Consider the following 50,748-nt stretch of genomic DNA (forward strand, 5'->3'; position numbering starts at 1 on the left):
GTCATCCGGGTTGGTGGTGTTGGGCAGGTCCTCGTTCTCCGCGAACTCGTCCACGATCGCGTCCAACAGGTGCTGCACACGCAAACCGGGCTGCTTGGTCTCCAGCACTGACTTGATCGCCGCCTTCTTCGCCCGGTCCACGATGTTCTGGATCATCGCGCCGGAGTTGAAGTCGCGGAAGTACAGCACCTCCTTGTCACCGTTGGCGTAGGTGACTTCCAGGAACCGGTTCTCGTCGGACTCCTCGTACATCCGCTCGACGGTGTGCTGGATCATCGCATCGATCGTGGCCTGCCGATCCCCACCGAACTCCGCCAGATCATCGGCGTGGATAGGCAGATCGGGCGTCAGGTACTTCGAGAAGATATCCTTCGCGCCCTCGGCGTCGGGACGCTCGATCTTGATCTTGACGTCCAGCCTGCCCGGCCGCAAGATCGCCGGGTCGATCATGTCTTCCCGGTTCGAGGCGCCGATCACGATGACGTTCTCCAGGCCCTCGACGCCGTCGATCTCCGACAGCAACTGGGGCACGATCGTGGTCTCCACGTCCGACGAGACACCGCTGCCCCGCGTCCGGAAGATCGACTCCATCTCGTCGAAGAACACGATCACGGGAGTTCCGTCGGACGCCTTCTCGCGCGCCCGCTGGAAAATCATCCGGATGTGTCGTTCGGTCTCACCGACGAACTTGTTGAGCAGCTCGGGGCCCTTGATGTTGAGGAAGTAGGACTTCGCGTCCTTCTCCCCCGTGGCCGCGGCGACCTGCTTGGCCAACGAGTTCGCCACCGCCTTGGCGATCAGCGTCTTCCCACATCCCGGCGGGCCGTAGAGGAGCACGCCCTTCGGCGGCGTCAACTTGTACTGGGTGTACAGATCGGCGTGGAGGAACGGCAACTCGACCGCGTCCCTGATCTGCTCGATCTGCCGGAACAGGCCACCGATGTCCTCGTACCGGACGTCGGGCACCTCCTCCAGTACCAGGTCCTCGACCTCGGCCTTGGGCACCCGCTCGTACGCGTAGCCCGCCTTGGAATCCACCAGGATCGAGTCGCCGGGCTTGAGCGTCTGCTCCGCCAACGGGTCGGCCAGCCATACGACCCGCTCCTCGTCGGTGTGGCCCGCCACCAGCGCGCGGGCACTGCCGCCCTCGGTGTCGGGTGCCAGCACTTCCCGCAAAGTGCAGACTTCGCCCGTGTTCTCGAAACCACCGCCCTCCACCACGGTCAACGCCTCGTTGAGCCGGACGCTCTGCCCGCGCCGCAGACTTTCCACGTCCACCGTGGGCGACACGGCGACCCGCATCTTGCGGCCCGAGGTGAACACGTCCACCGTGTTGTCGTCGTAAGCGGCGATGAACACGCCGTAGCCACTCGGAGGTTGCGCGAGTCGATCGACCTCCTCCCGCAGCGCCAACAGCTGGCTCCGCGCCTCGCGCAGAGTCTCGACCAGCTTGTCGTTGCGCTCGGTGAGCTGGCTCACACGCTCGTTCGCCTCGGCCAGCCGTTGCTCCAGCACACGATTCTGCCGGGGCGAGTCGGTGAGCTTGCGACGGAGCAGCGCCACCTCCTCCTCGAGAAAGCGGATCTGACGCGCCTGCTCGCTCGATGGGGTCTCCGTGGTTCCGGCTCCGCCTGTCTCTGAAGAGTCGGCCTCGTTGTGCCGACCTCCGGGAAGGTCGTGTTGCATTTCGGCACCTCCTCGGAATGCATTTCTTTCCACGGTACCGGCGATCACCGACATGAGAAGCCCTATCTGCGTTACAGAATCGGCGCGTCGTCCGGTTGCCGCGGAGTACCCGCTGACGTTCGGTACGACTCTGCGACGTAGGCCTCGTCCGTGGGCTCATCCGCATGTCACAACCCCGGTGACGGGCGGTGATGACAATGTGCGACGACGATGGGCCACCCGGCGCTCCCACTACCCGAACGGGTAAGAAACGCGGCCGATTACCCCTCTACGATCTCCAGGATCACCACTTCGAATGGAACTTCGCAGCGAATGCCGGAGTCCAACCCACAGGCACGACCAAGGAAGGGGAAGCCGTGACGTATCCACCGCAACCCGGACAGCCCGACCCGTACGGGGGGCAACAACCCCAACAACCCGGATTCCCGGGCTCCGGCCCCATGCCCCAGCAGCCCGGCGCCTACCCCGGAGGCCAGCAATACGGACAGCCCGGGTTGGGACAGCCCGGATTCGGAGGCCCCGGCGCCCCACCACCCCAGAAAAAGAAGACCGGCCTCATCGTCGGCCTCTCCATCGCCGCCGTCGCCGTCATCGGCGGCGCCGTCGCCCTCATCCTCCTCCTCACCGGAGACAGCGACGACGAAGAATCGGACACCGTCGCATCGCCCACGGAACAAAGCGCACCGCAGGAGCCGAACGAAACGCCGGGTGCGGGACCGGGTGGACTCCCACCGAACCCTGGAGCACCGAACCCTGACGGCCCGGGACAAGCTCCCGCCGACTCACAGGGCGAGAAGGCGGCCGTCGAGGCTCTCGCCGACTCACTCGTCGATGCGTTGAACAACCGGGACGTAGGAGCGGCCAACTCCCTGATGTGTCCGGGCCAAGGGGAGTTCAAGGTGGAGGAGATGCCCGACGACGCACAGTTCAGCAGGCCCGGCGAAGCGACCGTGACAGGAGACACGGCGACGGTGCCGATGCGGGCGACGTACTCCGGTAAGAACGACGATGCGGACTTCCCCGTGAAGAAGCAGGGCGGCACCTGGTGCTTCGGTATGTGACGCCCCGGATCCTCAGCCCCGGCTGGGCCTGCGCTGCGGCCGGGGCGGGGTGACCCCGTCGGCGAGCCTGCGGGTCGTCACCAGAAACGCGGTGTGGCCGATCATGCGGTGTTCGGGCCGTACAGCGAGCCCCACCGCATGCCACGGGCGGACCAACGTCTCCCAGGCCTGGGGTTCCGTCCAACACTGCTGTTCCCGCAACGCCTCGACGAACGACGACAACTGCGTCACGGTGGCCACGTACCCCACGAGGACCCCACCGGGCACCAGCGCCGCCGACACAGTGGGCAGCATCTCCCACGGCGTCAGCATGTCCAGCACCACGCGGTCGACCTCACCCGTGTGCGAAGCGAGGTCCGCCACGTGCAGTATCCAGTTCTTCGGCACCTCTCCGAAGAAATTCTCCACGTTCCGCACGGCGTGTTCGGCGTGGTCGGAGCGGACCTCGTACGACGTCACGCTGCCCTTCGGACCCACGGCCCGCAGCAGCGAACACGTGAGAGCTCCCGAACCCGCGCCAGCCTCCAACACCCGGGCGCCGGGGAAGATGTCACCCCACATCAGGATCTGGGCGGCGTCCTTCGGGTAGATCACCTGCGCGCCGCGCGGCATGGACAGCACGTAATCGGGCAACAACGGCCTCAACGCGAGGTACGCCGTCCCGTACGTGGAGGTCACCACCGACCCCTCGGGAGCACCGATCAAGTCGTCGTGCGCAACCGCTCCCCGATGGGTGTGGTACTCCTCACCCTCGGTGAGCACAATCGTGTACTGCCGCCCTTTCGGGTCGGTCAGCTGTACTCGATCACCCGCACGAAACGGCCCTGCTGCCACCGCACCTCCAGTTCACACTCGTCCCCAGATGGGAGACGAAAACCGCAGGTGATCGTCGCAGACCCACGGCGAAGGTCACGCACCCGGTCCGGCTACGCCCAGGCCGACCCCGTTCCGTAGGTGGCCGGCGCTGTGAGCGCGCTGTGCACGTCGTCCCTGCACAGCACTCCCAGAGGCCTGCCGTCGGTGTCCACGACGAGGAACTGCCAGACCGGGATCTCGTTGACGTGTTCGGCGATCTCGGCCGTCGAGTCGGAGTTCAACAGAACCGTCTCGGCACGGATCGGCTCCGCTGCCAGTTCGGCGGGCGATTGGGGTGCCGAGGCCGCTAGGCGCTCGGCGGCCTCGGCGTCGAGTAATCCGGCGGCCACGCCGTCGGCTCGCACGAGCACCACGCCGCGCCCCGCCGAGGCGGCCAGCGCCGCCGACACCGGGCTCTCAGCGGGAAGCTGCAGCACGGGACGCATGAGGTCGGTCACCGACAGGCCCTCGGGCCAGGGCCTTCTGCCTTCCGAGGCGAACTCCGTGGTAGCGCCCATCGCGACGAACCACGCCGTCACCACTCCGACACCGAGACGCAACCAGCGGTCCTCGCTGCCCTGGGCCAGGCCCCACAGAGCCCATCCGATCAGGGCCACGGCCACCAGCCCGCCACCGACGACGGCCACCCGAGTGCCCGCCGAACGAGCGCCGTGCAAGGCCCATACCCCGGCTCTCAACAGGCGGCCCCCGTCGAGCGGGAGGCCGGGGAGCAGGTTGAACACGCCCACGGCCCCGTTCGCCACCGCGCACTGCGCCACCAGCAACCACACGGCACCATCGTCGGGAACGGCCAACAGCAGCGCCCAGCACACCAGCGCCAGAACGAGCGACACCGCGGGCCCCGCCACCGCGACCAGCGCCTCCTGCCTGGGAAGACGTGGTGACCGCGCCAGCTCCGACAACCCGCCGAGCAGGAACAACCGCACCCGCTGCACCGGCATGCCGAGCCTCAACGCCACCAGACAGTGCCCGAGTTCGTGTGCCAGCACCGACGCTCCGAGCAGTACGGCGAAGGCTCCTGCCAACACCGCCGACAGCCCGAAACCGGTGCCGGGCAGCAGGCGCGTCACCAGTGGGGTGTAGAGCACCACGATGAGCAGGGAGCCGATCCACCACGAGCCGGCGAGTAACACGGGCACCCCGCCGACGCGGAAGAGCAGCATGCCGCCGTCCACGGAGCCCCCGCTCCGGGACCAGCCACGTTCGTACTCGCTGCCCGCGTGCACTCGTCGAGGGTAGAACGTGTCGTGTCAGATACCGGTGACCTCCCACGGACCTCCCACGTGTCGCACCGGCGACCCGCCGCCGACGGGCCGGCCGTTCTTGTCGGAGGATGCGGCTACGCTGCCCGGCATGGCCAACGGCAGCACGACGACCGACACCGCGAACGCCGCCGCACCGACGGGCAAGGCGGCGCGACGTCCCGCCCTGTCTCCGTCGAGGGCCAGCGACTTCAAGCAATGTCCGTTGCTGTACCGCTTCCGTGCCGTGGACCGGCTTCCCGAGCCTCCCACCAAGGCACAGGTGCGAGGCACGCTCGTGCACTCGGTCCTGGAGCGCATGTTCGGCCTACCGCGCGCCGACCGAACCCCCGAACAAGCCAAAGAACTACTCCGTCCTACCTGGTCACAGCTGTCCAAGGAATGTCCGGAATGGATGGAGTTGTTCGACGGGGAGAACTCCGACAAGGAACTGGCGCAGTGGTTGACCTCCGCGGAGAGGCTGCTCGACTCGTACTTCGAGTTGGAGGATCCGCGCCGACTGGATCCCGAGGCGTGCGAACTGCACGTCGAGACCGAACTCAGCTCCGGGGTACTGCTGCGCGGCTACATCGACCGGCTCGACGTCGCCGCGACCGGTGAGATCCGGGTCGTGGACTATAAGACCGGTGCCGCACCGAGGGAAATCGGTGAGGCGAAGGCGATGTTCCAGATGAAGTTCTACGCCGTGGTGTTGTGGCGGCTGCGGGGCATCGTGCCGCGACAGCTCAAGCTCCTGTACCTCAGTGACGGTCAGGCGCTGGCCTACACTCCCGACGAGCCCGAACTGGCCCGTTTCGAACGGACTCTGGAGGCGATCTGGCAAGCCATTCTGCGAGCGGGTAGGACGGGTGACTTCCGCCCCAGCCCGAGTAAGTTGTGCAGATGGTGCTCCCATCAGGCGCTGTGTCCGTCGTTCGGAGGCACGCCACCGGAGTACCCGGGTTGGCCGGAACCGGACTCCGGCGAGGAATCGGTGCTGGACCGCGCGGATTGACTTTCCGTGCGCTGGACTTTCAGGAAGGCGACAGTGGAGGCGTTCTACCTGTCTCGCGGCGACGGCCGCTACCTGCCCACCGAGCACACGGTGGGGCCGTGGACCCCCGACGCACAACACTTCGGTCCGCCGTCGGCCTTGTTGGTACGCGAGCTGGAGGCCCTGCCGCAGGATGCGAAGTCCGGGGAACGGCAACTCGCCCGAGTCACCGTGGAAATCCTCGGGCCTGCACCACTGTCCGAACTCACCGTGTCGGCCCGGGTGTCCCGTCCCGGCCGGTCGGTGGAACTGTTGTCGGCCGAGCTCGCGGCGAGTGACCGGGTCGTCGCCCGCGCCTCGGCGTGGCGCATGGCGGCCACCGACACCGGGGAGGTCGCCACCGGGACCGAACCTCCGCTGCCCTCGGTCGCCGACTGCTCCGAGGCGCTGTGGCCCACCGGCTTCCGGTTCCACGGCGGTTATCTCGATGCCGTGGAATGGCGCGCCGTGCGGGGAACCGTAACCGGCACAGGCCCCGCCGCCGTGTGGGCGCGGCAACGCGTCCCCCTCGTCGACGACGAGAAACCCAGCCCGCTCCAGCGTCTCTTCGTGATCGCCGATTCCGGCAGCGGGGCTTCGAACGTGCTCGATCCGGCGCAGTGGCTGTTCATCAACTCGGAGCTCACCGTGCACGTGCTGCGCGAACCCGTGGGCGAATGGATCGGCCTCGACGCCGTCACCGCCATCGGGCCCCGCGGCGTCGGCACCGCGCGCAGCGCCCTGCACGACTGCGAAGGTCAGGTCGCGATGGGAACGCAGGCGTTGTTGGTACGTCACCGTTGACCCCTCACCAGCCGCGTTCGTCGTGCGTCAACTCCACGGCTGACTCGGCGGCGATGATCCACTAACCTGCTCGCAAACCAGGAGACGGGAGCTGGGGTACTGTGCAGATCACCTCGGTGGTCAACCAGAAGGGCGGGGTTGGCAAAACAGCGTTGAGCGTGGGCGTCGCCGCCGCCCTGGCCGAACGGGGCCGGAGAGCGCTGCTCATCGACCTCGACCCACAAGGGCACGCCACCTCCGAGATGCTCGGACTTCCCGAGCCGGGGCCCGAGGAACCAAGCCTGGCCAAGGCACTCACCAAGACCTGGCGAGGCCCGGTGGAGGAACTGGTCGTTTCCCACCCGCGCTGCAATGTGGGCAAAGGCGGCGCGTTCGATGTGATTCCCACCTCACCGGGCATGTTCGACCTCGTGCGGAGGTTGGACCAGTTCCGTGTGCCGGGATGGCAGTTGGCCAGGGTCATCCAGTTCGCCAACTACGACCACATCATCATCGACTGCCCGCCAGCGATGGACGTCCTCACCAACAACGCGCTCGTAGCCAGCCACGGGGTTCTCGTGCCCGTGCAACCCGACCGCACCAGCATCAGGGCACTGAGGCTCATGCGCGAGCAGATCAGCTACCTGGAGTCGGCTGTGGGACGGCCACCTCTCGCCTATTACGGGTTGGTTCCCGGTCTCTATCGACGGCCCGTCTCCGCCTACGCCGCGGCGGCGTTACGTGAGCTGCAGGAACTCGGTATCCCCATGCTCGCGCACGTGCCTCTCGGCGTGGTGATGAACGAGGCGGCCGCGCACGGCGTCCCGGTGACCACCTTCGCGCCCGAGACCGTGCAGGCGGCGGCGTTCCGAGAGATCGCGCAGGTCCTCGACACCGTGACGCCTTCCGGCACGGCTCCTCCGAACCCGCCTGAACAGGACTTCGTGTTCGAGGAGTTCATCGCCGAGGTGTCGAGTACCCGCGCAGCCAACGACAGCGGAGCCCGCCGCAAGCTCTACGACCTCTTGCCGAAACGGCACCGTCCGAGCTGACCCGCCCGCGGCGTGGTCCGGACATCGTCTCGGTGTCAGAGTCGGCAGGCCCGGATGTCGGATGCCAGGATAGCGCGGGCACCGACCGCCGCGAGCTCATCCATGATCGCGTTCACGCGTTTGCGTGGCACCATCGCCCGCACGGCCACCCTGTCGGTGTGGGCGAGAGGGGCGACCGTCGGAGACTCCAGGCCGGGTGTGATGGAGATGGCCTGTTCGAGCAGTTCACGCGGGCAGTTGTAGTCCAGCATCATGTACTGCTGGGCGAACACCACGCCCTGCAACCGTGCGGCCAACTGGGCGATCTGCGCTGACTGCTCGGCCTCCGCCCTGCGCACGAGCACAGCCTCGGATACGCAGATCGGCTCGCCGAACGCGACGAGGTTGTGTTGCCGCAGTGTCCGTCCGGAACCGACGACGTCGGCGATGGCGTCGGCCACCCCGAGCTGCACCGAGATTTCCACGGCACCGTCCAGTCTGATGACTTCCGCCTCGATGCCGTGCCGGGCGAGGTCGTCCCGTACCAGCCTCGGGTACGACGTGGCCAACCGCTTGCCCTGCAGGTCCTGCACCGTCCACTCGTGTTCGGCGGGAGCGGCGTAGCGGAACGTCGAGCCACCGAATCCGAGCGAGAGCGTCTCCACCACCGGCGCGCCGGAGTCGAGCGCGAGGTCCCGTCCGGTGATACCGAGATCGAGATCACCCGAGCCCACGTAGATGGGGATGTCCTTGGGGCGCAGGAAGAAGAACTCCACCTCGTTCACCGGGTCCAAAACGGTGAGATCACGCTGCTCATGTCGCTGCCGGTAGCCCGCCTCGCCGAGCATCTCCGACGCCGGCCCCGCCAGCGCTCCCTTGTTCGGCACTGCGACCCGCAGCATGATGGTGTCCTTCCTCACGTGACAATCGTGTGTGCGCGTGTGCGACGTGGCGGCCACGCCTTTCGCGCAACGTTCACTTCACCGCTTCCGAACATACGGCGCCACCCCGTTTCACGAGACGACGCTCACAGGTACCGGTAGACGTCCTCCAACGTCACGCCCCGGCCCAGCATCAGCACCTGCACTCGGTACAGCAGTTGCGAAATCTCCTCGGCCAGCCGCTCGTCCGACTCGTACTCTGCGGCGATCCACACCTCGCCCGCCTCTTCCAGCACCTTCTTGCCCTGGGCATGAACGCCGGCCGCCAGCGCCTCGACTGTGCCCGACCCCTCGGGCCGGGTGCGGGCACGCTCGGACAGCTCGGCGTAAAGCTCATCGAAGGTCTTCACGAAACAGATCCTCGCATCCGCCGCCGCCTTCCCGTCGAGAGGCCCGCGCCGACCGGGAACAGTTCAGCGATGACCTTGGTTGTCCCCGTTGGCGGCATAGACTTGCTGAATCGACCCACTTGCCGTGCGCCAACGGAAAGGCTGTGGTATGGGAAACAACAGGTTGCCGAACGACAACGCCGATCGCTCGCGCGAGCACGGGCGGCTGGATGTGCGGTTACCCGAGCACGTGGAAAACATCGACCAGGACAACGAGTACTGCTCTGTGCTGCTCGACGGCTCCTGGCAGCAGGTGCGGTTCCACGACTACGACCGAATCTTCACCATCCCTGGTCTTTACGAACAACTGTTCCACGACCTCCTCGACTGCCGCTCTCCCGACGTCATCGGCAAGCTGCTGAAAGAAGAGCTGCAGCGCGACAACGTGGCCGCTTCGTCACTGCGGGTCCTCGATCTCGGGGCCGGTAATGGAGTGGTCGGCGAGCAACTCCGGACGGTCGGCGCGGGCTACCTGGTCGGCGCGGACATCATCAGCGAAGCCAAGAATGCCGCGTTGCGGGATCGACCCGAGGTGTACGACGACTACCACGTCGTCGACATGACCCAGTTGACGGAGTCGGAACAGGAAACCTTCGCCGGCCACAGGTTCAACGCGCTGTCGTGCGTGGCGGCGCTCGGCTACGGCGACATCCCGCCCGCAGCGTTCCGCGCCGCCTTCAACTTCGTCTCCGACGGAGGGTGGGTCGCGTTCACCATCAAGGACCGGTTCCTGTCCGACTCCGACACCTCGGGTTTCGCCCGGTTGATCGAACGTTGCACCGAGGCGGGCATCCTGAATGTCCGCGTGTCGGAACGGTACCGGCACCGGGTCAATGTGCGCGGTGAGCCACTCCACTACGTGGCACTGGTGGGGAACAAGCAGTCGGACATCCCCGCTGATCTCCTGCCCTGACGCCGTGTCAGCACGGGGTGCGGAGCACCTCGTTCAGCACCGTCGCGTCAACGCCGACGAGTGACGAACGGAACACCCTCCGTGGCCCGGGCGGCACGTCCACCTCGTTGGGCACGACGAGCACCGTGCAGCCCGCGGCCGCGGCGGACTCCGCACCCACCGGGGAGTCCTCCACGGCCACGCAGTGTGTCGGGTCGACGCCGAGGAGGCGCGCAGCCCGCAAATACGGCTCGGGGTGAGGTTTGTTGAGCCCGTCCACCTCGTCGCCGCAGACGGTGGTGTCGAACAGTTCCGCTCCGATGGTGCGAAGCGCCAGCTCGGTCAGTGGCCGTTCGGTGGAGGTGACCAGCGCGGACGGGATGCCTGCCTCGCGCACGGCCACAAGCGCGTCGCGAGCGCCCTCACGCCACGGCAACTCGTCGGCGAACAACGTTCTCGTGCGATCGCGGATCCACTCGGCGACCTCGGCCGCCGACCGGTCGTCGACGGGGTGCCCGGTCACCTCCAGTAGGTACCGGGAGGTGAGGGTCATGTTCGCTCCCACGAGCGTCGCACGCTGCGCAGGTGTCAACTCACCTCCCAACCGCTCCGCCGCTCCGTGGAGCGCGATGTCCCACAGCTTCTCCGAATCGACGAGTGTGCCGTCCATGTCCCAGAACACGGCGGCAACTCCGTCCACAGCGGACGGTATGTCCACGGCTTCTCCTTCGAATCGACCGGGTCTCGACACTGCCACATTGCTGTCGAAGACGCGCCACTTCCTTGCGGTCCCGTATCCGGCGCCTCCGACAGCCTACGGACCCGGTCATACCGCATACGCAGCGTGTGCCCCGAGGCCCGGCGCCCGCGGACGGATTCCCGGAAATACCGGATCGGGCCGTAGGCTGGTAACTGTGAGTACGCCCTTCGACGAGACGACGCAGAACCGGTCGGAATCGAAGCCGGTGATGATCCTGGCTTTCGAAGGCTGGAACGACGCTGGTGATGCAGCCAGCACTGCGTTGGAGCACCTACAGCTGAACTGGGACGCCAAGCCCCTGGCCGAGATCGACCCGGACGACTACTACGACTTCCAAGTCAGCCGCCCCACCGTACGACTGGTGGACGGCGTGCCCAGGCGGGTCGAGTGGCCGACGACGAGGCTGTCGGTGTGCAGACCGGAAGGGGTCGACCACGACATCGTGTTGGTGCACGGCCCCGAACCCAACCTGCGCTGGCGGGCGTTCTGCAACGAGCTGTTGGAACACATCGACCGGCTCGGGGTATCGACCGTGGTGACATTGGGTGCGCTACTGGCCGACACTGCGCACACCCGCCCGGTCCCGGTCACCGGAACGGCCTACGACGCCGATGCCGCAGCCCGGTTCGGACTGGAGCGCAACCGCTACGAGGGGCCGACCGGCATCGTCGGCGTGCTGCAGGACGCGTGCGTGAACGCGGGGGTGCCCGCGGTGTCGGTATGGGCCGCCGTGCCGCACTACGTGTCCCATCCTCCATCGCCGAAAGCCACTTTGGCGCTGCTGCGCAAACTGGAGGACGTACTCGACGTGCGTATTCCGATGGGCGCTCTCCCGGAGCAGGCCGAGGAATGGCAGCAGACGGTGACCGAGATGGCCGACGAAGACGACGAGGTGAGCGAGTACGTGCGCAGCCTCGAGGAACTCGGCGACGCCGAAATCGTGCTCGACGAGATCAGCGGTGACAAACTCGCCGCGGAGTTCGAACGCTACCTGCGCAGGCACCGCCCCGATGGCGGTGGTGGGAGCTCAGGATCGACTGAGGAGTAGAGAACGGTCCTCCGGGTTCGACAAGTCCGTCACAACACGCGCCGAACGGGCACAGCGCCCCGCGCACGCCGACTCCACTCACGCGGGTAGCCCAGCGACACTTCCTCGAAGCGCACCCCGTCACGATAGGTGGTGCGCGGAATGTGCAGATGTCCGTACACGGCGACCTCCGCGCGGTAACGCACGTGCCAATCGCTGGTCTCCTCGGTACCGCACCACATGGCGAACTCCGGGTAGTACAACGGCTCGGTGGGATGCCGGTGCAGCGGCCAGTGTGAGACGAGGACCGTGCCGTGGTCGGAAGGGATGTCGACCAGGCGCTTTTCGCTGTATTCCAGCCGCTGTGAACACCACTCCTGACGGCTGGGGTAGGGGTCGGGGTGCAGGAGGTACTCGTCGGTGCACACCACCCCCGCTTCCCTCGCCTGCCGCAGCGCCTCAGACAGTGGCGCTCCCTCGGCCGACGGGGTACGCCAGCTGTAGTCGTAGAGGAGGAACAGCGGGGCCACCACGAGCGGCCGTTGCGCGTGTCGCCACACGGGGAACTCGTCCTCCGGTGTGAGCACGTCGATGCCGCGGCAGCGATCCACCAACTCACGGTAGCGGTCCTCACCACGATGCTGATCAGGGTCTTTGACCGTGGTCCACAACTCGTGGTTGCCGGGAACCCACACCACGGTCGCGAATCGCTCCCGCAGCCGCGCGAGCGTGTCGATAACCGCACCCATCCGTTCCCCCACGTCACCCGCCACGATCAACCAGTCCTCGGGGGTTTCGGGACGGATCTGGTCCACGAAAGGTTCGTTGCCCCGGTGGGTGATGTGTAGGTCACTGGTGGCATACAGGTTGGGCACGTACCCACAGTATCCGGTAGGGGCAAGCCCTCGACTCTTCGGAGCGAAATCGTTGGCGGTCATGGAATCAGCGCGTTACAGTCGAGGCGCCATGAAAAACTGACACCGAGTCCGCACCCGCGCCCAGAGGCACTTGCCCGGCGGGTGGTCGATGCTCTCCCCCACGGACCGGTGGTGCTTCATGCCTTCCTCTCCTTCCCTTCGTGTTCGCGACCTCGTCTTCGCCTACCGGGACCGCATCGTCTTCGACGGACTGAACCTCACCGTCGGAACAGGCCGCAGGGTCGGCCTGGTGGGTGAGAACGGCGTCGGCAAGTCCACCCTGCTCCGGCTGCTGGCGCGACGGCTCCGTCCCCGGGCGGGGGTCGTTGAGGGTGGTGGCGACATCGGTTTTCTGCATCAGGAGCTGCCTTTTCCCGGCACGGCGACACTGCGGGAAGTCCTCGACGACGCACTGGCCGACATCCGCCGGGCCGCCGAACGCCTCGACGAACTGGGCGAACGCCTGCACGACCGGCCCGACGACACGCAAGCCCTCGAAGAGTACAGTCGCGTACTGGAATGGGCACAGGCACACGACCTGTGGGACGCCGACCGCCGCGCCACGCTCGTGTGCGAAGGGCTTGGGCTGGTCGGCATCGCACCGGAACGTGCGATCGCCACTTTGTCCGGTGGTCAGCGGTGCAGGCTCGCGTTGGCCACGCTGTTGATCCGCTCACCGGAGACCCTGGTACTGGACGAACCCACCAACCATCTCGACGACAGCGCCCTCGATTTCGTGCAGGCGCAGCTGGCATCGCACTCGGGTGTCGTGGTGCTGTCCTCCCACGATCGCGTGTTCCTGGACGCGGTGTGCACAGACATCGTCGATCTCGACCCGGCGCTGGACGGGCCCGCTCGGTACGGTGGCGCGTACTCGGACTATCTCGACCACAAGCGCGCCGAACGGGCGCGATGGGAGCAGCGTTACGCCGAGCAGCGCAGCGAGTTGCGGCGACTCCGGCATTCCGTGGCGGTGACGGCACGACACGTCGCGCCGGACAGGGCACCACGGGACAACGCGAAGAAGGCGTACGACTACGCCGCGGGCCGGGTACAGAAGCAGGTGTCCCGGCGGGTGCGGGCAGCACGGCTGAGACTGTCCGAACTCGAACAGACTCAGGTGCGCAAGCCTCCTTCGCCACTGCGGTTCGCCGGGGCGCTCACGCGTGAGGCCGGCTCCCAGCCGCGAACAGCGCTGTCGGCCCGGCATGTGGCCGTGTCGGGCCGGCTTCCGACGGTGCCCGCACTGGACGTCCACATCGGTGGCGAACAGGCGAGCCAACTGCTGATCACCGGGGCGAACGGAACGGGCAAATCCACATTGCTGTCGCTGCTGGCGGGCAAGCTCTCCCCCACCCACGGCACAGTGCGGCGGGAGCACGGCATCAAGGTCGCGCTGTTGGAACAGGACGTCGTTTTCGGCGACCCGTCCCGCACTCCCGCACAGCTCTATGACGCCGTCACCGCGGCCAACCGCCGACCCGCGCCGGAATTGGCCACATTGGGACTGGTCGCTTCGAAGGAACTCAACCGTCCCGTGGGATCCCTGTCCGTGGGGCAGCGCCGCCGGATCGCACTCGCCCTGCTGATCGCGGACCCGCCCCACGTGCTGTTGTTGGACGAGCCCACCAACCACATCTCCCTCACCCTCGCCGAGGAACTGTCCGAGGCCCTCGACTCGACCCCGGGTGCGGTGGTCCTGGCCTCACACGACCGGTGGTTGCGCAGGCGGTGGGACCACGCCGAACTGGCATTGCCCACGACGTGAGCCGACGATGAGTTCAGCGGGGCCCCGCGCTCGCGCCGCTACAGCACCACACCCAACAGGGAGTCGACCGCGGCGCGCACGAGCGCGGGCGCGGATTCGCTTCCGGTCGCACCGGAACGGTGGCGCAGCGCCTCGTTCACCCACGCGTCGACCGCGGCCAACGCCTTCGGGGTGTTGAGGTCGTCGGCCAGGTGCTCGCGCAAGCGGTCGACGGTGGCCTCGGCGTCCGGGCCGGACGGCAATGACACCGCCTCCCGCCACCGCGCCAGTCGACTGTTGGCCTGTGCCAGCAGTTCGTCGGTCCACTCCCGGTCTTCCCGGTAGTGACCCGCGAACAAGGCCAGCCGGATGGCCGACGGATCGACGTCGTCCGCCCGTAACCGCGAGACGAACACCAGATTGCCCTTGGACTTCGACATCTTCTCGCCGTCGAGACCGATCATCCCGGCGTGCACGTAGTGCCGCGCGAACGGGTACTCACCGGCAAGCGCCTCGGCGTGGGCCGCGCTGAATTCGTGGTGCGGGAACGCGAGGTCGGAACCGCCTCCCTGCACGTCGAAGCCGATGCCCAGGTGGTTGAGCGCGATGGCGCTGCACTCGATGTGCCATCCGGGGCGGCCCCGCCCGAGGCTGCTCTCCCAGGCCGGTTCACCGGGCCGCGCGGCACGCCACAGCAAGGCGTCGAGGGGGTCGCGCTTGCCGGGCCGTTGCGGATCTCCCCCTCGTTCCGGGAAGACCGCGCGCATCGTCTCCTCTTCGTAGTTCGACTCGTAACCGAACCGACCGGTGAACGTGCGGTCGAAGTACACGTCGGGATACTCGGGGTCGTCGACCCGGTAGGCGGCACCGTTCGAGAGCAGCTTCTCGATCACCTCGACGATCTCGGGAACGGACTCCACCGCGCCCACGAAGTCGCGTGGCGGAAGCACCCTCAACGCTTCCATGTCCTCGCGGAACAACGCGGTCTCGCGCAAACCCAGCGCGATCCAGTCTTCGGAGTCCCGCTCGGCCCGCTCCAGCAGGGGGTCGTCGATGTCGGTGACGTTCTGGACGTAGTGCACCTCGTGCCCGGCGTCCAGCCACAGCCGATACACGAGGTCGAATGCCAGATACGTCGCGGCATGCCCGAGGTGGGTGGCGTCGTAAGGGGTGATTCCGCAGACGTACATCCTGGCCACACGTCCCGGTGCCGTAGGGCGAACCTGACCGGTCGCCGTGTCGTAGAGCCTCACAGGGCGCGGAGTTCCGGGAACGCGGGGGACGGCTACCGAGGACCAAGTCTGCATAACTCAACCCTATGCGTGGCTACCCATCATTGTTCCGTGTGGTGCGGGCGAACCCACACGGCCTTAACACCACGGCGCAGTTCCTCACCGGTGGGTGATTCCTCCGGGTCGAGGATCCACTGCACCGCGAGCCCGTCGCAGACGGCGATGACGAAGCTGGCGACGGCTCTAGCGGACGGGTCGTCGGGTGTCGTACCGTCTCCGAGCGACTCCGCGACGAGTTCCGCGACGCGGGCACGGCATCGGCGATAGTGTTCGGCGAACTGTTGCCTCAGCTCGGGCGCGCGTTCGGCCTGCGCCAATGCCTCCAGGTACGAGACCACGAGTTCGCGCTCGCGGGCCAATCCCTCGAGCATGACCGACCAAGCCGAGAACCCGCGTTCCGCCGGTGACGCGGTGGGGTCGGCCATCGCTATCCGGGCGAGTTGTTCGGCCCATTCCTGGATCACTTCACCTATGGCCTCGTTGAGCAGCCCGGCCTTCGACCCGAAGTGGTAGCCGATGGAGGCCAGGTTGGTGCTCGATTCGGCCACGAGATCGCGAGCCGTGATGTGTGCGTATCCCTTGGTTCGCAATAACCGCCGCGCGGCCGCGAGCAGGTCTTCTCGGTGGCCCACATCCGTAGAGGGTACGGCACTCGTGGGTAGACACCGGATCTAGACGAGCGTATAAATCAAGGTCATGGCGACCGACATCACACCGCCCGTCGTGAAGATTGACGATGTCACCGCGACGCGGGAGCCACCCGGCCCTCGCCTGCCCGTGGCGGTGCAGACACCGCTGTTTGGTTTCCTACGCCAGTACTGGCTCCCCCGGCTGAGGCTGCGCTACGGCGACATCGTGCGGTTGCGGGTCTACCCCGGACGGTCGGTCGTCCTGCTCTCCGACGTGGAACACATCCGTGCCGTGTTCGCAGGCCCTCCGTCGGTGTTCCACGCGGGCGAGGGAAACGTCATCCTCAAACCCGCCATGGGGGAACACTCGGTGCTACTCACCGACGAGGCCGTGCACCTACGCGCCCGCAAGCTGCTCATGCCCGCGTTCAACGGGGCGTCCCTGCGCGGATACCGCGACATGATCACCGAACTGGCCGAGGCCGAGGTCCGACGCTGGCCGTCGGGCCGGGCGTTCTCGTCGCACCTGCGAATGCAGGAGCTGACCCTGGAAGTGATCCTGCGCGTGGTGTTCGGGGTCTCGCGGGGGCCTCGCCTCGACGAACTGCGACACCTCCTACGCCGCATCGTCGATCTCAACCCCGTCGACCTGATCGGCTGGTACAACCCGAAGTTCCAAAAGATCGGACCATGGCGCCGGTACGCACTCACACAGCGGCGTGTCGATCAGCTGCTCTACGCCGAGATCGCCGAACGCCGTCGCGTGACCGATCTCGACGAACGCCACGACGTGCTGTCCCGCCTGCTCACCGTCTCCGCCCGGGCCGAAGACGAGGCCCCGCTCACCGATGCCGAGCTGCGCGACCAGCTCATCACCCTGCTTCTGGCGGGGCATGAGACGACCGCCACCGCACTGGCGTGGGCACTGCACGAACTGGCTCGCGACCCGGTCGAACTCGACAAGGCCGTCCGCGCCGCCGACGACGGCGACGACAAGCACCTCGAAGCGGTGATCAAGGAAGCCATGCGGCTGCACCCGGTGATCTCGGAAGTGGCGCGGCGCCTCAAGCGAGACATCCAGATCGGTGACATCCGCATTTCGAAGGGGCACACGGTGATGCCCTCGATCTCGCTGGTGCACAGCGATTCCGCCCACCATCCCGACCCGGATCGGTTCCGGCCGGAACGGTTCCTCGGCTCCGGCCCGGCGAGCGGAACGTGGTTCCCGTTCGGCGGCGGGGTCCGTCGCTGCCTGGGCGCGGGATTCTCGCTGTTGGAAGCGGTGATCATGCTGCGGGCGATCCTCACCCATCACCGGATCGCTCCCGATCGACCGCGTCGTGAGCGCACCAAGCCCCGCAACATCACGATGGTGCCCGCACGGGGCGCCCGCCTCGTCACCTCTCCTCGCAAGATCACGGAAAGTCACAATTCAACTCGCATAGCGTAACGACATGGTGACGATCCTCACATAGGCTGGGAGATGTCGCGCCCCACGGGCGCTCCGATGTCCCGCTGAGGAAAGAGGTGCGTCATGACCACGATGAACGGCCCCGCCGAGGGCGACACGGGCACTGGCCGCTACCTGGTGCTGCTTCAAGAGGATTCCGCCGCGGCGGGACTGCGCACGATGGAACGCGTGGCGGGACTGCGGGTGGCCAGCACGGCCGATGTGTCCAGTGTGGGCGCTGCCGACGCGTTGCGTGGAGCCAATGGATTGTTGTTGCACGAACTCGGAGTCGCGGTGGTGAGGGCGGAACCCGACCAGGCCGACTTCCTGACTCGAGCCGTCGGCGAGGGTGGGCCGCTCGCCCTCGTCGAGCGGGAACGCATCGTGCACGCCTACACCGCTCCCTCGACGGAATCCGGTGAGGGCCAAGGGGAAGCCTTGGCAGACCCGGCACAGGCCTCCCTGACCTGGGGGTTGCAAGCCATCGGTGCCGCTGACAGCACAGCCACCGGCGCCGGGATCAGGGTCGCGGTCCTCGACACCGGATTCACGCCCGACCACCCGGATTTCGCCGACCGCGACGTGGAAGTACGGTCTTTTGTGGACGGCGAGGACGCCACCGACGGACACGGCCACGGCACCCACTGCATCGGCACGGCCTGCGGGCCACGCGAGCCCGCCCAGGGACCGGGCTACGGAGTGGCCCACCAGGCGGAGATCTACGCGGGCAAAGTGCTCAGCAACTCGGGCACCGGCACCGACGGCGACATCCTGTCCGGCATCGCGTGGGCGGTCAACAGCGGATGCGCGGTGGTATCACTGTCCCTCGGCGCCCCAACCAGGCCGGGAGAGCCACACTCGCGGACATTCGAGACAGCGGCTCGCCGGGCCATGCAACGCAACACGCTCATCATCGCTGCCGCCGGCAACGAGAGCGACCGCATGGGTGGTGTGGTCGCCCCGGTGAGTCACCCGGCCAACTGTCCCTCGATCATGGCCGTGGGCGCGATCGACGCCGCCAAGGAAGTGGCCAACTTCTCGTGCGGAACGGTCGACCCGAACGGAGCCGTCGACATCATGGGCCCGGGGGTGAACATCCACTCGAGCTGGATCATGCCCGAGCAGTACAACACCATCAGCGGCACCAGTATGGCCACCCCACACGTGGCCGGAGTGGCCGCGCTGATCGCCGAGCAGCACGGTGCGCGCGCATGGGAACTGTGGGCTCGATTGGGCCAGAACGGGCTACGCCTTCCACTTCCTTCCACTGACGTGGGGGCGGGACTCGTTCAGGCGCCGTGATCACACCGCGCCGACCCGGGCTTCCACGCCCACGCCCCCTTCGCCCTCTTCGGATGGAGTAGAACGGCAACGCACCGTGGAGGCCGAGGTTTCTAGGAAGCCTCGGCCTCCACGGCAGCGACGACTGCCTCCTCGACGCCCTCTCTACGGAAACCGAGTTCGGACAGGACCCCGTTGCCGTTCTCGTGCTCCACGAGAGCGAGGAGGATGTGCTCGCTACCGACGTAGTCGTGCCCGAGCCGCAAGGCTTGCCGGAACGTCAGTTCCAACACCTTTCGGGCGCCTTGGTCGTACGGGATGAGCTCTGGCACCTCGGCCTGGGCCTCCGGAAGGAACGCGGCCGCACGGTCGCGCACCACGTCGGGGGAGACCTCGTGTTCCCGGATGACCGTGGCCGCGATCCCCTCGGAGTCACCGACCAGCCCTAAAAGCAGGTGCACCGGTGCGATCAAGGTGTTGTTCGCGGCTCGCGCCTCTTCCTGCGCCGCCATGACGACATCCCTGGCCCGGGGCGTGAACCGTCGAAAGCCCTCGGAAGGGTCGAGGGTCAACGGCTCGCTCTTCGGGACGAACCGCTTCTGTGCTGCCTGTTTGCTCACTCCCATGCTCTTGCCGATGTCGGTCCAGGACGCCCCGGAACGGCGTGCCTGGTCGACGAAGTGCCCGACGAGGTGGTCTGCCAGCTCGTCCAGATACTCGGCGGCGAGCACGGCGTCGGACAACTGCTCTAAAACGTCGGTGCGGGCCTTCTTGATCGCATCGATGAGGTCGTCGAGTCGCATCGTTGACAACATGCGTCAACCATAAGTTGACGACCTGACGTCGTCAACCCAGAGTTGACGATTCATGTCTGCCGTGCGTTCCATCCGACGCCGCAGCACGAGAAACCACGAACGGAAACAGCAGTGCCATCGCACCTACCACCACGGCGGGCCTCAAGCGAAGGGCGACCGTCGTCGAGAAAGCTGTGCCGGCGCGACCACGGTAGTGGTGCGGGCGAGGAGACCGTCCGCGATCGGCGGATCGACCTCCGACACGTTCAGCGACGTCGGCGATGGCGCAGATAGTCGCCCACCACGGCGGCACCGAGCCCGTCGAGGTCGGGTGCCACGACCCTGCCGCCCGAACGCCGTGCGAGCAGGTCCAAAAACGCCACCAACCTCGGCTCGTCACCGAGTCGGAACACGGTCAACGACGCACCCAACTTCGTGATCTTGTCCACCTCGGACAGAGTCTTGACCAGTGTTCTCGGGCTGGGCGGATAGCTGAACTCGGCAGCACCATCGGGCTCCAGGTGCGCCGTGGGCTCGCCGTCGGTGATCAGGAGCACCACCGGCTGCGCATCGGGATGCCGCCGGAGGTGACGTTCGGCCAGCAACAGCGCGTGGTGCGCGTTGGTTCCCTGCTCCCACGTGCCCTCCATGCCGACGAAATCATCGAGACGCACCGTTTGGGCATAACGGCCGAACGTCACAAGCTGCAGCGCATCACCGCGGAATCGCGTGGAGATCAGGTGGTGCAGGGCCAGCGCAGTGCGTTTCATGGGCAACCAGCGCCCCTCGGCCACCATCGACCACGACGTGTCCACGCAGAGCGCCACCGCGGCCCTCGCTCGGTGTTCGGTCTCGACGACCTCGACATCCGACACGTCGAGTCGCACCCGCCCGCCGCGGTCGGCGGTGCGCAACACCGCGTTGCGCACCGTCTGAGGCACGGCCCACGGTTCGGTGTCGCCGAACCGCCACGGCCGGGTCGCCCCCGTGGGTTCACCCGCGGCTCCGGCCGACACCGTGTCCCGCCGCCCGCTCCGACCACGCAGAGAACGCATCACATCGGCCAACGCGGCCTCACCCAGGGCGTGCACGGCCTTGGGCGTCAGTCGAAGCAGCCCGTCGAGCGTACGCTCGAACATGCCCTGAGCACACAGCTCGCGCTCCAATTCAGACAACCTCCGAGCGTCCACGGCGGCCGCCGTGCCGAGGTGCCGTTCCAGCGCCTCGAGGTCGATGTCCTCCAAGCGCGCGCCCGGATAGCTCTGGGAGAGTTGCTCCCCCAGCTCCTCGAGCTCCGACAGCTGCGTCATGGCCCGCACACCGTCCGCCAACTGCAACGCGTCGTCACCCCGGAAACGCGCGGACGATGCCCAGTCCCGGTCGGGGCGCAACGCGCGGAGCCGGTCGTCCAGCTCGGACAACTGCTGAGAGATCCGCGGGTCCCCGAACGCCTGCCGCGACAGTTCGGGGAGTTCCCGTCGCTGTTCCGGTGTCATCGAGTTCAGCAATCGCTGCGCAGCGGCGGCCCGGGCGGCGAGCACGTCGATCAGCTCGTCGATGTTCTTCGGGTTCTCCGGGAAGAACTCTCCATGACGGCGCATGAACTCCGCGAATCGCTCGTCGATGTCGCCGAAGCCCCGAGCATGTGCCGAAAGGAGGGCATTGAGGTCGACCAGCATCCGCCTCACTCGCTCGACGTCCTCGGGCGAGGTCGAGCGCAGCGACTGCTGCATGGCTTCCTTCACGCCCTCGAACCGGGACCGCAGCAGCTGCTGTCCGAGCAGCGTGCGGATGCGTTCGTAGTTCTCGCGGCCGGTCTCGGTGGCCCAGTCGTAGTCGGCGAGCTCACTCACCGCCGCGGCTGTGCCCGATGGCAACGCGTCGAGCCGCACCTTGCGAAAACGCGCTTCGTCCGAGGGATCGGCGAATACGGCACGGCGTTCGGCGTTCACCGCCTCGTCGAGCAGGCGTCGAACCTCCTGCAGGGTGCCGTCGAGCCGATGCCTGCGTTCGATCTCGGAACGCCGCTGCCACAGGCGACGTGTGAGCTCGTCGAGCCCCGGCATGGACCGGGTGCCCCGCCGCAACAGCTCATCCAGCGCCGACCGCGGTGAAGCACCCGCCAGCACGTCCTTGCCGATCTCGTCTACGGCAGCACGCAGGTCGACCGGCGGGGCGAGTGGGTCGGGACCACCGTGGTAGGGGCCGTACGAGTAGAACTCGGAAGAACTCATGGCCGTCCTCTCACGGGCCGTACACCGTGTTGACACCGTCGACGTCCTTGGCTAGACGCCGCGACAGGTACAGTGACTCCAGGGCCAGTTCCACGGCGGCCGCGAGCCGTGGGGTGGGGCCGTCGGACGACACGCCCACCCGCTGCGCCACCTCGTGCAGGACCGGCAGTTCAGGCAGCGCTTCGAGCAGCTGCGCTGCGGTCACCCGCTCACCCGTGGGGACCAGGTGTCCGTCAGCCACCGCGTCGGCCAACGGCCGTAGGTCCAGTCCTGCGAAGAGTTCAGCGGCGGCCTCGGCGACGGAACGGCGCAACAGGTGGGTCAGATGCTCGGTCTCGCGTCCTTCCTCCCCCGGCTCGAACTCGAGCTTGCCTCGCAACACGCCGGGCACCGTTTCCAGGTCCACGGGCCTGGCCACGGCTGGGTGCTCCCCCGTCAACGCCGACCGCCGAAGTGCCGCAGCCGCGACGGTCTCGGCGGCGGCGACGGCGAACCGCGCCGACACCCCGGAATGCTGGTCTACCACCGTGGAGGAACGCAGATGGCGCACGAACCGGGCGAGTACGGACAACAGCTCCTCGCCGACTTCCGCCACCAGGTGCGCCTTCTGCTTCACGACCTCCACCTCGGCGGTGACATCGAGCGGGTAGTGTGTGCGCACCTCGGCCCCGAAACGGTCCTTCAACGGCGTGATGATGCGTCCGCGGTTCGTGTAGTCCTCCGGGTTGGCCGTGGCCACCAGCAACACGTCCAGCGGCAGGCGCAGCGTGTATCCACGGATCTGGATGTCGCGTTCCTCCATGACGTTCAGCAACGCCACTTGGATGCGCTCGGCGAGGTCGGGCAACTCGTTGACTGCCACGATCCCACGGTGTGCTCTCGGTACCAGTCCGTAGTGGATCGTCTCCGGGTCGCCGAGGCTACGTCCCTCGGCGACCTTGACCGGGTCCACGTCGCCGATGAGGTCACCGACGGAGGTGTCCGGCGTGGCGAGCTTCTCGGTGTAGCGGACATCGCGGTGCAGCCACGTGACGGGCAAGTCGTCGCCGAGTTCAGCGGCACGCCGACGCGAGGCGGGCGTGATGGGATCGAGCGGATGTTCGGCCAGCTCGGCTCCCTCGATCACCGGTGTCCACTCGTCGAGCAACCCGACCAGCGTCCGCAACAACCGGGTCTTGCCCTGTCCGCGCTCGCCGAGCAACACGACGTCGTGGCCCGCGAGTAGTGCACGCTCCAGCTGCGGCAGCACGGTCCGCGAGAATCCGACGATGCCCGGCCACGGATCCCGCCCCGCGCGAAGCGTGGCGAGCAGGTTTTCCCCGATCTCGGATTTCACACTACGTGGCCGATACCCGGCGGCACGCAGTTCACCCACGGTGCGAGGCAGGTCGGTCGGTGGAGACGGCTCGGGCCGAGGCGACGGTGTCACGGTTGCGAAAGACCTCGAAGGCTGTGCTGACTCTGCTGACTGTGCTGACTGCGAAGACGGTGAAGACTGTGAAGACGCTGTCACAGCGACGACGCTACTGCCGCATTCGCCACACGTCGACGGCGAGAGGCTCCGGGTAGGCTCGGTCTTCGTGTGTTGTCCCAGTGCGACCCTCGCCGTGTGGTCCTCGGCCTGGCTGTCCGGGGCCGCTGCCTCAGACGACGTACTCGACGCCCTCACCGTGTGGGGCGAAGCCCACGAGGTCGTGGCCCACGACGACACGACCGCCGAGGCGTTCGACCTGCCGGTGACCGGCGATGTCCCGGCGACTCCGGCACGACTGCTGGGCGCACTACGCCGCTTGGGTGTCTCCGGCGGCCACCTGGTCCTGCCCGTGGCGGGTGATGTACGCGGGCTCGGCGGTAGAGGACCGCTCACCACCGCGGCTCTGCGAGCCGGTGAAGCGCTGGTGTTCTCCGAGCTTGGCTATGCGGTCGTGCCGCAGTCGCTCGCCAAGGGGCTGTTGCGCTGGACGGTGTTCGGCATGACGAGTCATCCCATGCTCGGCATGCCCGCGCCCGAATACGTGCCCCTCAGCGAAGCGGAACACGGCCTCACGGAGGCGGTACGCAACAGCGCCGGCGCCCTGCAGGCCCTCGATGTGGCGCGCGATCGCCCCGGAGTGCGTGCGGAGCTTTCCGCGGCGCTGCGGACGAAGCCCCGACCGGAATGGCCGCGCGGCATGCCGGGCCGGGCGTTGCGCGTGTTGCAACGGGCCGAGGAGGTCGACACGATCCTCGCCCTCGCCCAGGCCGACGAACCCGGCGGTGCGATGTCGGCCTCGGCGGCAGCCCGCCGTGCCGAGGCCCTACGACCGCTGGGTGACGCGATCCGGCGAGCCCGCTGCGCGGCGGTCAACGAATCCGTGCGCCTGTTCTCTCAGGCTTCCGAGGCCTCGTGACCGCCACCGCGGTCGGCTCCACGAAAACCCGCCCGTACCGAAGCGCGCCGTTAGGCGTTCTGCGCGGCCGTGGGGCGTTTGAGCGGCTCGCAGCAGCGGGTGGCGCAGGGTGCCCCGTTGGCGGTGTCACCACCGGTGACCAGTGTCGACAGCTTCCGCGCCGGTACGTTCTCGGTCTGCTCGCGGATCAATTCCACCACCAGCTGCGCGAACCTCGGGTCGGCATTGGGCGTGGCGGACCGGGCGAAGGCCATTCCCAGCTCGGCCGCACGCTCGGCGGCTTCGTTGTCGAGGTCCCAGATCACTTCGAGGTGATCTGAGACGAAACCGACGGGGCAGCACACCATGGCTTTCACTCCGTCGCCGTGCAATGCGTCGATGTGGTCCACGATGTCCGGTTCCAGCCACGGAACCTGCGGTGGCCCCGAACGAGACTGCCACACGACGTCATAGGTGTCGACACCCACCTCGGCCGCCACCAGCCGGGCCGCCTCGGCGACCTGTCGGGAGTATCGGTGTCCGCCCTCCTCCGGGGGGCCGGACGCGGCGTCGGCGGCGGTGGGCACCGAGTGCGCGACGAACACCAGGCGAGCACCGGAGTCACCCACCTGCTCGTAGGCTTTCCGGACCCCGTCGGCGAAGATCTCGACGAAGAGGGGATGGTCGAAGAACTGGCGCAGCTTGACCAGCTGCGGCGCCCCCTCCCCGTAGGCGGCACGTGCCCGCTGGATGTCCTCGTCGTACTGCCGGCACGCCGAGTAGCCGCCGTAGGCGCTGGTGGAGAACACCAGAGCACGCTGCACACCGTCGGCGGCCATCCGCGCCACGGTGTCCTCGACCATGGGATGCCAGTTGCGGTTACCGAAGTACACGGGCAGGTCGATGCCCTGTGCGGCCAGCTCCCGCTCGACCGCTGCGATCGCCTCCCGGTTCAACCGGTTGATCGGCGACACCCCGCCGAAGTGGTGGTAGTGCTCGGCGACTTCGGCGAGCCGCTCCCGCGGAACGCCCCTGCCCCTGGTGACATTCTCCAGAAACGGCATTACGTCGTCCGGGCCTTCGGGACCGCCGAACGACAGCCACAACAACGCGTCGTAGTTCACGCCCCCATCCTCTCGCCGCGACGGTGCCGCCGCAGACCGGGTGTGCCCGTCCGCGACTCCCGTCTCACCCGGCGTCGTGAACGCTGGGCCGGAAAAGCCATCACCACGGGCACGGGATGGGGGCGCTCGTCACTGACCGGTGGCGTGGACGCCGCCGTCGACCCACACCATCGACCCGGTGGTGGCGGGCAACCAGTCCGACAACAGAGCACAGATGCTCTTGGCCACCGGTGTGGGGTCGGTGGTGTCCCAGCCGAGCGGGGCTCGGTCACCCCAGCCCTCCTCCAACTCGGTGAATCCGGGGATGGACTTGGCGGCCATCGTCTTCACCGGTCCCGCGGCTACCAGGTTCACGCGGATACCGCGCGGTCCGAGATCACGGGCGAGATAGCGGTTCACCGACTCCAGAGCCGCCTTGGCCACGCCCATCCAGTTGTAGGCCGGCCAAGCAACACGGGCATCGAAGTCCATGCCGACCAGTGACGAACCACGGCTCATCAGCGGCAGCACGGCCGTGGCGAGGGACTTGTAGGAGTAGGCGGAGATCTCCACGGCCGTGGCGACGTCCTCGGCGGGGGCGTCCAGGAACGGTTCACCGAGACAGCTCGGCGGTGCGTACGCGATCGAGTGCAGCACACCGTCGAGGCCGTCCACGTGCTCACGCACCCGGTCGGCCAGGGTGTCCAGGTGCTCGGAGTTCTGTACGTCCAGCTCCAGCACGGGCGCGGGCTCCGGCAGTCGCTTGGCGATGCGCTCGACCAACGACATCCGTCCGAAACCGGTGAGTACCACCTGCGCACCCTGTTCCTGCGCGACCCTGGCGGCGTGGAACGCGATCGAGGCGTCGGTGATCACGCCCGTGATGAGCAGACGTTTGCCTTCGAGCAGTCCGGACACGGTTGTCCTCCAGTTCTGGGTGGATGGGTGATGACGCGGAATCGTCGTGTACGCCGGGAACGAGGTCGGTGCCCCGTCAGTGACCCATGCCGAGGCCGCCGTCGACGGGCAGCACCGCGCCGTTGACGTAGGCGGCCTCGTCCGAGGCGAGGAACTTCACGGCGTGGGCGACCTCGGCCGGGTCGCCGTAGCGGGCCGCCGGGATCTTCTCCAGGGCTTCGGCCTTCTGCCTCTCGTTGAGCTCGTTGGTCATGTCGCTGACGATGAATCCGGGCGCCACGACGTTCGCGGTGATGTTGCGGGATCCGAGCTCACGGGTCAGCGACCGCGCGAGTCCCACGAGCCCCGCCTTGCTCGCGGCGTAGTTCACCTGGCCCGCGCCCCCGGCGAGGCCGATGACCGAGGAGATGAACACGAAGCGGCCCCACCTGGCGCGCAGCATCCCCCGCGACGCCCGTTTGGCCACTCGGTAGGCGCCGGTGAGGTTCGCGTCCAGAACCCGGGTGAACTGTTCCTCGCTCATGCGCATCAGGAGCGTGTCGTCATTGATACCGGCGTTGGACACCAGGACCTCGACCGGTCCCTGGTGCTCCTCGACCTGTTTGAACGCCATGTCCACCTGCTCGGTGTCGGTGACGTCGGCCTTCACGCCGAACAGCCCCTCCGGTGCGCCCGAACCGCGGTGGGTCACCGCCACCCTGTGTCCGGCGTCGGCGAGTTCCCGCGCGATAGCCAACCCGATACCGCGATTGCCGCCGGTGACCAGAACGGACCGTCCCACGTGATACTCCTCGCGCCCAGTTGTCTGCTTCCTGCCAGCGCTGAGGTTATCCGCTCGCTTCGGCCCACCTGCGGTTGGGACCGGCCCCGGTTCCGCGGAACCGCTGTCCGTCGGCCCCTTGCCCTCCACCTCCACCATCTGCATCACCCGGATGCGGCCGACCCGCCCGTCGGTGTGACGCAGAAGCGAGGTAGGGATGATGATTCCCACGAGAATGAGACCACGATCGGGTGACGAGGAGCCGGCTCGATCACCACCCCACGCAAGGCCGAAACGGCCGCACGAGAGAATCAACGCCGTGTTCCGGATCGTGTTCTTCCACCCTGAGATCCCCGGCAACACCGGCAACGCGATCCGGCTCGCCGCCAACACGGGCTGCGAGCTGCACCTGATCGAACCGTTGGGTTTCTCTCTGAAGGACCGGTATCTACGCAGGGCGGGCCTGGACTACCACGACCTCGCCCACGTGCGGGTCCATCGTGACCTGGACGCCGCGTGGCGAGCGCTGAAACCCACCAACGTCTATGCGTTCACCACCCAGGCGGGCCGCAGACACACCGATGTGGACTACGCGGAAGGCGACGTGCTGCTATTCGGGCCCGAGTCGGTGGGACTTCCCGACGACGTGCTCGCCGACGAACGGATCACCGCCCGGCTACGGCTGCCAATGCTTCCCACGTCCCGGTCCCTCAACCTCACCAACACCGCATCGATCGCGGTGTACGAGGCATGGCGACAACACGATTTCCGCGGCTCCGGCCACGCATTCGACTAGGCGATCGCGGCGTGTGCCTGCGGTGAAGCTCACGAAAGCCCACGAAAGCCTACGGAAGCCGCTGCCCGATCAGCAGTGAGCTCACGGCCGCGCCGATGAGGGTGATGGTTCCTAGCATCACCCACGGCTTGCTGACGTCGGTCTCCTTGATCTCGTAGCCGATCTGCTCGCCCAGGCTGTCGTACACCCGCTTCAGCTCCTCGGCGGTGGCGGCCTTGTAGAAGTCACCGCCGGACAGGCGAGCGATCTCGCGCATGGAGGTATCGTCCACCTCCACGGGCACCCGTGTGCCGTCGATCTCCACGCTGCCGTAGGACGTACCGAACGAGATCGTGGTGATGGGGATGTCCCTCTGCTTGGCCACACCGGCCGCGGTGAACGCACCACGCGGGGCGTACTCGTCCTGCGGCACGGTTTGTTTGCCGTCCGTCATCAGCACGATACGCGCGGGCGGAGGACCCTCCGCGCCGCCGACCACGGCCGAGAAGCTCTCGATGGACTGGAGCGCGGCGAAGATCCCCTCACCGGTGGCGGTGGACTGCGCGAGCTTGAGGTTCTCGATCGCGTGCACCACGCCTTCGCGTTCGGTGGTGGGGGACGCCAGGACGGTGGCCGTGCCCGCGAACGAGATGAGCCCCAGGTTCACCCCCGGGGTGAGCCCTTCCGCGAAGGAGCGCGCGGCGTCCTGCGCGGCCCGTAACCGGGTGGGCTTGACGTCGGTGGCCTCCATCGACAAGGACACGTCGATCACGAGCATCACCGTGGCCCGGTTGCGGGGCACCTTCTGTTCGGCGGTGGGTCCCGCGAGCGCGAAGGTCAGCAGCAGCAACGACACCACGAGCAGAGCCGCGGGCACGTGTCGCACCCGGCCCTGACTGCGCGGCGCGACCCGTTCGAGCAATTCCAGATTGGTGAACCTCATGGTGCGCTTGTGTCGCGATCGCAGCGCGAACACATAGCCCGCCACGAGTGCGGCCACCACGACGACCAGCAGGAACCACCACGGTGAACTGAAGCCCGACACGCTCATGAGGCCGCCCCCGACCATCCTCGCTTGCGGGCCACGACGAACCGCACCACGTCGGCGATCCAGTCGGAATCCGTTCGCAACACCAGGTGCCCCGCGCCCGCCTGCCGGATGGCGCGCGCGACCTCCACCCTGTGCGCGCTCGCGGCGGCGGCGAACTCCTTACGCAGGAGTGCGGAGACATGTACCTCACGCTGCCGCCCGGTCTCGGGATCGGCGAGCACCACCGATCCGACCTCGGGCAGGTCGACGTCACGGGGGTCGAGTACTTCCACGGCCACGAGATCGTGCCGCGCCGACAACGCACGCAACGGCCGCTCCCACGTCAGGGGGCCGAGGAAGTCCGAGATCACCACCGCGAGCCCTCGCCTGCGAGGGGGCCTGCGCAGCTTGTCCACGAGGGTGGCGAGATCACCACGGGTGCCTTCCTCGGCGCGCGGCATCGTCGCGACCTGACGCACCAGCTCGCGGGCATGCCCCTGACCATTCCGCGGTGGAATCCGCACGGTCTCGGCGCCGTTGGACAGCAGCGCCCCGATACGGTTCCCTCCGCCTCTAGTCAGATGGGCGACGGCCGCGACCGCACACGCCACGAGATCACGTTTCTCGCACGCCGCGGTGCCGAAATCTAGGCTCGGGGACAGGTCCGCGACCACCCAGGTCTCCAACTCGCGGTCAGCCACCGTCTCGCGGATGTGTGGCGTGGTGGTGCGCGCTGTGACGGCCCAGTCCATACGGCGCACGTCGTCACCCGGCTGGTACTGGCGGGCCTCCCCCGGTTCCGAACCGGGCCCGGGAACCAATCCCAGGTGGTTGCCCTGGAGCAGTCCGTCGAGCCTGCGCCGCACGTCGAGTTCGAGCGCGCGCAGCCCCGCCTCCATCCGGTCACCACGCAGGATCGGCGGCGCCCACGTGGGCCGGTCACCCCTGGCGTCCTTCTTCGGTGTCATAACCGCCCGCTACCTGCTGGGCACACCCGCCGCCGCGGAGGAACCCGCGCCCGGGCCCTGCGGGCGAGCGGACACCTGTGGCAGCGGCACCGCCTGCAACACTCGGTTGACGATGTGATCCAGCGGCACACCGTCGGCGAGCGCGTCGTAGGACAACACCAGCCGGTGCCGCAGCACGTCGGGCACGATGTCCACCACGTCCTGCGGCAACACATAGTCCCGGCCTCGCACCAGTGCGAGCGCTCGGGCACCGGAGATGATGCCCAAGCTCGCCCGTGGCGAGGCACCGTAGGAGATCCATCCCGCCACGTCGGTCAATCCGTGCTCGGCCGGCTGCCGCGTGGCCAGCACCAGCCGCACCACGTAGTCCACCAGAGCGTGGTGCACGAAGACCTTGGAGGCCACGTCCTGCAGGCGCACGAGATCGTCCGGGGTCAACACCTGTTGCGGCTCGGGCGGGGTCACACCCATGCGATAGACGATCTCGCGTTCCTCCTCGGCCGTCGGATACTCGACGATGATCTTGAACAGGAACCGGTCGCGCTGCGCCTCGGGCAGCGGGTAGACACCCTCGTTCTCGATCGGGTTCTGGGTGGCCAGCACGAGGAACGGATGAGGCATCGGGAACGTCTCGCCACCGATGGACACGTGTCGCTCGGCCATCACCTCGAGCATGGCCGACTGCACCTTCGCGGGCGCGCGGTTGATCTCGTCGGCGAGTACGAAGTTGGCCATGACCGGCCCGAGCTCGACATCGAACTTCTCACTGGACTGGCGGTAGATCCGGGTGCCCAGGATGTCCGCGGGCACGAGGTCGGGCGTGAACTGCACGCGGGAGAACGAGCCGCCCACGACACGGGCGAACGTCTCGACCGCGAGTGTCTTCGCGACACCGGGAACGCCCTCCAGCAGCACGTGGCCCTTGGCCAGCAGGCCCACCAGCATCCGCTCGACAAGCCGGTCCTGCCCGACGATGACGCGCTTCACCTCGAAAACGGTGCGCTCCAACAATTGCGCGTCCCGCGACGGGGTGCCGGGCTCGGTCACACCTACCTCCTCGCTGGCGACCATTGGTGCGTGTCCCGTGACCGTACCGGGTGGCCGGAGTGTGGCTGATCACGGCCGTACCGTCTCCAGCAAACTCCCCGGTCGGTGTGACGACTGTGAAGCACCGGTCGAAGCACTCGGTCGGTCAAGGGCTCAGGTCCTCCGGGGTGTCCACGTCGCGGGCCTCACCCGCCAGCGCCGACACCTCCACAATGGACGATATTCCCAGGGTGCCACGCAGCGAAGCACCTCGGGGGTCGGTGGGCACGGCCGTGGCAAGCGCACGTTTACGCCAGGCCCCGAGGAGCCACTGCCGATGCCCCTCCTCGTCCACGAGTACGGCTCCGTCGGCATTCTCGACCCCCCGCAGAGCTCGCACCAACCTGGCGACAGTGCCACAGGTCACACCCACGAGGTCGGCGGCGAGCACCGCGACGACGTCAACCTCGGCGTGGTCGGGGGTGTCGAGCACGGCCAAAGCGGCAGCGAGCGCGGCGACGGGCCCGGAGCCGGGGGGCTCCTCCCGCGTCCACCGCACACCGGTCAGCCCCACCCGGCGCGGACCGACGACGATCACGGGGTCGGCGTCCCCCAACGCCGCGACCGCCCTGTGGAGCAACGGCATGCCGCCGACACGCAGCATCGGCTTGTCCACCCCGCCCATCCGCCTCGCCGCGCCTCCGGCGAGGACCACGCCCGCCAGCCGCGGGTCCCCACCGCGCACCGCTTCGGGATGTCCGGAATCGGCCATGGTTCAACCCGACGGGTGAAGTGAAACGACGAAGCCGAACATGGTGCCGCCCACCCTAACGGGCGATATGCGCATGACCCCCGGGATCCGGCGCTGCGCACCGGACCCGCACCGCGCCTCCACTCGAGACAGTGACCGCATACCCTTCTCCGCTGTGGTCGCCGCTAGAATCACCGCGCTTCTGTGTGACTTCACGCCGAACTCGGCCGCACCCGCCCACCGGCTCGGCCCCGCGTCACCTCCGCCGTCGGGGCGTTTCCGACCGTGCCACCACCCACGCCACAAGCACTCGTCGGGACAGTATTTCGCAGTTCCGCCCGAGGGCCTCGGACGGCCGGGTGAGAAGACGCCGCCGGTCAGGTGAACCATCCTTCGAAGGCGCCGAAGATACCGAAGGAACTCGGGGCGGATAACTCGGGGCGGATGGAGGGGAACGGAAAGGAAGACATGCGACTGTGGACGACGGCGCGCCCGGTGACCCGCGGCTGGGTCGTACTCACCGTGCTCGGCCTGACCATGGCCGTGGTCGGCACCTTTCTGCCGTGGCTGCGTTCGGGAAGCGTGTACCGCGACAGCTACGCCACCGCGACGGCGATCGACCAGTTGCTGTCGTCCGACACGAACCTCGGGGTGCTGCTGCGCATCTGGAACGGTGCGCCCCCGGCGGTGACGGTGTGCGTCGTTTTATTCGTCGTCGGCTGGTGGCGCACGGCGGCGGTTCCCGCGGCAGTGCTCTCGATCTCCATGGGAACCGTCGCGGCACTACTGACCGTCCAAGGAGCAGACGCGGGCGGTCTGGTGACGATCACTCTGCCGGGGCCGCTGACCACGACCGTGGGATCGGCCCTCGCGTTCCTCGGAGCCCTCGGGGTCCTCGTGACGTCCCGTCGGAAACGACACGCCCCGCCAGTCCAACGAGATCGAGAACAGGTGACAAGGTGAGCACTCCGAATTTCGGGCAGCAGTGGCCCCCACAGAACCCACAACAGCCCGGACCGTGGTCACCGGGCGGCATGCCACAGCAACCGGGTCAGCCGCAGGTCGGACAGCCCGGCCAGCCAGGACAAGCAGACCAGTCGGGCCAGATGGGTCAGACGCAGCCCACCCAGCCGCAGCCGGGACAGTACGGGCAGTACGGACAACAACCGTATGGGCAGCAGCCGCAACAACCGTACGGACAACAGCCCCCCGGCCAGCCCTTCACCCACGACCCGACGGCCGTGGTCGTCGGACAGGCACCCGCCCCGCAGCCGAACAAGGGCAAACGTGGGCTGATCATCACGCTGGTCGCGGTGCTCGTGGTGGCCTTGGGCGGAGGCGCGACCTGGTGGGCACTGTCGGGTTCGGATTCGGTGGCCTCGGGGGCCACCACACCCGAGGACGCGGTCACCAATCTGGTGCAGGCCCTCGGCGACGGGGATCTCCTGGGGGCAGCGAACGCGCTGGCTCCGGGCGAAGCGGCCGTGCTGGCCGATCAGCTCACCCAGAGCACCGACGAGCTCAAGCGTCTCGGGGTGCTGGACCAGAACGCCGACCCGTCCACGTTCTCGGGCATCGAGCTCACCGTGACGGACCTGACGTTCGACTCCCAGGCGGCCGAACGAGTCAACGACCACGTGACGATCACAAAGCTCACCGGCGGCACGGTCACGGTCGACGCGGACCTCACCGAACTGCCGTTGGCCCAGGAGTACCTCGGCGAGATGCTGGCCGAAGCCGGTGGCGCCGCCGCGCTGACGGACAGTGAGACGTTCGACATCGGCTCGTTCGTCCGGCAGACCGGCGAGCCGGTCCGGATCGCCACCGTCAACGTGAACGACGAGTGGCATCCAAGCCTGCTGTACACCTTCGCGGACTACTTCCTGGCGGAAGCGGGCCTGTCCTGGCCTCAGGAGTCGATCCCGGCCCAGGGCACGGATTCTCCGGCCGAGGCCGTGAAGCAGGTACTGCAGGCTGTGTTCGACAGCGACTTCACCCGGCTCATCGAGCTGCTACCACCGGACGAGATGGCGGTACTGCACGACGTGGGTCCCGCACTGGCACAGGCGCTCGAGAACGCCACCCGCGGGCCGTCCGGGATCCAGGTCCTCGACGTGCAGACCGAGGACAGCCAGATCGCTGGTGGGACCCTCGCCACGATCACCACACTGTCGCTGCAGGTTCCTGGACAGGGACAGGTGACGGTGACCAAGAACGGCGACTGCTACGACCTCACTGCCCCGCAGGGTAGGCAGAGGCTCTGTGGCCGGGAACTCGGACAGCAGATGGCCGCGAACGCGGACGGATCGGCTTCGCCGGAGGTCCTCCAGCGCGTCGGTGAGAGCCTGGCGGAGCAAGGAGTGGGCGCGGTCACCACGGAGGTCGATGGTCAGCACTACGTCAGCCCCCTGCGCACGGCGAGCGAGCTGAGCATGAGTCTCTTCCGTGGTCTGACCGCGGAAGACTTCAAGGAGATCCTGCAAGGGGCCAACTGACAAACGGTGTACTCCCGGGGCCCGGCTGCCGAACCACAATGCCGGGTCCTGGGATATCCTGACCTTGACCAGAAAAAGGACAAGCGTACGGTTTAGTGGGCAGGCCATTGGAAAGCTCACCTCTGCGGGGACGAACGAGGTGGGCGACACTCGACCTGCTCCTACCCGAACAACCGCCGCCACTGGAGTGACACGTGACTGCACCCGCCAGCAAGAACAGCTTCGGGGCCCGCGACACGCTCCAGGTTGGTGACGCCTCCTACGAGGTGTTCCGCCTGGACAAGGTCAAAGGCTCCGAACGCCTGCCGTACAGCCTGAAGATTCTGCTCGAGAATCTGCTGCGGACCGAGGACGGCGCCAATATCACCGCCGAGCACATCAATGCGCTCGCGAATTGGGACCCCAAGGCGGAACCGTCCACCGAGATCCAGTTCACGCCCGCGCGCGTGGTGATGCAGGACTTCACCGGTGTGCCCTGTGTGGTGGACCTCGCCACGATGCGTGAGGCCGTGGCCGAGCTGGGCGGTGACCCGGACAAGGTGAACCCGCTCGCACCCGCCGAGCTGGTCATCGACCACTCTGTCATCATCGACGTCTTCGGCCGCGCCGACGCCTTCGAGCGCAACGTCGAGATCGAGTACGAACGCAACCGCGAGCGGTACCAGTTCCTGCGCTGGGGTCAGAACGCCTTCGAGGAGTTCAAGGTCGTTCCCCCGGGCACCGGCATCGTGCACCAGGTCAACATCGAGTACCTGGCCCGCACCGTCATGGCCCGCAACGGGCAGGCTTACCCCGACACGTGTGTCGGCACCGACTCCCACACCACGATGGTCAACGGTCTCGGTGTGCTCGGCTGGGGCGTGGGCGGCATCGAGGCGGAGGCCGCCATGCTCGGCCAGCCGGTGTCGATGCTCATCCCGCGCGTGGTCGGTTTCAAGCTGACCGGTGAGATCCCGCCCGGTGCCACCGCCACCGACGTCGTGCTCACGATCACCGAGATGCTGCGTGAGCACGGTGTGGTGGGCAAGTTCGTCGAGTTCTACGGCGAGGGCGTGGGCGCGGTGCCGCTGGCCAACCGCGCCACCATCGGCAACATGAGCCCCGAGTTCGGCTCGACCGCCGCGATCTTCCCGATCGACGACGAGACCCTGCGCTACCTCAAGCTCACCGGCCGCTCGGAGGAGCAGCTCGCGCTCGTCGAGACCTACGCCAAGGAGCAGGGCCTGTGGCATGACCCGAGCCGGGAGGCGAAGTACTCCGAGTACCTGGAGCTGGACCTGTCGACGGTCGTGCCGTCGATCGCCGGCCCGAAGCGTCCGCAGGACCGGATCGAGCTCAGCGCCGCCAAGTCGGCGTTCCGCAAGGTGCTGCCCGACTACGTGAGCAGCGACGAGACCGCTGCGACGACGTCGCTTGTCGACGAGGCGTCCGAGGACTCGTTCCCGGCCAGCGACTCGCCCGGCTACCTCGCCGACGGCCTCCGGGAGGACCGGGGTGGCGAGCCGGCGCACTCGGCGGCCAACGGTGCCAACGGCCGTCCCAGCAAGCCGGTCAAGGTCATGTCGTCCGAACGTGGAGAGTTCGTCCTCGACCACGGTGCCGTGGTGATCGCCTCGATCACCTCCTGCACCAACACCTCGAACCCGTCGGTGATGCTCGGTGCCGCGCTGCTCGCCCGCAACGCGGTGGAGAAGGGCCTGTCCTCCAAGCCGTGGGTCAAGACCTCGATGGCTCCGGGCTCGCAGGTCGTCACCAACTACTACGACAAGGCCGGCCTGTGGCCGTACCTGGAGAAGCTGGGCTTCCACCTGGTCGGCTACGGCTGCACCACGTGCATCGGTAACTCCGGCCCGCTGCCCGAGGAGGTCTCGGCCGCGGTGCAGGAGAACGACCTGTCGGTCGTGTCGGTGCTGTCGGGTAACCGCAACTTTGAGGGCCGCATCAACCCCGACGTCAAGATGAACTACTTGGCGTCGCCGCCGTTGGTGATCGCCTACGCGCTGGCCGGCACGATGGACTTCGACTTCGAAAACCAGCCGCTGGGCCAGGACCCGCAGGGCAACGACGTCTACCTGCGCGACATCTGGCCGTCGCCGCAGGAGATCCAGCAGACCATCGACACGGCGATCACGCAGGAGATGTTCACCAAGGACTACTCCGACGTGTTCGACGGCGGTGAGCGGTGGAAGTCGCTGCCCACGCCCGAGGGCAAGACGTTCTCGTGGGACCCCGAGTCCACTTACGTACGCAAGCCTCCGTACTTCGAGGGCATGACCAAGGAGCCGGAGTCCGTCACCGACATCTCGGGTGCCCGGGTGCTGGCCAAGCTGGGCGACTCGGTGACCACCGACCACATCTCCCCGGCCGGTGCCATCAAGGCCGACTCCCCCGCGGGTCGCTACCTCACCGAGCACGGCATCGACCGCAAGGACTTCAACTCCTACGGTTCGCGCCGCGGTAACCACGAGGTGATGATCCGCGGCACGTTCGCCAACATCCGGCTGCGCAACCAGCTTCTGGACGGCGTTCAGGGCGGCTACACGCGCGACTTCACCCAGCCGGGTGGGCCGCAGGCGTTCATCTACGACGCCGCCCAGAACTACGCCGCCCAGAACATCCCGCTGGTGGTGCTCGGCGGTAAGGAGTACGGCTCCGGTTCGTCGCGTGACTGGGCCGCCAAGGGCACCAGGCTGCTCGGTGTGCGTGCCGTGATCGCCGAGTCGTTCGAGCGCATCCACCGGTCGAACCTGATCGGTATGGGTGTGATCCCGCTGCAGTTCCCGGAAGGGAAGTCGGCGGAATCGCTGGGCCTCGACGGCACCGAGACCTACGACATCAGCGGCATCACCAAGCTCAACGAGGGCGAGACGCCGAGCACGGTGCACGTGACGGCCACGAAGGACGATGGCACGAAGGTCGAATTCGACGCTGTGGTCCGGATCGACACCCCCGGTGAGGCCGACTACTACCGCAACGGCGGCATCCTGCAGTACGTGCTGCGCAAGATGACGGCCGCCTGAGTCGGCGACCGCGCATCGAACACGGGTGACGGCCCGCCTCGCGACCTGGGGTCACGAGGCGGGCCGTTTCCATGTCAGGAGAGGACGACCATGCCGGACGTGCTGCCGGGCGTGCTGCTGCCGGGTGCGGCCGTGTTCGTCGGCGCGCTCGTGCAGGGCGCTGTCGGATTCGGAATGAACCTGATCGCCGCTCCCCTACTGACGTTGGTGGATCCGAACCTGGTTCCGGTGCCGCTGCTGGTGATCGCGTTGGCCCATGCCCTGTTGACCGTGGTCAGGGAACATCGCGACATCGATTGGCGCGGTGTGGGTTTCGTGACGGTGGGCAGGCTTCCCGGTACCGCGCTCGGCGTGCTGGCGGTGGCACTGCTTCCCCAACGTCCTTTCGCCGCGATCGTGGGCGTGGCGGTGCTGGTGTGCGTGGCGTTGTCGGTGGTCTCGTGGACTCCGCGATCCACTCCTCGCGCGCTGCTGGTGGCGGGTTTGGCCAGCGGGACACTCGGCACCGCGTCTTCGATCGGCGGGCCACCGCTGGCCTTGCTGTACCAGCACGAATCGGGGCCCAGGATCCGGGCAACCCTGGCGATGTGTTTCGGACTCGGCTCGTCGGTGTCCTTACTGGCACTCGGCATCGCCGGTCAACTGCACACCGACCATGCCGTCACGGTGCTGTGGTTGTTGCCGTTCCTCGTCGCCGGATTCGCACTGTCCGGCCCGACCCGCCGGTTTCTGCACAGCGGTGAGCGGATGCGTGTGGCCGTATTGACGGTGGCCGGCGCCAGTGCACTCGCGCTGCTGGTGCGCAGCGGTGTGGGATGAGCCGTCGGACAGCGAGACGGCCCCGAAACGGAGATTGTGCACCGAAACCGCTACTACCGGCGGTGCTGTACTTGCGCGAGGTGGATCCGCGGCGACGGGCCGATGTCGTCGTCCCGATGCCGTCATCGACAATTCACGCTTCGACGAGCCGAGGATCGTCCAAGAAGCGGACCGACCCGCTCGGTGACGGCGAACAGGAAAACGCCGGCAGTGGAAATCCGGGCATCCGGCCAGGTCTCATCGGATCACGCCGTCAGCCACCTGAGCCAACGACACCCCGAACAGTCCCGCCGGGTCGGTCCACCAATGCCGCAGCGTGAAACCCGCCTCGGCCAATTCGGCCCGCACCCCTTCGGGACGGAACTTGGCTGAGATCTCCGTCCGTAGTTCCTCCCCCTCGACAAAGGTCACCGTCAAATCCGCCCCCGGCACGGACACCGTCAGGTCCCGGCACGCCCGCAGGCGCATCTCGATCCACTCGTTGCGGTCGTCCCAGCGGGCGACGTGTTCGAACTCCTCCGGGTCGAAGTCGGCGCCGAGCCGGTCGTTGATAACCCGCAGCACATTGCGGTTGAACGCCGCCGTCACCCCCACAGCGTCGTCGTAGGCCCGCACGAGCGTGCCGGCGTCCTTGACCAGGTCCGTACCGAGCAGGAACCATTCGCCGTCGGCGAGCACCGACCGTACGGAAGCCAGGAACTTCGCCCGCTCGTCGGGCGGGAAGTTACCGATGGTGCTGCCGAGGAAGACCACCATCCGCGGCGGCGTGCCGGGCAGGAACTCCAGCGGTTCGGTGAAATCGGCCACCACGCCGTGCACGCGCAGGCCCACGTAGTCCGCGACGGTGGCCTCGGCGGAGGCGGACAACGCGGCCTCCGACACGTCCAGCGGAACGAACTCGCGCAGACCGCCATGCGCCGCGAACGCGTCGAGCAACAGGCGCGTTTTCTCACTCGACCCCGACCCCAACTCCACTACGGTCCGAGCACCGGTGACGGCGGCGATCTCCGCGGCGTGCGCACGCAGGATGTCCCGTTCGGCACGGGTCGGGTAGTACTCGGGCAATCTCGTGATGTGTTCGAACAGCTCACTGCCGCGCGCGTCGTAGAACCATTTGGACGGCAGCCACTTGGCTCGGGCCGACAGCCCCTCGCGCACGTCCTCCCGCAATGTCTCCGTCACCTCGGTCGGGTCACGGTGAACCTCGATCCGCGCCTCGTTCACGCTCGACTCCGCTCCTTTCCCAGGGGGACGATCTCGATCGTGGTCTTACTGGCAGCGGCTGCGACGTCCGCTGTTCCCTCCTGCCCGCTGTGTGCGTGACGCGCCACCACCGACTCCCCGTCGGCGACCGAATGCCAATCCGGGTGGTCGTCGCAGGGTTCCGACGCGACGAGCACCCCCTCACCGAGTCGTCGCACCGACAACGCGTGTGTCCAGGCGGTCGCCACGAGCGTCTTCCTCCCGACGAGGAGGAAGTTCAGTCGGGAGCCGGGTGCGGCCGCCTCCACCCGGTGAGTCAGCTCGGCCAGCGCCTCCACCGGATCGGCTCCGGCGTCCAAGGCGTGCCGCAACACGAGCCACAGCAGCGCCGAGTCGGTGGGTGCCTCCATCCGCAGCAGCTCCACCACGGGAACCGCCTCCGCGAGACCGGCTACCGATTCCGGCCAGCCGGGCACCACGCCGTTGTGGCTGAACAACCAGTCCTCGTCGGCGAACGGTGCACATGCCGCCTCGGCCACCAGCATTCCCGGCGTCCCGGAACGGACCGCGGCCAGGAACGCGCCCGCACGCACGGGTTCCAACAACCGCCCCATCGCGCTATCGCTCCATAGTGGATAGGAGCATCGGTACCGTGTCGGCTGGCCATCGTCGCCGAACCAGCCGATGCCGAAGCCATCGGCGTTCACCGTTCCGCCGTCACGCATGTCCTTCGGCGCGTACGACTGGACGAGCAACGAATGGGGCGCGTGGAGTATGGGATCGACCGGTGACATCGGTGGACCGAGGTAGGCCAGGTGCCTACACACCGGCGGTCACATCATCGGCACGCACGTCGCGGGCGCAACGGAAGCCGGCGAAAATCTGTCTGCGGATCGGGAAATCCCAGTTGCGGAACGTGCCCCGAACGGCCACCTGATCACTGCCGAACGAGCCCCCACGCAGCACCTTGTAGTCGGGGCCGAAGAACACCTCGGAGTACTCGCGGTACGGGAAGGCCACGAAGCCCGGGTACGGCCGGAAGTCGCTGCTGGTCCACTCCCAGACATCCCCGATCAGCTGATGCGCTCCGAACGGTGAGGCGCCCTGAGGGTAGGCGCCCACGGGAGCGGGCCGTAGGTGTCGTTGTCCCAGATTCGCGTGGCGCGCCGTGGGCTCCTCGTCTCCCCACGGATAACGTCGAGAACGACCGGTGGTGGGGTCGTATCGGGCCGCTTTCTCCCATTCCGCCTCGGTGGGCAGTCTGCGTCCCGCCCACGCGGCGAACGCCTCCGCTTCGTGGTACGACACGTGCATCACCGGCTCGTCGCCCGGAACCGGTTCGTGAACACCGAACCGCGTGCGCCACCAGCGGCCGTCTTCCCGCCACCAGAAGCGTGGTGCCCTGATGTCGTGTGCGCTGCGGTAGTGCCAGCCTTCCTCACTCCACCAACGTCGTTCGTGGTATCCGCCGTCGTCCACGAACGCCGCATATCGTGCGTTGGTGACCGGCGTGGTGTCGAGGGCGAAAGCGTCCACGTACACCTCGTGTGCGGGGCATTCGTTGTCCAGTGCCCACGGCTCCACCGAAGTGCCCATGAGGAACGGGCCGGCCGGAATGACAACCTCCTCGGCGAGGTCGAGCACCGAGGAAGGCGGTGGTGCGGGCGCATGCAGCACGGGATCGCCCTTGCGCAGCTGATGGGTCGCCAACATGGTCTCGGCATGTTGCTGTTCGTGCTGGGCGACCATGCCGAAAGCGAAAGCCGTACGGGTGAGGTCGCAGCCCCGTAGCGGTGCGTTCTCCAGCACGTCGAGGGCTTTGCGCCGCACCTGGTCCACGTAGTCGCGGGCTTCGGCGGGGCCGAGCAGGGGCAACGAGGGCCGAGTCGCTCTGGGGTGTTGGAAGGCGTCGTAGAGGTCGTCGATCTCGGGACGTAACGGTTCGCGGCCTCCCACGTCGCGCACCAACCAGATCTCTTCCTGGCTGCCGATGTGCGCGAGGTCCCACACCAACGGCGACATGAGTTTCGAGTGCTGTTTGACCAGGTCGTCGTCGTCCACGGCCTCGGTCAGTGCGGTGCTGCGGGAACGGGCCCGCTCCAGCACCTCGGCCGTATAGCGGCGAAGGTCCTGTTCGGGCAATTCCACCAGCGGATGGTCCACCTCGGGTGGGACACCGCTTCGGCTACCGGTTCGGTGAACATCGTTGCGGGCGTTGTGGACGCTGGTCATGGCGTCACTCCCTTTCTCGACGACTCAACCGTCGGTCGATGGCGTCGGCGATGTGGCCGATCGCGTGCTCGGGCAGGTCCAGATTCGGCAGAGCGGAACAGCCCAGATCGGCGACCGTCCGGGCGACCGCGGCGAGCCGGGAGTCGGCCAATCCGTGTCGCGCGGCGTCGGACCACCGGTCCGCGACCGGTTCGCATACCTCCCTCACTGAATCCACGGTGGATGGTTTGGAGAACAGTGCCGCGAGCAGGGCGACGGGATGCGACCAGGCTTTCGGGGGCTGTGCATCGAGGTAACGGATCTCCAAGTAACCGTGGGGACGCACCGGTGTGAACAGTGTGGTCAGGTGATAGTCCAGGTCGGCCAGCGTGGGCCGGGGCAAGGACGCCGCCGCTCCCCTACCGGCGATCCAGTCGGCGAAAGTCAATCCGGGCGGGGCGTCCCACGAGCCGCCTTCCCGAGGCAGCAGCATGAGCGGCGTATCCAGTACACGGCGAGCCCACGCCGAGGCCGGGTCATCGCTCGGCTCCTGTGCGGCGGTCCGGCACGTCTCGGTGTCCATCACGGACAGCCAACGCGCCGAGGCGCACCCGGTGTCGACACCCGCGTGCCACCGGGAATTCGAGAACAACGCGAGCAGCACCGGGCCCAACGCGTGCGCCGCCGCCCAACGATGGGATATCTCGTGCGACTCTCCCGCGTCGACACACACCTGCAGCGAAGCGGTACTGCACATCATGGTGATGCCACCGCGTCCCAGCGGCGCGAACCGGCGTTCCATCGCCGTGTATCGCGGGGTGCACAACAGTCGTGCCGGAGAACGGAACGGGTCGATGCCGCGTGCCCCCAACCTCAGCCCCGCGGAGGCGAGCAGATCCGTGACGTGGGCCAGATCGGTATCGGCGGCCTCGCACAAGGAGCGGAACGAAGGCTGAGGGGCCGTGGAGACCTCCGCCTGCCCGCCCGGTTCGAGGGTGAACGTCGAGCCTGCGGGTAGTGGCTGTGCGGGACTGTCGGGAACGAGAGTGCGGGGAGCGTGCGGGCCGAGAGCTTCGGCGAGACGTGTGCGGGACAAGGGAAGGCGGGGATCGACGACGTCATGGACTGTGTATTCCAGTTCGACACCGAGCAGTCGCGGAGGCCCGTGCTTGAAACACACGGACGCCACGTAAGCCTCGCCCTCGGCACGGTCGGACACCACCCTGGCGGCGACCTCGGCGGCCGCCATGTCCCGCGCCGCGTTCCGGCGCGCGTCGTGTGGAAACGGTTGGGTGTCGCGCACCGCTGTCATCGCCACGCTCCCCATGCTCGGTGCCGGTGGCCACCACCTTGTGGACGCTACACGGGGGATACGGCACTTTCGAGTGGCCGAAACGTCGAATCAACCAGGAACCGTCGCCGAAGCCCCCAATCCGATCTCCGCAGCGGCTGCACGGACAGCGTCGATCACCAACCGCAGTGCGGGTCTGCGCAGCGCCGCACGGCGATACGCCACGGACACCGTGCGCATGACGGGGGTCGACAGGGGCACGATGTCCACACCCGGCGGGCGCAGAGTCAGCCCCAGATCCGACACGAGCGTGACGCCCAGTCCCGCGCTCACCATGGCCATGGCCGTGGCCTGTTCCTCGACCTCGTGGTAGATCGTCGGTTCGAAGCCGAATCGCTGGCAGGCCACCCGCACCGCCCGGCCGAAATGACTGCGAGGACTGGCGAGGATCCACGGTTGATCGGCGAGATCCGACAGACTCACCGTGCCGGTGGACGCGGTCGCCGCGGGCATGGCGGCGTGGAGACGCTCCACTGCCACCGCCACGCGTTCCAGGCCGTTGTCCCACGGTGTCGGCGCGTCGGTGTAGTCGATGACGAATGAGAAGTCCAACGACCCGTCCCGTACCGCGTCAGGGGTTTCCTCGGGGGCTAACTCGCGCGTGTGGACTTTGATGCCGGGATGTTCCGCGGCGAGTGAGGCGAGCGCGGTGGGCAACAGTCCCGACGCCACCGACGCCCACACTCCGGCCGTCAGCCGCACCGTCTGCGTCTCTTGCGCCTCCTCCAACGCCACGGTCGCGCGTTCGACCGCGCCCAGGATCTCCTCGGCGTGTTCGGTGAGCAGCATGCCCAATTCGGTCAGTTGCACCCGGCGTCCGAGCCGCTCGAACAGTTTGGCGCCGACATCCCGCTCCAACTGTGCGAGTTGCTGGGAAACGGCCGAGGCCGTGTAGTGCAGTGCCGCCGCGGCGGCCGTGATGGTGCCCCTGCGGTGCAGTTCCCGCAGCATACGCAACCGATGCACCGACAGCTCCATGCATCAACACTAAACGGAATCGTGCACGGTCTTTAACTGGACGTTTCCGGTGCCGTGGCCGCAGCCTGTCAGTACACGCCGAACTTCGATGGCATACGCAGGGGAGGGCCGAACGGTGAACCAGCATGTCAACGAACCACTGCTGCGACTGACCTGGACCGACAAGGTGACAGGTGCCCACGGCCATCTCGTGGTGCACACTCTCGTGTCGGGAATGACGACCGGTGGCACCCGGATGCGCCCCGGCTGCACTCTGTCGGAGGCCGAGGACCTCGCCCGTGGGATGGCGGCCAAGACCGCCGCGTTCGACCTCCCCGTGGGCGGCGCGAAAGGCGGTATCGACTTCGACCCGAAGGACCCTCGCGCTCGGGGGGTGTTGGAGCGCTTCTATCACGACATGCGTCCGTGGTTGGACGCACACTGGGTGACGGCCGAGGACCTCGGCGTTCCGCAGCATCTCCTCGACGACGTGTTCGCCTCCCTGAACCTGCGGCAGTCGTACCACGCGGCCATCCGGCGTTCCACGGACCCCGAGCGCACGTTGCGGCGGGTGCAGGCCGGGCTCAGCGCGCCGGTCCCGGGTGGATTACTCCTCGGTGACGTCATCGGGGGATACGGCGTCGCACAAGCGTGCCTCGGAGTGGTCTCGGCGTGGGACTGGGCGCCCACGGACACCACCGTGGCCATCCAGGGCATCGGCACGATGGGTGGCGGCGCGGCCTGGTATCTGCACGAGTCCGGGTTGCGGATCGTCGCCGTCGCCGACGCCGCGGGCACTCTCGCCGACCCGAACGGCCTCGACATCCCGGCATTGCTACAAGCCCGCGACCGCTACGGCGAGATCGACCGCACACAGGTGCCCGACCACGTCGAGCGCCTGCCCCGGTCCGCCGTACTCGCCGCCGACGCAGACATCGTCGTCCCCGCGGCCGTCTCGTACGCGCTGACGCCGGACAACTCCTACGACGTCACCGCCAGTGCCATCGTCGAGGCCGCCAACGCGGCGACGACTCCCGAGGCCGAGGCCATGCTGACCGCACGCGGTATTCCGGTGATTCCGGACTTCGTGGCCAATGCGGGTGCCGTCGCCTGGGTCTGGTGGCTGCTACAGGGGCAGGTGGGTGCCAACCCGGCCGACTCGTTCCTCAAGTTGCGCACCGAGATGCAGGCCAAGGTGGCCCTGTTGCTGTCGTCCTGGAACGACGATCGCATCGCGCCGAGGCAGACCGCCGAACAGTTCGTGGCCGCCCGCGAGCTCGCTCCCACGTCACTCGAACAGGTACTCACGATCCCGTGAACATCGCCGCGCGGGGGACGCCTCCGGCGACGACGTACAGTGACCGATGCACGTCACAGAGCTGGGCTCGACGACGAGGCCGGCCGCACAGAAATCACAGTACGTACGTACGGATTGCGATCCCCCGCGCACGGTGTCAAGATCGTGGGATGCCACGGGTCAGCCAGGACCACCTCGCGGCGCGCCGACGCCAGATCCTCAACGGCGCTCGTGTGTGCTTCACACGACACGGATACGAGGGCGCCACGGTCCGGCGGCTCGAAGACGCGACCGGGCTCTCTCGCGGAGCGATCTTCCACCATTTCCGCGACAAGGAATCCCTGTTCCTCGCGCTGGCCGAGGACGACGCGCGGCGCATGGCCGACGTCGTCGCCGAGCAAGGTCTCGTGCAAGTGATGCGAGACCTGCTGTCCGGTACCGGCGAGCTCCCGGCCGACTGGCTGGGCACCCGTCTCGAGGTCTCCCGTCGCCTTCGCACCGACCCGGAATTCCGCGCGCGTTGGGCCGAGCGTTCCGAACAACTCACCGCCGCGACCCGCAAACGCCTCCTGTGGCAGCGAAACGCGGGGAACCTGCGGGACGACGTGAGCGTCGACGTGCTCACCGCCTACCTCGAACTGGTGTTAGAGGGACTGGTCTCCCACCTGGCCATGGGGCTTCCCGCCGACGACCTCGAACCGGTACTCGACCTCGTCGAGGAAAGTGTCCGTAGGCACCGCGGGCAAACCGCGACGAAGGCGAACGACTGAGGTTCCACGCCCCCGGAGTCGGGAACACAACATCCCGAAACCACGTTAAGCGTGGTTAAGATAGCGCCACTTCCAACACATTCGAATTCTGGAGGAGTGACACCGCTCGTGCGCGCAGCGCAGTCACCCGGGGACAGTACCGAGCCGGGTGATCCACCCGGCTATCCCATTCGCTCTCGTCGTGAACCGGGCGGTGTCCGCTGATGGACATCCTGCTCAATGTTCTCGGCGTCCTCTTCGTCATCCTGCTCACCGTCGGAACCGGCTTGGCCGTCGCGGCCGAGTTCTCCCTGACGACACTGGAACGCAGCGCGGTCGAGTCGAACGTCCGGCAGGTCGGTGACAAGCGGTCCAAAACCGTTCTGAAGGCCCACCGGACGCTGTCGTTCCAACTCTCCGGCGCGCAGGTGGCCATCACGCTCACCACTCTGGTCACCGGATACGTCGCCGAGCCACTGCTCGGCCGCCTGGTCCGGCCCGCCCTCATGGCGCTGGGCATGTCGGAGTCGGCCGCCGCCGGAACGTCGCTCGTGGTGGCCATGCTGCTGGCCACATCCCTGTCGATGGTGATCGGCGAGATGGTGCCGAAGAACCTGGCAGTGGCCCAGCCACTACTCACGGCGCGTGCCGTCTCCGGCTACCACACGCGGTTCTCGGCCCTGTTCCGCTGGCTCATCAACATCATGAACAACAGCGCCAACTGGGTGGTGCGCAAGTTCGGCATCGAACCCCAGGAAGAGCTGCGATCGGCACGTTCACCGCAGGAACTCGGCTCCATCGTCCGCGCGAGCGCCGAGACGGGGACGCTCGACGTGTCGACCGCCAAACTACTCGACCGCTCCCTGCGCTTCGGTGACCGCAACGCGGGCGAGCTGATGACCCCCCGAGTACGGCTGGAGGCGTTGCACGTCGACGACACCGTCACCGACATGGTGGCGCTCGCACGGCGTACCGGTTTCTCTCGCTTCCCCGTGTACCGCGAGGATCTGGACGACATCCAGGGCACCGTGCACGTCAAGCAGGCGTTCACCGTTTCCAGCCCCGAACGTGGCTCCACACCGGCGGGTTCGCTGATGCGGCCGGTGCCGACCGTGCCCGAATCGTTGCCGGGGGACGCCGTGCTGGACCGACTCCGCGATTCCCGCTTCCAACTCGCGATCGTGGTCGACGAATACGGCGGGACCGCGGGCCTGGTGACGTTGGAGGACGTGGTCGAGGAGATCGTGGGCGACGTCCGCGACGAACACGACATCCGCGAGAAACCGGCTTCGCGACAGCTCACTGCCGACAGCTGGGTCGTGTCGGGACAACTTCGTGGCGACGAGGTGTTCGACGCCACGGGTTTCCACATGCCCGACGGCGATTACGAGACGATCGCCGGGCTGCTGTTGGACCGGCTCGGTGAGATCCCCGAGATCGGCATGTCCCTCGACATCGACGGCTGGCGGCTGGTGGTGACCGGCATGGACCGGCATCGCATCGCCGAGGTCACCGTGCAGCGACAGGAGGTGAACCAGTGAGCGACTGGTTGTCCATCTCGCTCATCGCCGTCCTACTGCTCGCCAACGCCTTCTTCGTGGGTGCCGAGTTCGCGTTGATCTCGTCCCGTCGAGACCGGCTGGAAGGGCTGCTGGAGCAGGGGAAGACCCGAGCCAAGATCGTCATCAACGCCAGTCGGAACGTGTCGTTGATGCTTGCGGGCGCCCAACTCGGCATCACGCTCTGCTCGCTGCTGCTGATGCAGTTCGGTGAACCCGCCGTGGCTCACCAGATCGAACTCGCGGTGAGTGCTCTCGGGGTGCCGCTGCCGAGCTACGTGGTGCACGGTCTCGCCTTCACCGTCACGCTGGTGGCTCTGACGCTGCTGCACGTGCTCGTCGGCGAGATGGTGCCGAAGAACTTGGCCATCGCTGAGCCCGAACGACTGGCACTGTGGCTGGTCCCGGTGCACGTGGCCTGGGTCCGCCTCACCCACCCGTTCATCTGGCTGCTCAACAGTGTGGCCAACGCGATGCTGCGCCTGGTCAAGATAGAGCCCAAGACCGAGGTCGAGACCGGATACACCTCCGACGAACTGGCCGCGCTGCTGAGCGAGTCCCGCAGGGAGGGTTTGCTGGAGCAGTCCGAGCACCGCCGGCTCAGTCAGACACTGTCGTCGATGGAGAAGACCGTGGCCGACGTGCTGGTGCCGCTCGACGAGCTGACGACGTTGCCCGCACAACCCACCGTCGGCGACGTGGAACAGGCCGTGTCGTCCACGGGGTTCTCGCGTTTCCCGGTGCAGGACAACGGTGGGCAGTTGACCAGCTACATCCACGTGAAGGACATCCTCGCGCAGCTCGACGGCGATCCGTCGGTCGTCGTGCCCCCGACCAAGACCCGCAAGCTGACACAGTTGAAGTTGGAAGCGAAGCTCGACGAAGCACTCTCGGCAATGCGTCGGGAAGGCAGCCATCTCGCGACCGCCGTCAACGCCGAGGGCAGCGTGGTCGGCATCGTCGCGCTGGAGGATCTGTTGGAGGAGTACGTCGGCACCGTGCGCGACGGCACTCATATCGTGGGACGGCCATGACAGTCACCAAGATCCTGGGTGAGAACGAGTGGCGGGCACGAGAGGAAGCCCATTCCCGACGCATGCGAGTGTGGACGGAGCCGCACAAGCGACGTCGGCAGCGGGGAGAGAAGCACCCGGTGCTCGATTTCCTGTTCACCGACTACTCGCTTCCCGCGTCTCGGTTGGAAAGGTGGCAGCCGGGCCCGAACGTGGTGTTGACAGGGCCCGGCGCGCGTCGTTTCCTTCAACGTTCGGGCTACCGCGAGACCTCGGGCAGCGTCATTCTCGACGAGTCGGCTTTCACCGACGGACTCGCCCGCACCACGCGGCACACCTTGTCACTGTTGGAGGCGATCCATTCGCGACGCGCCCGGTTCGACTGCTTCGGCCTGCACGAGTGGGCCATGGTCTACCGGGCCGCGCCCGAGAGGATCCGACACAGCCAGGTCCCGTTGCGGCTGGGGCCGTCGGGTACCGACGCAGTGGTCGAGGCTCTCAACGTGCGTTGCAGTCACATCGATGCCTTCCGGTTCTTCACGGAGGAGGCCAAACCCCTCAACCGCTACACGCCCACGCGAAAGACACAGCGGGAGCTGGACCAGCCCGGGTGTCTCCATGTCGGCATGGATCTCACCAAACGGCGCCTACCTACAATACCGGGTCATAGTGAACGCCCTAGCAGCGATCCGACTCTCACGCCTGGCCGATGCCACCACGTCGCCGGAACGGCAACGTGAGGTAGTGATCCGATGGGCCGAACAGAACGACGCTGAGCTAGTCGGCGAGGCTGTAGACCTTGACGTGTCTGGCGCTGTGTCCCCGTTCGACCGTGACGGGTTAGGCAAGTGGCTTACCGACACTCCCCCCGCACCCCTGGTCCATCCTCGTCGCATGGCGACTCGATCCAGTATCCCGGTCAGCGCTGGACACTCTCCGCCTAGTCGAATGGTTGGAAGCACGTGGTAAGCGACTCGTCACCGTGTCTGATGGAATCGACACGGGGACATCTATGGGACGGCTGTTCGTCAAGATTGCTAGCATCTTCGCCGAACTCGAACGCGACACGATCCGTGAACGGACCGCAGCCTCTCGGCAGGCACTCCGTGCCGCTGGCAGGTGGGGAGGTGAAGCCGTTCACTACGGCTACAAAGCTGTTCCCCGCGACCGGCAAAGATCATTGCGAGGCCAAGACCTTAAAGGTGATCGCCGGTCAGAGTCGACAATATGGGACATCCTCCAATCAAAAGCATTACTCGGATGGACGACACACAACGGCGAGGCAGACCCGAACAACCTTAAAGCTCCCCCAATCATCACATCAGAGCTGTTCGAACGAGTACAGATAGAGCTGAGCAAGCGGAAGAGAGCTAAAACTCGCAACCCGGCAAGAATTCTTCTCCACTATCTGGCGTCGCATTATGCTGGAAATGCCCTTAGAGCGTGTCTCGTTTGGATCTTGGTTGGGTTGCGGGCATGATCTTGGTTCGTGGTTGATGAGTTGTCGCGGCGGTTGGTGCCTGATGAGCTGTGGGCACTGGTCGAACCGCTGGTCCCTGCGCATCAGGTTCGTCCGCAGGGAGGCGGACGGTCGCGCGTGGATGATCGTGCTGTGTTCACCGCGATCGTGTTCGTGCTGACAAGCGGGTGCGCTTGGCGACACCTGCCACCCAGCTTCGGAGTGAAGGTCCCGACCGCGCATCGTCGCTTCACCGAGTGGACGAAAGCCGGATTATGGCGCAGGTTGCATCGCGCGGTACTCGATGAACTCGGCAGCCAGGGAATGATCGACTGGTCCCGCGCGGTCCTGGACGGAGCCTCCGTCAGGGCCAAAAGGGGGGATCTCTGACCGGTCCCAGTCCTGTGGACCGCGGGAAACCCGGCTCGAAGATCCATGCACTGTCCGACCGGGCGGGACTGCCGCTGGCGGTCGCGATCTCGGCCGCGAACACCAACGACGCGCACGCCCTCAAACCGCTGATTCTGGCCATCCCCGCCGTGAAATCCCGGCGGGGGCCCCGCCGGCGCAAGCCGGACAAGCTCCACGCCGACAAAGCCTACGACCAGGCCGAACTCCGAGACTGGGTACGCAAGCAAGGAATCACCGTGCGCATCGCCCGCAAAGGCATCGAATCCAGCCAGAAACTCGGCAAGCACCGCTGGGTCATCGAACGATGTATCGCGTGGCTGTTCGGATACCGACGATTGACCATACGCTACGAGCGCTACGCCAACCACTTCTGCGCCTTCCTCACTCTCGCCGCAGCCCTCACCTGCTTCAAGAAACTCGCGAAATGAGACATGCTCTTA

General features: G+C 67.2%; 46 protein-coding genes and 1 pseudogene (1 of these 47 cut by a window edge). 22 read left to right on the forward strand and 25 right to left on the reverse strand.

The features are described 5' to 3' along the window. Nucleotides 1–1,686, reverse strand: partial view of a proteasome ATPase gene (gene arc / locus M7H19_RS05080; RefSeq protein ID WP_298177639.1) — the 5' portion only. It extends 123 nt beyond the left edge of the window; 1,686 of the gene's 1,809 nt are visible here — the first part of the coding sequence; its start codon is at nucleotides 1,684–1,686; its stop codon lies off the left edge, out of view. Nucleotides 1,687–2,042: 356 nt separating this feature from the next. Between arc and M7H19_RS05085 the strand changes: the two genes are divergently transcribed. Next, complete coding sequence (locus M7H19_RS05085) at nucleotides 2,043–2,747, forward strand: hypothetical protein (RefSeq protein WP_298177641.1); 705 nt, start codon at nucleotides 2,043–2,045, stop codon at nucleotides 2,745–2,747. 12 nt (nucleotides 2,748–2,759) lie between these two features. On the opposite strand, the gene M7H19_RS05090 is transcribed toward M7H19_RS05085, so the two are convergent. Both M7H19_RS05090 and M7H19_RS05095 read right to left on the reverse strand, forming a co-directional pair. After that, entirely contained in the window at nucleotides 2,760–3,581 is an 822-nt protein-coding gene (locus M7H19_RS05090) for a tRNA (adenine-N1)-methyltransferase (RefSeq protein ID WP_298177644.1), read from the reverse strand. Between the two features lie 92 nt (nucleotides 3,582–3,673). Further along, nucleotides 3,674–4,786 (reverse strand): site-2 protease family protein, encoded by a 1,113-nt coding sequence (locus M7H19_RS05095; protein ID WP_298177729.1) that lies wholly within the window; start codon nucleotides 4,784–4,786, stop codon nucleotides 3,674–3,676. A 190-nt stretch (nucleotides 4,787–4,976) separates the two neighbouring features. On the opposite strand from M7H19_RS05095, the gene M7H19_RS05100 reads away from it, so the two are divergent. From M7H19_RS05100 to M7H19_RS05110, 3 genes are all read left to right on the forward strand, one after another. Continuing rightward, nucleotides 4,977–5,879, forward strand: coding sequence for a RecB family exonuclease (locus M7H19_RS05100; protein WP_298177645.1), 903 nt, complete (start codon nucleotides 4,977–4,979; stop codon nucleotides 5,877–5,879). Between the two features lie 33 nt (nucleotides 5,880–5,912). Next, on the forward strand, nucleotides 5,913–6,701 hold the full coding sequence (locus M7H19_RS05105; protein WP_298177647.1) for a thioesterase family protein: 789 nt from the start codon (nucleotides 5,913–5,915) through the stop codon (nucleotides 6,699–6,701). A gap of 101 nt (nucleotides 6,702–6,802) precedes the next feature. After that, nucleotides 6,803–7,732, forward strand: a complete 930-nt coding sequence (locus tag M7H19_RS05110; RefSeq protein ID WP_298177649.1) for a ParA family protein — start codon at nucleotides 6,803–6,805, stop codon at nucleotides 7,730–7,732. Between the two features lie 35 nt (nucleotides 7,733–7,767). Here M7H19_RS05110 and hisG read toward each other — a convergent pair whose 3' ends face one another. Together hisG and M7H19_RS05120 are read right to left on the reverse strand one after the other, a co-directional pair. Beyond that, nucleotides 7,768–8,613, reverse strand: coding sequence for an ATP phosphoribosyltransferase (gene hisG / locus M7H19_RS05115; protein ID WP_298177731.1), 846 nt, complete (start codon nucleotides 8,611–8,613; stop codon nucleotides 7,768–7,770). A gap of 125 nt (nucleotides 8,614–8,738) precedes the next feature. Next, nucleotides 8,739–9,002 (reverse strand): phosphoribosyl-ATP diphosphatase, encoded by a 264-nt coding sequence (locus tag M7H19_RS05120; RefSeq protein WP_298177650.1) that lies wholly within the window; start codon nucleotides 9,000–9,002, stop codon nucleotides 8,739–8,741. A 148-nt stretch (nucleotides 9,003–9,150) separates the two neighbouring features. Here M7H19_RS05120 and M7H19_RS05125 point away from each other — a divergent pair, with 148 nt between their 5' ends. Continuing rightward, nucleotides 9,151–9,954, forward strand: coding sequence for a class I SAM-dependent methyltransferase (locus M7H19_RS05125; RefSeq protein WP_298177652.1), 804 nt, complete (start codon nucleotides 9,151–9,153; stop codon nucleotides 9,952–9,954). Between the two features lie 7 nt (nucleotides 9,955–9,961). Here M7H19_RS05125 and M7H19_RS05130 read toward each other — a convergent pair whose 3' ends face one another. Beyond that, nucleotides 9,962–10,651 carry an HAD family phosphatase gene (locus M7H19_RS05130; RefSeq protein ID WP_298177654.1) on the reverse strand — a complete coding sequence of 230 codons (690 nt, stop codon included), beginning with the start codon at nucleotides 10,649–10,651 and terminating at the stop codon, nucleotides 9,962–9,964. Nucleotides 10,652–10,901: 250 nt separating this feature from the next. Between M7H19_RS05130 and M7H19_RS05135 the strand changes: the two genes are divergently transcribed. After that, nucleotides 10,902–11,741, forward strand: coding sequence for a PAC2 family protein (locus M7H19_RS05135; RefSeq protein ID WP_298177733.1), 840 nt, complete (start codon nucleotides 10,902–10,904; stop codon nucleotides 11,739–11,741). A 29-nt stretch (nucleotides 11,742–11,770) separates the two neighbouring features. On the opposite strand, the gene M7H19_RS05140 is transcribed toward M7H19_RS05135, so the two are convergent. Beyond that, entirely contained in the window at nucleotides 11,771–12,595 is an 825-nt protein-coding gene (locus M7H19_RS05140; protein WP_298177656.1) for a metallophosphoesterase, read from the reverse strand. Between the two features lie 181 nt (nucleotides 12,596–12,776). Between M7H19_RS05140 and M7H19_RS05145 the strand changes: the two genes are divergently transcribed. Beyond that, a complete protein-coding gene (locus tag M7H19_RS05145) occupies nucleotides 12,777–14,405 on the forward strand; it encodes an ABC-F family ATP-binding cassette domain-containing protein (RefSeq protein ID WP_298177658.1) in 1,629 nt (542 codons plus the stop codon). A gap of 38 nt (nucleotides 14,406–14,443) precedes the next feature. On the opposite strand, the gene mshC is transcribed toward M7H19_RS05145, so the two are convergent. Both mshC and M7H19_RS05155 read right to left on the reverse strand, forming a co-directional pair. Next, complete coding sequence (gene mshC / locus M7H19_RS05150; RefSeq protein ID WP_298177660.1) at nucleotides 14,444–15,691, reverse strand: cysteine--1-D-myo-inosityl 2-amino-2-deoxy-alpha-D-glucopyranoside ligase; 1,248 nt, start codon at nucleotides 15,689–15,691, stop codon at nucleotides 14,444–14,446. A gap of 26 nt (nucleotides 15,692–15,717) precedes the next feature. Then, entirely contained in the window at nucleotides 15,718–16,308 is a 591-nt protein-coding gene (locus tag M7H19_RS05155) for a TetR family transcriptional regulator C-terminal domain-containing protein (RefSeq protein WP_298177662.1), read from the reverse strand. Nucleotides 16,309–16,372: 64 nt separating this feature from the next. Here M7H19_RS05155 and M7H19_RS05160 point away from each other — a divergent pair, with 64 nt between their 5' ends. Both M7H19_RS05160 and M7H19_RS05165 read left to right on the forward strand, forming a co-directional pair. After that, nucleotides 16,373–17,755 carry a cytochrome P450 gene (locus M7H19_RS05160; RefSeq protein ID WP_298177665.1) on the forward strand — a complete coding sequence of 461 codons (1,383 nt, stop codon included), beginning with the start codon at nucleotides 16,373–16,375 and terminating at the stop codon, nucleotides 17,753–17,755. 84 nt (nucleotides 17,756–17,839) lie between these two features. Continuing rightward, a complete protein-coding gene (locus M7H19_RS05165) occupies nucleotides 17,840–19,057 on the forward strand; it encodes a S8 family serine peptidase (RefSeq protein ID WP_298177666.1) in 1,218 nt (405 codons plus the stop codon). Between the two features lie 92 nt (nucleotides 19,058–19,149). Here the strand turns inward: M7H19_RS05165 and M7H19_RS05170 are convergent, their stop codons facing one another. The 3 genes from M7H19_RS05170 to M7H19_RS05180 all read right to left on the reverse strand — a co-directional run bounded on the left by M7H19_RS05170 (nucleotide 19,150) and on the right by M7H19_RS05180 (nucleotide 23,493). After that, the gene (locus M7H19_RS05170; RefSeq protein ID WP_298177668.1) at nucleotides 19,150–19,851 is read right to left on the reverse strand and encodes a Clp protease N-terminal domain-containing protein; all 702 of its coding nucleotides are present in this window, start codon (nucleotides 19,849–19,851) and stop codon (nucleotides 19,150–19,152) included. A 245-nt stretch (nucleotides 19,852–20,096) separates the two neighbouring features. Further along, complete coding sequence (locus M7H19_RS05175) at nucleotides 20,097–22,064, reverse strand: VWA domain-containing protein (RefSeq protein ID WP_298177670.1); 1,968 nt, start codon at nucleotides 22,062–22,064, stop codon at nucleotides 20,097–20,099. Nucleotides 22,065–22,074: 10 nt separating this feature from the next. Then, entirely contained in the window at nucleotides 22,075–23,493 is a 1,419-nt protein-coding gene (locus M7H19_RS05180; RefSeq protein WP_298177672.1) for an ATP-binding protein, read from the reverse strand. A gap of 151 nt (nucleotides 23,494–23,644) precedes the next feature. Here M7H19_RS05180 and M7H19_RS05185 point away from each other — a divergent pair, with 151 nt between their 5' ends. Next, nucleotides 23,645–24,454, forward strand: coding sequence for a hypothetical protein (locus M7H19_RS05185; RefSeq protein ID WP_298177674.1), 810 nt, complete (start codon nucleotides 23,645–23,647; stop codon nucleotides 24,452–24,454). Nucleotides 24,455–24,504: 50 nt separating this feature from the next. On the opposite strand, the gene M7H19_RS05190 is transcribed toward M7H19_RS05185, so the two are convergent. The 3 genes from M7H19_RS05190 to M7H19_RS05200 form a co-directional block, all read right to left on the reverse strand. Continuing rightward, complete coding sequence (locus tag M7H19_RS05190; protein ID WP_298177677.1) at nucleotides 24,505–25,557, reverse strand: ferrochelatase; 1,053 nt, start codon at nucleotides 25,555–25,557, stop codon at nucleotides 24,505–24,507. A gap of 129 nt (nucleotides 25,558–25,686) precedes the next feature. After that, nucleotides 25,687–26,454 carry an enoyl-ACP reductase FabI gene (fabI, locus tag M7H19_RS05195; protein ID WP_298177679.1) on the reverse strand — a complete coding sequence of 256 codons (768 nt, stop codon included), beginning with the start codon at nucleotides 26,452–26,454 and terminating at the stop codon, nucleotides 25,687–25,689. Between the two features lie 76 nt (nucleotides 26,455–26,530). Next, entirely contained in the window at nucleotides 26,531–27,235 is a 705-nt protein-coding gene (locus tag M7H19_RS05200) for a beta-ketoacyl-ACP reductase (RefSeq protein WP_298177681.1), read from the reverse strand. 298 nt (nucleotides 27,236–27,533) lie between these two features. Between M7H19_RS05200 and M7H19_RS05205 the strand changes: the two genes are divergently transcribed. After that, complete coding sequence (locus M7H19_RS05205; RefSeq protein WP_298177683.1) at nucleotides 27,534–28,010, forward strand: tRNA (cytidine(34)-2'-O)-methyltransferase; 477 nt, start codon at nucleotides 27,534–27,536, stop codon at nucleotides 28,008–28,010. 49 nt (nucleotides 28,011–28,059) lie between these two features. On the opposite strand, the gene M7H19_RS05210 is transcribed toward M7H19_RS05205, so the two are convergent. The 4 genes from M7H19_RS05210 to M7H19_RS05225 all read right to left on the reverse strand — a co-directional run bounded on the left by M7H19_RS05210 (nucleotide 28,060) and on the right by M7H19_RS05225 (nucleotide 31,698). Then, on the reverse strand, nucleotides 28,060–29,040 hold the full coding sequence (locus M7H19_RS05210; RefSeq protein ID WP_298177685.1) for a VWA domain-containing protein: 981 nt from the start codon (nucleotides 29,038–29,040) through the stop codon (nucleotides 28,060–28,062). After that, nucleotides 29,037–29,987 (reverse strand): DUF58 domain-containing protein, encoded by a 951-nt coding sequence (locus M7H19_RS05215; RefSeq protein ID WP_298177687.1) that lies wholly within the window; start codon nucleotides 29,985–29,987, stop codon nucleotides 29,037–29,039. The genes M7H19_RS05210 and M7H19_RS05215 overlap by 4 nt, the downstream gene beginning before the upstream one ends. A gap of 9 nt (nucleotides 29,988–29,996) precedes the next feature. Continuing rightward, nucleotides 29,997–31,034: a MoxR family ATPase gene (locus M7H19_RS05220; protein ID WP_298177688.1), complete on the reverse strand. Its 1,038-nt coding sequence runs from the start codon at nucleotides 31,032–31,034 to the stop codon at nucleotides 29,997–29,999. A 145-nt stretch (nucleotides 31,035–31,179) separates the two neighbouring features. Continuing rightward, entirely contained in the window at nucleotides 31,180–31,698 is a 519-nt protein-coding gene (locus M7H19_RS05225; RefSeq protein ID WP_298177735.1) for an NTP transferase domain-containing protein, read from the reverse strand. Nucleotides 31,699–32,232: 534 nt separating this feature from the next. Here M7H19_RS05225 and M7H19_RS05230 point away from each other — a divergent pair. Beyond that, on the forward strand, nucleotides 32,233–32,727 hold the full coding sequence (locus M7H19_RS05230; RefSeq protein WP_298177690.1) for a hypothetical protein: 495 nt from the start codon (nucleotides 32,233–32,235) through the stop codon (nucleotides 32,725–32,727). A gap of 59 nt (nucleotides 32,728–32,786) precedes the next feature. On the opposite strand, the gene M7H19_RS05235 is transcribed toward M7H19_RS05230, so the two are convergent. Next, nucleotides 32,787–32,993 carry a hypothetical protein gene (locus M7H19_RS05235; RefSeq protein WP_298177692.1) on the reverse strand — a complete coding sequence of 69 codons (207 nt, stop codon included), beginning with the start codon at nucleotides 32,991–32,993 and terminating at the stop codon, nucleotides 32,787–32,789. 12 nt (nucleotides 32,994–33,005) lie between these two features. Between M7H19_RS05235 and M7H19_RS05240 the strand changes: the two genes are divergently transcribed. The 3 genes from M7H19_RS05240 to M7H19_RS05250 all read left to right on the forward strand — a co-directional run bounded on the left by M7H19_RS05240 (nucleotide 33,006) and on the right by M7H19_RS05250 (nucleotide 38,098). Continuing rightward, nucleotides 33,006–34,259: a flagellar basal body protein FliL gene (locus tag M7H19_RS05240; RefSeq protein ID WP_298177694.1), complete on the forward strand. Its 1,254-nt coding sequence runs from the start codon at nucleotides 33,006–33,008 to the stop codon at nucleotides 34,257–34,259. A gap of 194 nt (nucleotides 34,260–34,453) precedes the next feature. Continuing rightward, nucleotides 34,454–37,279 carry an aconitate hydratase gene (locus M7H19_RS05245; RefSeq protein ID WP_298177696.1) on the forward strand — a complete coding sequence of 942 codons (2,826 nt, stop codon included), beginning with the start codon at nucleotides 34,454–34,456 and terminating at the stop codon, nucleotides 37,277–37,279. 90 nt (nucleotides 37,280–37,369) lie between these two features. Then, nucleotides 37,370–38,098 (forward strand): sulfite exporter TauE/SafE family protein, encoded by a 729-nt coding sequence (locus M7H19_RS05250; protein WP_298177698.1) that lies wholly within the window; start codon nucleotides 37,370–37,372, stop codon nucleotides 38,096–38,098. 237 nt (nucleotides 38,099–38,335) lie between these two features. On the opposite strand, the gene egtD is transcribed toward M7H19_RS05250, so the two are convergent. From egtD to M7H19_RS05275, 5 genes are all read right to left on the reverse strand, one after another. Next, entirely contained in the window at nucleotides 38,336–39,322 is a 987-nt protein-coding gene (gene egtD / locus M7H19_RS05255; RefSeq protein ID WP_298177700.1) for an L-histidine N(alpha)-methyltransferase, read from the reverse strand. Then, the gene (gene egtC, locus M7H19_RS05260) at nucleotides 39,319–40,128 is read right to left on the reverse strand and encodes an ergothioneine biosynthesis protein EgtC (protein WP_298177702.1); all 810 of its coding nucleotides are present in this window, start codon (nucleotides 40,126–40,128) and stop codon (nucleotides 39,319–39,321) included. Before egtC ends, egtD begins: the two co-directional genes overlap by 4 nt. Beyond that, on the reverse strand, nucleotides 40,121–41,533 hold the full coding sequence (egtB, locus tag M7H19_RS05265) for an ergothioneine biosynthesis protein EgtB (RefSeq protein WP_298177705.1): 1,413 nt from the start codon (nucleotides 41,531–41,533) through the stop codon (nucleotides 40,121–40,123). Before egtB ends, egtC begins: the two co-directional genes overlap by 8 nt. Nucleotides 41,534–41,537: 4 nt before the next feature. After that, the gene (locus tag M7H19_RS05270) at nucleotides 41,538–42,824 is read right to left on the reverse strand and encodes a glutamate-cysteine ligase family protein (protein ID WP_298177707.1); all 1,287 of its coding nucleotides are present in this window, start codon (nucleotides 42,822–42,824) and stop codon (nucleotides 41,538–41,540) included. A gap of 90 nt (nucleotides 42,825–42,914) precedes the next feature. Beyond that, the gene (locus M7H19_RS05275) at nucleotides 42,915–43,841 is read right to left on the reverse strand and encodes a LysR family transcriptional regulator (protein ID WP_298177709.1); all 927 of its coding nucleotides are present in this window, start codon (nucleotides 43,839–43,841) and stop codon (nucleotides 42,915–42,917) included. A gap of 88 nt (nucleotides 43,842–43,929) precedes the next feature. Between M7H19_RS05275 and M7H19_RS05280 the strand changes: the two genes are divergently transcribed. The 7 genes and pseudogenes from M7H19_RS05280 (at nucleotide 43,930) to M7H19_RS05305 (ending at nucleotide 50,736) form a co-directional block, all read left to right on the forward strand. Beyond that, a complete protein-coding gene (locus M7H19_RS05280; protein WP_298177712.1) occupies nucleotides 43,930–45,138 on the forward strand; it encodes a Glu/Leu/Phe/Val dehydrogenase dimerization domain-containing protein in 1,209 nt (402 codons plus the stop codon). Nucleotides 45,139–45,287: 149 nt separating this feature from the next. Beyond that, nucleotides 45,288–45,887, forward strand: coding sequence for a TetR/AcrR family transcriptional regulator (locus M7H19_RS05285; protein ID WP_298177714.1), 600 nt, complete (start codon nucleotides 45,288–45,290; stop codon nucleotides 45,885–45,887). A 203-nt stretch (nucleotides 45,888–46,090) separates the two neighbouring features. Continuing rightward, the gene (locus M7H19_RS05290; protein ID WP_298177717.1) at nucleotides 46,091–47,407 is read left to right on the forward strand and encodes a hemolysin family protein; all 1,317 of its coding nucleotides are present in this window, start codon (nucleotides 46,091–46,093) and stop codon (nucleotides 47,405–47,407) included. Beyond that, entirely contained in the window at nucleotides 47,404–48,459 is a 1,056-nt protein-coding gene (locus M7H19_RS05295; protein ID WP_298177719.1) for a hemolysin family protein, read from the forward strand. Before M7H19_RS05290 ends, M7H19_RS05295 begins: the two co-directional genes overlap by 4 nt. Then, nucleotides 48,456–49,073, forward strand: a pseudogene (locus tag M7H19_RS05300) (3-methyladenine DNA glycosylase); the annotation flags it as partial. The gene M7H19_RS05295 and the pseudogene M7H19_RS05300, both read left to right, overlap by 4 nt. 248 nt (nucleotides 49,074–49,321) lie before the next feature. Then, on the forward strand, nucleotides 49,322–49,918 hold the full coding sequence (locus M7H19_RS18585) for a recombinase family protein (RefSeq protein ID WP_363321336.1): 597 nt from the start codon (nucleotides 49,322–49,324) through the stop codon (nucleotides 49,916–49,918). 21 nt (nucleotides 49,919–49,939) lie between these two features. Then, a protein-coding gene (locus M7H19_RS05305) for an IS5 family transposase (RefSeq protein ID WP_085978104.1) occupies nucleotides 49,940–50,736 on the forward strand; the annotation gives its coding sequence in 2 pieces (ribosomal slippage) (nucleotides 49,940–50,270 and nucleotides 50,270–50,736; 798 coding nt in all). The last annotated feature ends 12 nt before the right edge of the window (nucleotides 50,737–50,748 follow it).

The sequence above is a fragment of the Saccharomonospora sp. genome (genome assembly GCF_027317685.1).
Taxonomy (GTDB): domain Bacteria; phylum Actinomycetota; class Actinomycetes; order Mycobacteriales; family Pseudonocardiaceae; genus Saccharomonospora.

Coding starts and splice junctions, on each gene's coding strand:
- M7H19_RS05095 (WP_298177729.1), bottom strand. CDS start 4,786: ATGCTGCTCTTCCGCGTCGGCGGGGTGCCCGTGTTACTCGCCGGCTCG.
- M7H19_RS05100 (WP_298177645.1), top strand. CDS start 4,977: ATGGCCAACGGCAGCACGACGACCGACACCGCGAACGCCGCCGCACCG.
- hisG (WP_298177731.1), bottom strand. CDS start 8,613: ATGCTGCGGGTCGCAGTGCCGAACAAGGGAGCGCTGGCGGGGCCGGCG.
- M7H19_RS05125 (WP_298177652.1), top strand. CDS start 9,151: ATGGGAAACAACAGGTTGCCGAACGACAACGCCGATCGCTCGCGCGAG.
- M7H19_RS05135 (WP_298177733.1), top strand. CDS start 10,902: ATGATCCTGGCTTTCGAAGGCTGGAACGACGCTGGTGATGCAGCCAGC.
- M7H19_RS05145 (WP_298177658.1), top strand. CDS start 12,777: ATGCCTTCCTCTCCTTCCCTTCGTGTTCGCGACCTCGTCTTCGCCTAC.
- mshC (WP_298177660.1), bottom strand. CDS start 15,691: ATGCAGACTTGGTCCTCGGTAGCCGTCCCCCGCGTTCCCGGAACTCCG.
- M7H19_RS05160 (WP_298177665.1), top strand. CDS start 16,373: ATGGCGACCGACATCACACCGCCCGTCGTGAAGATTGACGATGTCACC.
- M7H19_RS05165 (WP_298177666.1), top strand. CDS start 17,840: ATGACCACGATGAACGGCCCCGCCGAGGGCGACACGGGCACTGGCCGC.
- M7H19_RS05170 (WP_298177668.1), bottom strand. CDS start 19,851: ATGTTGTCAACGATGCGACTCGACGACCTCATCGATGCGATCAAGAAG.
- M7H19_RS05175 (WP_298177670.1), bottom strand. CDS start 22,064: ATGAGTTCTTCCGAGTTCTACTCGTACGGCCCCTACCACGGTGGTCCC.
- M7H19_RS05210 (WP_298177685.1), bottom strand. CDS start 29,040: ATGAGCGTGTCGGGCTTCAGTTCACCGTGGTGGTTCCTGCTGGTCGTC.
- M7H19_RS05215 (WP_298177687.1), bottom strand. CDS start 29,987: ATGACACCGAAGAAGGACGCCAGGGGTGACCGGCCCACGTGGGCGCCG.
- M7H19_RS05225 (WP_298177735.1), bottom strand. CDS start 31,698: ATGGGCGGGGTGGACAAGCCGATGCTGCGTGTCGGCGGCATGCCGTTG.
- M7H19_RS05230 (WP_298177690.1), top strand. CDS start 32,233: ATGCGACTGTGGACGACGGCGCGCCCGGTGACCCGCGGCTGGGTCGTA.
- M7H19_RS05250 (WP_298177698.1), top strand. CDS start 37,370: ATGCCGGACGTGCTGCCGGGCGTGCTGCTGCCGGGTGCGGCCGTGTTC.
- egtB (WP_298177705.1), bottom strand. CDS start 41,533: ATGACCAGCGTCCACAACGCCCGCAACGATGTTCACCGAACCGGTAGC.
- M7H19_RS05270 (WP_298177707.1), bottom strand. CDS start 42,824: ATGACAGCGGTGCGCGACACCCAACCGTTTCCACACGACGCGCGCCGG.
- M7H19_RS05275 (WP_298177709.1), bottom strand. CDS start 43,841: ATGGAGCTGTCGGTGCATCGGTTGCGTATGCTGCGGGAACTGCACCGC.
- M7H19_RS05280 (WP_298177712.1), top strand. CDS start 43,930: ATGGCATACGCAGGGGAGGGCCGAACGGTGAACCAGCATGTCAACGAA.
- M7H19_RS05285 (WP_298177714.1), top strand. CDS start 45,288: ATGCCACGGGTCAGCCAGGACCACCTCGCGGCGCGCCGACGCCAGATC.
- M7H19_RS05290 (WP_298177717.1), top strand. CDS start 46,091: ATGGACATCCTGCTCAATGTTCTCGGCGTCCTCTTCGTCATCCTGCTC.